Source organism: Methylobacterium segetis (assembly GCF_004348265.1).
In the GTDB taxonomy this organism is placed as follows: domain Bacteria; phylum Pseudomonadota; class Alphaproteobacteria; order Rhizobiales; family Beijerinckiaceae; genus Methylobacterium; species Methylobacterium segetis.
Genome location: NZ_SMNT01000055.1, coordinates 1 through 43,433, shown reverse-complemented (window position 1 = coordinate 43,433; position 43,433 = coordinate 1). Strand labels below are relative to the sequence as shown.

Genomic DNA, 43,433 nt, shown 5'->3' with positions numbered 1-43,433 from the left:
CCCCGCAGGCCACGGCCGAGCCGGTGCGCCGCGGCGGCGCGGGCTTCGGCTCGCTCCTCGCCGCCAGCCTGCTCGGCGGCGTGATCGGCGCCGGCCTCCTGCTCGCGGTCGAGCAATCGGGCGTGATCCCGAACCGCGGCGCCCAGCAGCAGAATGCCGCCCTCGACCAGCGCCTCGCCGGGCTCGCCCCCCGCGACGCGATCGCCGGCCTGGAGAAGCGCGTCGCGGCGAACGAGGCCGCGCTGAAGCCGCTGCCGGAGGCCGTGCGCAGCGCGGAGGCCCAGGCCAGGCAGGCCCTCGACAAGGCGGGGGCGGCCCCGGCCGCGCCCGGTGCGGAGGGGGCGCCCGCCGCCTCGACGGCCGCGCCGGCCGACCTGATCGCCCGGCTCGACAGCCTCGACCAGCGCGTCTCGGCCCTGCAGGAGGAGCCCGGCCGTGAGCAGCCGGGGGACGCGAAGCTGACGACGCAGCCGGCGGGAGACGGCAACCAGAAGGTCGCCGCCCTCGACGCCCGCCTGAAAGCCCTCGAGGACAGGCCCGAGGCGAAGCCGGCGGGCAACGACCTCGCGCCCAAGCTCGCCGCGCTGCAGGCGGACGTCGAGTCGCGCATCAAGGCGAATGCGGAGGCCGACCAGGCCATCAGCCAGCGCCTCGACGGGCTCCAGCAGGCCCTCGACTCCCGCGTCAAGGCGGCGACCGAGGCCGTGCAAACCGCGACCCAGGCGGCCCAGCAGGCGGCCGAGGCCGGCAAGGTGCAGGCCCAGGAGACCGCCAAGGGCCTGGAGCGCCAGCTCCAGGAGCAGCAGGACCGGCTCGCCGCTCTCGACAAGGCGGTCGCGCAGCGCGCCGAGGCCACCACCGTGCAGGCGGCCCTGCGCGTCGTCACCGCCGACCGGATCGCCACCGCCCTCAATACCGGCGCGCCCTACGCCGAGCCCCTCGGCGTGCTGCGCAAGCTCGGGGCGGGGGATGCGAGCCGCCTCGACGCGCTCGGCCCCTTCGCCGAGGGCGGCGCCCCGAGCGCGGCCGAACTCGCCGCCGAGTTCCGGCCGATCGCCCAGAAGATCGCGGCGAGCCGCCGTTCGGCCGAGGCGAGGGACGTGGCGGAGACGGGCGACCTGAAGCAGCGCTTCCTCAGCATGGCGGATTCGATCATCCAGGTCCGGAAGGTCGATGCCCCCCCGGCCGAGGCGGCAGGGGGCGACCCCGCCGCCAAGGTCCAGGCCGCCCTCGACCGGGGCGCGCTGCGCGAGGCCGCCCAGGCCTTCGACGCGATGCCCGAGGATGCGCGCGCCCAGGCCGGCGGGTTCGGCCCGAAGCTGAAGGCCCGGGCCGCCGCCGCGCAGGGAGCGCAGGCGCTCCTCTCGGACGCCTTCAAGAGCCTTCCGGCCCCGGCTCCCCAGGCCGCCCCGCCCGAGGCCGGCCGCTGAGGCGCTGCCCCGATCGATCCATGAGGCCGGCTTGCGCCGGCCTCGCCCGTGTTTCACGCGTTGACGAGCCTCTCGCAGGCGCCTGACAGGAGTTCCCGATCCCATGTGGCGCGCCCTCGCCTTCCTGGCCCTGCTAGCCCTCGCCGCCTTCGGGGCGGTCTGGATCGCCGACAGGCCCGGCACGGTCACCATCGTCTGGAACGGCTACGAGGTGGCCACCAGCCTCGCCATCGCCCTCGTCGGCGTGCTGGTCGCCGCCCTGGTGATCGGCTTCATCTGGGCCATCGTGCGGGGCGTGATCGGCCTGCCGGGCTCGATCGTGCGCGGCTCGCGGGAGCGGCGCCGGGCCAAGGGCTTCACGGCGCTCTCCCGCGGCATGGTCGCGGTCGGCTCCGGCGACCCGCTGGCCGCCCGCCGCCATGCGGGCGACGCCGAGCGCCTCCTCGGCGCCGAGCCCCTGGCGCTGCTCCTGAAGGCCCAGGCCGCCCAGATCTCGGGCGACCGGGAGGCCGCCGAGCAGGCCTTCCAGCGCATGGCGAACGACCCCGAGACGCGGGTGCTCGGCCTGCGCGGCCTGTTCGTCGAGGCCCGCCGCCGCGAGGACGAGACGGCCGCGCGCGCCTACGCCACCGAGGCCGCCCGCCTCGCGCCGAGCGTCACCTGGGCGAACGAGGCCGTGCTGGAGGCGCAATGCGCGGACGGCGACTGGGCGGGTGCTCAGGAGACCGTGGAGCGCCGCGCCTCGCTCGGGCTGATCGAGAAGGGCTCGGCCCGCCGCCAGCGCGCCGTGCTGCTCACGGCCTCCGCCCAGACCCGCGAGGCGGGCGAGCCCGAGATCGCCACCGATCGGGCGCTGAGGGCCGTCAAGCTCGCGCCCGACCTCGTGCCGGCCGCCGCCATCGCGGGGCGGCTCCTCGCCCGCACCGGCGACCTGCGCAAGGCCGCCAAGATCGTCGAGGCCGCCTGGAAGGCGAACCCGCACCCGGACCTCGCCAAGGTCTATCTCAACCTGCGCACGGGCGATTCCGTGCGCGACCGGCTGGCCCGCGCCGAGACGCTCGCCAAGCTCTCCTCCTGGCACCCCGAGGCGCGGCTCGCGCTGGCCCAGACCGCCTACGAAGCGCGGGAATTCGGGCAGGCCCGCGAGGCGCTGCAGCCGCTCCTCAACGACCGCCCGACCGTGCGCGCCTGCCTGACGATGGCGCGCATCGAGGAGGCCGAGCACGGGGCGGGCTCCGGCCGCGCCCGCGAATGGCTGGCCCGGGCCGCGCACGCCCCGCGCGACCCGCTCTGGATCGCGGACGGCATCGCCTCCGAGACCTGGGCGCCGGTCTCCCCGGTGAGCGGGCGCCTCGACGCCTTCGAGTGGAAGGCGCCGACCGAGCTGCTGGCCGGCCCCGGCAGGGGCGATCCCGCGGGCGAGTTCAGGGAGGACGTGACCGGGGATCTCGACGACCGCGGCGAGAGCCGCCCGGCCGCCCCGCTCGCCACCGCCGCGCCCGCCGCGACGACGGGCGCATCCGCGGCGCCGGCGGCCGAGGCCGCGAAGCCCGCCGCCGCGGCACGGCCCGAGACCGCCGCCCCGCTCGCGGCCGGCACCGCGACCCCCGTCGTGCTGCCTCTGCCGCGCACGCCGGACGATCCGGCTGCCGGCCCCGAGGAGGCGGAGGCGAAGGCCCGCCGGTTCGGCTGACGCCGGGCCGCCCCGGCGCGGGCCCGGCGGATTCACGAAAGCGGCGCGACGCTGGCGCCTCGAGCGCGGGTCCCGTCTCGTTCGAGAGAGGGACAGGGTGAGGGGTTCGACCTCTCCCGGACGGGGGGGAGGCCGGGCTTCTGTGACGAGACGGGCTGGCGCAGGGCGGGACGCCGCCCCGCGCACCCGCTTAAAGGTCGATTCACGCAACGCGCTTAGCCTTCGGTTACTCTAGTTCCGCGTACCCGAAGTGCCATGCCCTCATCCGCCGACGATGCGCCGGACCTGTCCGGGCTCATCGAACTGTCGCGCATCGAGCATCTCGACCTCAAACCCGTGGTCCTGCGGGTGCAGACGGACCTGTTCCTGCAGGCGGCGCGGCGGGACCGGGCGGCGACTGAGGCGTTTTCGTCGCTGGCCTGCGGGCTGATCCCCACCGTCGACGACGACACGGCCGCCATCGTCGCGCGCAAGCTCGCCCCCTTTCCCGAGACGCCGGAGCCGGTGCTCCTCAGCCTCGCCCGCCGCGGCGGCGCGGTGCGGGACATCGTCGTGGCGCGGGTGCCGCGCCTGACCACGCCGCTGATCGAGGCGGCGGAGGCGGACGGGACCGACATGGGGCCGGCACTCGCCGCCCGCACCGACCTCGGCCGCGCCACCGCCACCGATCTCGCGGGGCGCGCCGACCCCGCCGTCGACCTCGCCCTGGCGCGGAACATCGGCACCCCACTCTCTGGCGAGGCCCTGACGCGGCTCCTGGTGCGGGCGCGCAAGAATCCGGACCTCGCCGCCGCGCTCCTCGCCCGGCCCGACCTCGCCCCCGCCGAGGTGGCGCCGCTCTACCTGCACGCGGATGCGGAGCGCCGGGAGGCGATCGCCGCTTCGGTCGCGGCCACCGCCGCCCTGCGCCCATGCCCGCCGCCGCCCCGCGAGGCCGGGGCCATCCTGACCGGGTTGTCCGCGAGCCACGATGTCGGCGGGTTCGTGGCCGCCCTCGGCGACATCCTCGGCCTGCCCAAGGCCTTCCTCTCGGCCGCCCCCGACCCGGCGAGCCGCTACGACCTGCTGACGCTGGCGCTGCGCGCGGCGGACCTCCACGAGGAGGAGGCGGTCTACGTCTTCCTGACGCTGAACGAGACGGTCGCCCGCTCGGCCGAGCGCGTCTTCGAGCTGGTGCGCCTGTTCCGCACGATCCCGCGCGCCGCCGCCCGCGACCTCCTCTCGGACATCCTCGACGCGCCGCTGAAGGAGCGGGCCGCCGCGCCCGACGCCCACCGGCCCTACCACGCGCCGGAGACGGGCAAGGTCCGCCCCGCCGCCGAGCGCGCGCCGCTGCGCCCTGCCCTGCCGGGCCGGGTGCGCAAGACGTCGTGAGGGCCTAGCCCCGCACGATCGCGCGCAGGAAATAGACGAGACCGGTGAAGACGAGCAGGCTCGCGGCGTAGAAGGCCACGAACCAGAGGAGCCGCCACGCCTTCCCCCTCGGCGGGGCCGCGCTCAATGCCCGTAGCCGCCGGACTGGATGTCCTCGGCGACCTTCCCGCGGAAGACCCAGTAGGCGTAGGCCGTGTAGGCCAGCGTCAGCGGCATCACCACCGAGTAGCCGATCAGGGCGAATTGCAGGGCGCTCACCGCGTTCGCCGCCTGCCAGATCGTCATCTTCGGAGGCACGATGTAGGGGAACAGGCTGATCGCGAGCCCGAGGAAACCGAGCAGGAACAGGGCGATGGTGAGGAGGAAGGGCGCGATGTCCCGGCCCTCGTCGAGGGTCCGGTAGATGCGCCAGCAGACGAAGGCCGTCACCAGGGGCACAGGCGCCACGTAGAGCACGTTCGGCCAGGAGAACCAGCGCCACTGGATCTCGAGGCCGAGGAAGGGCACCCAGGCGGAGACGATCGCCATCGACAGGATGGTGCCGGCCAGGAACTGCTTGCTCTTGCGGCGCGACCAGATCTCGAGCTCGCCCGAGGTCTTCATCACGCACCACGTGGCGCCGAGGAGCCCGTAGCCGCAGACGAGGCCGATCCCCGTCATCACGCTGAAGGGGGTGAGCCAGTCGAAGGTGCCGCCCGCGTAGCCGCGCCCCTCGATGTGGAAGCCCTGGACGAAGGCGCCGAGCACCATGCCCTGCGCGAAGGTCGCGACGAGCGAGCCGTAATGGAAGGCGTAGTCCCAGATCGGCTGCGACTTCTCGGCCTTGAAGCGGAACTCGAAGGCGACGCCCCGGAAGATCAGGGCGATCAGCATCAGGATCAGCGGCAGGTAGAGCGCGGGCAGGAGGATGGCGTAGGCGACGCTGAAGACCGCGAACAGGCCGCCGCCGCCGAGCACCAGCCAGGTCTCGTTGCCGTCCCAGATGGGAGCGACCGAGAGCATCATCCGGTCCCGCCAATTGCCCCGCTCGGCCGCGGTGAACAGGATGCCGACGCCGAGATCGAACCCGTCGATGACCACGTACATGGCGACCGCGAGCGCGAGCAGGGCCGACCAGACCAGGGGCAGCCAGAAGGCCGCGCCCTCGTACTCCATGCCGAACCCGAACATGCCGACCTCGCCCCGCTCTCGTATCCGCCCCGGAGCAACCCTACACGCGGGGGGTCGGATCCGCCAAGATGTCGGATCCGCCAATGTCCCGGATCCGCGAAGATGCCGGCTTCGCCAAGATGCCCGGTTCGTGGGGGGGGCCTCAGCGCGCCTCCGCGCCGCGCCAGGACGGGCGCCGGTCGGCCTCGGCCAGGGTGTCGTGCGAGGGCGGCACCGAGAGGCGGCGCGTCAACTCGGCGAGGCCCTCGCGGGCGATGCGCTCGCGGGCCTCGGGCGGCAGGGCGTTGAAGGCGGCGGGCAGCGCCTCGGAGAGGGCGGGCACGGAGCCGGCGAGCGTCGGGGGCGCGGGCAGCGCGGGGGGCGAGCCGTCCTTGCGCAGGGCGAAGTAGGAGAGCGTGCCGATCACCAGCGCGGCGCGCAGAAGGAACGACATGGCAGCGGCATCCTCGCCCGGCCGCGGAGGCGGCCCGTCCGCGCCCGAGCCTCGCCGGGATTGGTGAAGCGGGCCTCAAGGCGGCGGGGAAATCCCGCCTCATGGTGAACGGAGCCGGCCGGCCCCGTTTCGGGCCGGCGCCGCGGCCGGGGCGGTTACCTTACGGAAAGCATCCGCAAAAAAACGACGGGTGTCCCGCAACACTCGCTTAAGCCGCCTCTGCGAACGTCAGGCTCAGTCGTGTGAAGTCGAGCGAAGGGGCGCGGAAAGGCCGGGAAGGCTATACCGCGCTGCGCGTGCCTGTATTGCGTATCCACACAGCCTTGACCACGCTCGTCGACGCGCGCCTCGCCGGCCTCGTCCACGAGTCGGTGATCGACGATCCCGGCGTGCGCTTCCGGCACGAGCGGTTCCTCGTCTCCCGGCTCGCCACCGGCGCGGTGATGATGGCGGCGCTGCCGCCCTACCTGCTCTGGCGCGGCGTGCCCTCGGGCATCGAGACGCTGGCCATCGCGAGCCTGTTCCTGCCTCTCTTCGCCGCCCTCCTCCTGTCGCGCACAGGCTCGCTCTGGAGCGCGCACGCTCTCTCCTCCGCCGGGCTGACCGGCCTCGTCGTCTGCGTGGCCGGCATGACCGGCGGCGCGAACTCGGCGGCCGCGATCTGGCTCGTGGCGATCCCGCTGGAGGCGGTCGTGTCCGGCTCGCGCCGGGCGACGGCGGCGGCCGCGTTCATCGCGATGCTCGGCGCCATCGCCGTCGCCTGCGGCGGCGCCTGGATCGCGGGGGCGCCCACGGTCGGCTGGTCGGCCGAGATCGCGATGCCCGTCTTCGCCATCACCGCGATCGGCCACGTGGCGGCGCAGGCGCTGGAGCACATGCGCAACGAGGGCAAGTGGCGGGCGCGGATGCGCGACAACGAGGCCCGGGACCGGATGCTGCTCTCGGCGATCGACGACCTCGTGACCTGGCACGATTGCAACGGCCGCGTGCTGGAGGCGAGCGCCTCGGCGTCGCGCTTCGTCGGCGCCGACGCCCTGCGCCTGCGCGGCCACGGCCTGCTCGACCGGGTCCACGTCGCCGACCGGCCGGCCTTCCTGCAGGCGATCAGCGACGTGGCCGCGCTCGGCCGGCCCGCGACCGTGCCCTTCCGCCTGCACCTCGAACCCGGCGCCGCCCGCGAGGACGGGGCCCGCATCATCCACGCCGAGATGCGCGCCCACCGCATCGCGAGCGAGGAGCCCGGCCTCCCGCCGACCGTGGTCGCCGTGACCCGCGACGTCTCCGAGCACCGCCGCCACGCCGCCGAGTTGGAGCGCGCCCGCGCCGAGGCCGAGCGCGCCGACGCGGTGAAGAGCCGCTTCCTCGCCAATGTCAGCCACGAGCTGCGCACGCCGCTCAACGCCATCATCGGCTTCTCCGAGGTGCTCGCCGGCGAGGGCGCGGTGACGCTCGGGCCGGAGCGGGCGCGCGAATATGCCGGCATCATCGGCGCTTCCGGCCAGCACCTCCTCGACGTCGTCAACACCCTGCTCGACATGAGCCGCATCCAGAGTGGCAATTTCGACTACCAGCCCGAGACGATCGACGCGGCCGCCCTCCTGCGGACCTGCTGCGACCTGATGCAACTCCGGGCCGACGCGGCGGGCGTGACGCTCGTGCGCAGCGGCTCCGCGCAGGCCGTCGAGATCACCGCCGACCCCCGCGCCTGCCGCCAGATGATGATCAACCTGATCTCGAACGCCGTGAAGTTCACGGGCTCCGGCGGCCGGGTCGAGGTGGGCCTGCGCCCCGTCGGCCAGCAGCTCCAGGTCGTCGTCGCCGACACCGGGATCGGCATCCGCGAGACGGACCTGCCGCATCTCGGCACGCCCTTCTTCCAGGCGGGCGGCGGCTACAAGCGCGCCCACGAGGGCACGGGCCTCGGCCTCTCCGTGGTGCAGGGCCTCGTCGGCCTGCACGGCGGCACCATCGCCATCGAGAGCGCCGAGGGCGAGGGCACCACCATCACGGTGACGCTGCCGCGCGATTGCCGCCGCGGCAATCCGGGTGGGGCGCCCGCGCCGATCACCACCGCCGTGCGCCGTCTGGCGCCGGCGCCCGCGCGGGCCGAGCCCGCCCTGGTGCGGCTCCCGCTCGGCCTGTTCGATGCCGGGCCGGCGCCCGCCGAGGCGATCGGGCTTCCCGAGGCGGTCGGCCGGGTGGCTCCCCCGCTGCGGCGGGCGGGATGAGCGGCGGCATGCGAGGGGAGCACGGGATGCGCGACAGCCAGAGGCCGCGGGACCCCCGCGAGATCACCGTGGCCGGAGAGGGCCGCCCCGCGGCCGGCGCGCGCCGCCGCGCCGCCGACCGGCCGCCGCCCGGCGAGATGCGCGCCGCGCTCACCGCCTTCGCCCGCGGCGTCGGCTCGGCCTGCCGGCGGCATCCCGGCGAGATGGCCGGATCGCTCCTGGCGGTCGCCGCCGCGGGCTATGTCGCGGTGAACGCGCTCGGCCTGCAGCAGGGCCGCCACCCGGCGCCGATCCTGCCGAAGGTCGCAGCCCGAGCGGAGCCCCCCGTGAAGAAGGCGGCAGCCGCCGAGCGGCCGGCCCCGGACAAGGCTTCGGCCGCGGCCGAGGGAGCCCGGGAGGCGCCGCGACCCGCCAGGGCCGCCGAGGCTCCGCAAAAGCGCGACGCGATCGGCGACCTGATCCGCTCGGACGAGACCACCGCCTCCGTGACGCCGAAGGCCGACGCCAAGGCGGACACCCGGACGGACGTGAAGGCGGACCGCTCGGTCATGCAGGCGCAGCGCGCCCTCCTGAAGCTCGGCTACGGCCCGCTGAAGGCGGACGGGATGATGGGCGCCAATACCCGCGCCGCGATCGAGAAGTTCGAGCGCGACCGCAAGCTGCCGGTGAAGGGCGAGGCCGCGGGCCGCACCCTGCGCGAGCTCGCCGCGCGATCCGGCCTGCCGCCGGGCTGAACCCTCCGCGGACGGTTGCCAGGCGCCGCCGTCTCGCGCATGCGGAAGGCTCCCGCCGACCCGCTCCGCGAGACCGCCATGCCGCGCCTGCGCTCCGATTTCTTCGTCTCGGCCCAGATCCGGCGCCTCGACGTCGCGGGCATCCCGGCGGTTCTGCGCCGCCGCGGCGCGGCCGAGGCCGGGGCGATCTTCGTGAAGGTCGACCGGCTCGACGGCACCGCTGACCTCTCCGGGCCGGCGCCCCAGGCGCTCTTCGACGCCGAGACCTCGGGGGACCGGCGCTTCGCGCAGCTGCTGGCGGGCGCAGAGCCCCTCGCCGTCGAGGAGCGCCTCGCCAGGGAGGCCCGCTTCGACGACGACCTCTGGATCGTCGAGATCGACGACCGGCAAGGCCGGCATTTTCTGGATCTGGCGGAGTGAGCCCGGGCCAGACCTCCGCGATCGGGCAGGCGCGTCGGAGATCGGGGCCGGTCCCTTCGGGAGCGCAGGAACCCGGCGCGATCTCATCGCCCGAGGTGCGTCACCCCCACAATTCCGCCTCCGGCGGGTGGATCGTGCTGCCCTCGAAGAGCAGGCCCGGCTCCCGGTCGCGGGCGAGCAGCAGGGGGCCGTCGAGGTCGACATACGCGGCGTGGTGGGCGAGCAGCATGGCCGGCGCCATGGCGAGCGAGGTGCCGACCATGCAGCCGACCATCAGGGAGAGGCCGCGCGCGCGGGCCTCGTGGGCGAGCATCACGGCCTCGGTCAGCCCGCCCGTCTTGTCGAGCTTGATGTTGATGGCGTCGTAGCGCTCGGCCACCGCGTCGAGGCCGGCCCGGTCGTGCAGGCTCTCGTCGGCGCAGATCGGGATGGGGCGCGGGATGCGGGCTAGGAGGTCGTCCTCACCCGCCGGCAGGGGCTGCTCGATCAGGCCGATTCCCGCCTCGACGCAGGCCGCGAGGTTCGCCGCGATCGTCGACTCGCGCCACGCCTCGTTGGCATCGACGATGAGGCGGGCTTCCGGCGCGCCGCGGCGCACGGCGGCGATCCGCTCCGGGTCGCCCTCGCCGCCGAGCTTCACCTTGAGGAGGGGGCGGTGCGCCGCGGCGCGGGCGGCCGCCTCCATGCTCTCCGGGCTGCCGAGGCTCAGCGTGTAGGCGGTGGTGGCAGGGCCGGGCGCCGAGAGGCCCGCGATCTCCCAGGCCGGGCGCCCGGCGAGCTTCGCCTCGAGGTCGAACAGGGCGCAGTCGAGGGCGTTGCGCGCCGCGCCCGCCGGCATCCGTTCGAGGAGGTCCGTGCGGGTGAGGCCGGAGGCCACCGCCTCGGCCTGCGCGCCGATCAGGTCGGCGACGCTCTCGACGCTCTCGCCGTAGCGGGCATAGGGGACGCACTCGCCGCGTCCGGCCAGCGTCCGCCCGCCCTCCTCGCAGGCGATGCTCGCCACCACCACCACGGCCTCGGTGCGGCTGCCGCGGGCGATAGTGAAGGCGCCCGCGATCGGGAAGCGCTCGACGGCGACGGAGAGGTGGCGGCTCACGCGGTCGCTCCTGCGGCGGAAAATTCGGCGACCAGACGGTCGACGAGGCTGTCGACACCGAAGCGCACCGGGTCCGTCGCCGGCAGATCGTGCTCGGCCGCGATCGCCTCCAAGATGCGGCGCGCCTCGTCCTCGGGCAGGGCCTGCGTGTTCACGGCGATGCCGACCGGGCGGATGCCGGGATTCGTCAGCCGGCCGAGCCGGATCGTCAGGTCGATCACCTCGATGATCGCCGGCAGCGGGTGCTCGACGCCGCGCATCTTGGTGCGCGTCGGCTCGTGGCAGACCACGAAGGCGTCGGGTTGCGCCCCGTGCAGCAGCCCCAGGCTGACGCCGGCGAAGGAGGGGTGGAACAGGGAGCCCTGCCCCTCGATCAGGTCCCAATGGTCCGGGTCGGCGGCGGGCGCAATCCACTCAACGGCGCCCGAGATGAAATCGGCCACCACGGCGTCGATCGCCGCGCCGCGGCCCGAGATGAAGACGCCGGTCTGACCCGTGGCGCGAAAATCCGCGTCGAGGCCGCGCGCGCGCATGCCGCGCTCCAGCGCCAGCACCGTGTACTTCTTCCCCACCGAGCAATCGGTGCCGACGGTGAGCAGGCGCCGGCCCGGCCGCTTCGTGCCCTTGCCGGTGGCGAAGGTCTCGGTGGTGTGGCGGACGTCGTGGAGCCGGCGCCCGTGGGCCTTGGCCGCCTCCGCGATGGCGGGGACGGAGCCGAGGCGCACGTGCAGGCCGCTCGCCACGTCGAGGCCGGCCTCGAGCGCCGCGACGATCTCGGCTACCCAATGGTCGGGCAGGGTTCCGCCCGCGTTGACGACGCCGATCACCATCGTGCGGCAGCCGCGCTCCACCGCCTCGGCGAGCGTCAGGTCGGGAATGCCGAGATCGGCCGCGCAGCCGGGCAGGCGCAGCTGCCCGACGCACCAGTCGGGGCGCCAGTCGACGATGCCGTAGGCGGTCTTGGCGGCGAGGCGGTCCGGCACGTCGCCGAGGAACATCAGGTAGGGGGTGTCGATCTGCATCGGTCTCGCTCGCCCGAGGACGCCCGCTTCGGGGTCCCCGCCTCTATGCGGGATCGCGGGCGCGAAGGCCAATGCAGGTTGCCGGCCAGGGGCTTCGGATTCCCCGCCCGCGCCCGAAATCGCGCGCGCCGAAATCGCGCCTTCGGCTTGAGCCGCGGGCGGCAAGATGGCAATCCGGATCTGCCGAAACGTCCCGGGTCGCGGGCGTCGGTGGAGGGCACATCCCCGCATGAAGATGTACGGCAACTGGCGCTCGGCCGCGGCCTTCCGGGTGCGGATCGCGCTCAACCTCAAGGGCATCCCCTACGAGGAGACCTTCATCGACCTCGACGCGGGCGACCAGCACGCGCCGGATTTCCGCCGGATCAATCCCCAGGGGGCGGTCCCCGCCCTGTTCGACGGCGAGGGGCCGCCGCTGACGCAGTCGCTCGCGATCCTCGACTATCTGGAGGAGACGCATCCCGCGGTGCCGCTGCTCCCGGAGGATCCGCGGGCCCGTGCCCGGGCGCGCTCGCTCGCGCAGGTCGTCGCCTGCGACACCCACCCGCTCTACGTGCCGCGGGTGCGCAATTACCTGATGCAGGCCTACGACCTGCCGAAGGAGCGGATGATGGGCTTCGTGCGCCACGCCTTCGAGACGGGGCTGACGGTGCTGGAAACCCGCCTCTCCACGGAGGACGGCACCGGGCGCTACTGTCAGGGCGACCGGGTTAGCCACGCCGACCTCTGCCTCGTGAGCCTCTGGGTCGGCACCGGCATCTTCGGCGTCGCGCAGGAGCCCTACCCGACGGTGCGGCGCATCGCCGAGACCTGCCTCGCGGAGGAGGCCTTCGCCAAGGCCCACCCGCTGCGCCAGCCGGGCGCGCCGGCCTGAGGCGCGACGCGGGACCGGATTGGAATTTTTCTCAAACTCGTGCCTAGGCTGGCATCGGCCTCGCATCGCGGCGCGGCCGCGGATGGACGGGGCGGCCGAGCCTGCCGCACGCTGAAACGGGACGGGAGTGCGTATGGTACCGGGCGAGAACGAGGTTGGCCTTCACCGGATCGTGGTCGTCGGCGGGGGCGCGGCCGGGCTGCAGCTCGCGACGAAGCTCGGCGAGAAGCTCGGGCGCCGCCGCAAGGCGCATGTCACCCTGGTCGACCGGGCGCGGACCCACATCTGGAAGCCGCTCCTGCACGAGGTCGCGGCGGGCAGCCTCGATGTCGGCCACCACGCCGTCGACTACCTGCACCACGCTCACGAGCACCATTTCCGCTACCGGATCGGCGAGATGACCGGGCTCGACCGGGCCAGCCGCACGATCCAGCTCGCGGCGAGCCTCGACGCGGAGGGGCGCGAGGTGACGCCCGTGCGCTCGATCTCCTACGACACGCTGGTGATGGCGGTGGGCTCGACCACCAACGATTTCGGCACGCCGGGGGTGAAGGACCACGCCATCGCCCTCGACACGCAGGAGCAGGCGGTGCGCTTCCAGCAGCGGCTGATCAACGCGATGCTGCGGGCGCACACGCAGACCGGGCCGGTCCGGCCGGGCCAGCTCCACGTCACCGTGATCGGCGCGGGCGCGACGGGCACCGAGCTCGCCGCCGAGCTCCACCGCACCACCCGCCAGGTCGCCTCGACGGGCCTCGACCGGATCGACCCGGCCAAGGACCTCAAGATCACCCTGGTGGAGGCGGCCGAGCGCATCCTGCCCGCGGTGCCCGCCCGGCTCTCGGGCGAGGTGATGGCCCTCCTCGACAAGATCGGCGTCGAGGTGCGCACGAATGCCCGCGTCACCGAGGTGCGGGCGGACGGCGTGCAGCTCGCCGACGGCGGCTTCATCCCCTCCGAACTCGTGGTCTGGGCCGCGGGCGTGAAGGCGCCCCCCTTCCTGAGCGAGATCGGCGGCCTTGAGACGACGCGCACCAACCAGCTCGTGGTGACGCCCACCCTGCAGACGACGCGGGACCCGGACATCTTCGCGATCGGCGACTGCGCCTATCTCGTGGAGCCGGGCACGAACACGCCGATCCCGCCCCGCGCCCAGGCCGCGCACCAGCAGGCGAGCTACCTGATCAAGCAGATCCCCAACAAGATGGCCGGCAAGGCGCTGCCGCCCTTCAAGTACCGGGATTTCGGCTCGCTTGTGTCCCTCGGCGAGTACTCGACGGTCGGCAACCTGATGGGCTTCATCCAGGGGAAGAACATGTTCATCGCCGGGCTGTTTGCCCGGATGATGTACCGCTCGCTCTACAAGATGCACGAGCAGGCGCTGCACGGGACCTGGAAGACCGCCCTCGACGCGCTGGCCCGCGCCCTGACCCGGCGCACCGAGCCGCGGGTGAAGCTGCACTGAGCGCGCTCCTCCCCCCGTTCGTCCTGCCCTATCTGTCGTGAGCGCGCCGGCGCGGACCGGCGCGACCACGAGGAAACGACCATGATCCTGATCAGCGTCCTGTACCCGGGCGGCGCCGGCACGAAGTTCGACATGGACTATTATCTCGGCCACCACATGCCGCTGGTGCGCGAGCGCTGGCGCCCGCTGGGCCTGCACGAGGCGAAGGTGGTGCGCGGCACCGGCACGCCGGACGGCGGCCCCGCCCCCTATCAGGTGATGGCGCTCCTCACCTTCGACTCGGCGGACGCCTTCAAGGCCGCCGTCGACCGGCACGGGGACGAGATCTTCGGCGACATCCCGAAATTCACCGACGTGCAGGCGGTGGTGCAGCTCAACGACTTCCCGGAATAGACGCGGGCATGATCGACATCATCAAGCAGATCCAGGAGCGCAATCCCGCGCTCGGCTCGACCATCATCGTGCTGCGCCCCGATTCCCGGGCGCTCGCCGAGCCGGAGCGGCTGACTCCGGAGGCGGCGGCCTGGATCGCGGAGCGGGCGCCCGGCGCCCGCCTCTCGCGGGAGACGGTCCTGCTCGCGCCCTATCCCGGCGGCGTTCCGGCCGAGCGCACCGTCACGGTGCTCGCCTTCGCGGATTCGACGCATCTCGCCGCCTTCGCGACGGCCTGGACGGCCGACCCGGAGCCGGAGGAGGCGGACGAGGCCGCCCCGGCCTGAGGGACGGGCCGCGGCGCCCCGTCAGGCCGCCGCCTGCAATTCCCGGATCGCGGCGAGCGTCGCCGTCCGCAGGGTCTCCAGGCGGCGCAAGGGCACGACGAGATCGGCCCCCGAACCGGCCGCCGTCTCGATCTCCCGGCAGAGCACGGAGAGGCCCGTGAAGCCGAGGACGCCGGCCGCCGAGACCATGGCGTGGGCGTCGTGGGCGATCTGCGCGCGGTCGGTCTCGCCGGGGCGGAAGCGCTCGCCGAGCTCGCCCGCGAGCAGGGACAGCAACCCCTGGAGGCGCACCGGCCCGATATTCTCCTCCAGGGTGGCGAGCGCGGTCCGATCGATCGCCGCCGCCGCCCCGTCGTCGCCGCGCCCGGGGCCGGACCAGCGCGCGATCGTCGCGAACAGGTCGGCGCGCCGGAACGGCTTGCCGACATGATCGTCCATGCCGGCCTCGCGCAGGGCGGCGATCTGCTGGGGCAGGACGTTGGCCGTCATCGCCACGATCGGCACGCCGCGGGCCGGCGAGGCCAGGGACCGGATCCGCCGCGTCGCGGCGAGGCCGTCCATGCCCGGCATCTGCACGTCCATCAGGACGAGATCGTAGCCCGTCCCCGCCTCGGCCTCCCGCTCGACCGCGGCGACCGCCTCCGCGCCGTCGCCGGCCACGTCGACACGGAAGCCCTGCGCCTCGAGCACGGAGCGGGCGAGTTCCTGGTTGATGAGCACGTCCTCCACGAGGAGGATGCGCAGGGGCACCCCCTCGCGCGCCGGCGCGACCGGCCCGGACAGGGCCGGCGCCTCCGCGGGTCGCGCCTCGCCGCGGGGCAGGCTGAGGGTGAACCAGAAGGTGGAGCCCGCGCCCTCGCGGCTCTCGACGCCGATCTCCCCGCCCATCAGGGTCAGGAGGTGGCGGCAGATGGCGAGGCCGAGGCCGGTGCCGCCGAAGCGCCGGCTGATCGAGCCGTCGACCTGGCTGAAACGCTTGAAGAGGCGCTTCTGGTGCTCGGGCGCGATGCCGATGCCCGTATCCGTCACCTCGAAGCGCATGCGCTCGCCCGCCGGCCCGATGCCGCAATGGCGGACGTTGAGGGCGACAGAGCCGGACGGCGTGAACTTCACGGCGTTGTTGAGGAGATTGAGCAGGACCTGCCGGAGGCGCTGCGCATCGCCGACGACGTAGTGCGGCAGGGCGGCATCGAAATGGGCCTCGATCCGGAGCCCGCTCTTGAGGGCGCTCCCGCGCACGATCGCGACCGTGCTGTCGATGAGCGGCAGCAGGGCGAAGGGCACGGGGTCGAGGCTGAGCTGGCCGGCCTCGATCTTCGAGAAGTCGAGGATGTCGTTGACGATGGTGAGGAGCGCGGTGCCCGAATCCTGCACGAGCTCCAGGCGGCGGCGGCCCTCGGGGCCGAGATTCGGCTCGTCGAGGAGGAGGTCGGCGTAGCCGATGATGCCGTTCAGAGGCGTGCGGATCTCGTGGCTCATCGCGGCGAGGAACTCGCTCTTGGCCGCGCTCGCCCGCTCCGCCTCCTCGGTCGCGGCGCGCAGGGCCGCCTCCGCGCTCTTGCGCTCGGTGATGTCGAGATGGAGCCCGACCATCCGGTAGGGCTGGTCGTCGGCGCCGAACAGGGTGCGGCCCCGTGCGTAGATCCAGCGCTCGCCGACGCGGAACTCGGTGGCGTAGGTCGTGCGGGTATCGATCGCGCGGCGCACCGCCTCCCAGGCCCCCGGCGCGTCCTCCGGGTGCAGCAGCGCCGTCCATTCCGCCGTGGTGATGCCGCGCGTCTCCCAAGCCTCGGGCAGGCCGTACATGCGCAGGCTCTCCGGCGACAGGAGGCTGAGACCGCTGCGCATGTCGAAGTCCCAGGTGCCGGCATCGGCCGCCTCGAGGCCGATGTGGAGGAGGTCGCGCGCCTCCTCCTCGGCGATCCGGGCGGTGACGATGTCGTCGATGTCCAGCGCCGTGCCGAGCCACTCGACCGCGCCCCCCTCCTCGCCCGGGTGGTGCACGGGCGTCATCGCGAGCTTGTGCCAGCGATAGGCGCCGTCGTGCCGGCGCAGGCGCCACTGCCCCGAGAACCCCTCCCCCGTCGTGACGGCGCGGCGCCAGGCCGCCTCCATGGCGGACGCGTCCTCCGGATGGTTGCGGGCGATGCGCGCCGCACGGGCCGTGCCGAGCGGGCCGTAATAGGCCTCGAAGCAGGGATTCGCGTAGGTCGCCTCCCCGTCCGCCGAGCGCATGGTCCAGACGAGGAGCGGCAGCGTGTCGGCGAGGCTGCGGTAGCGGATGTCGCTGCGGCGCAGCTCGGCCTCCGCCCGGCGGCGCTCCGTCACGTCGATCAGGATGCCGAACAGGCTCTCGGGCTGTCCCCGCCCGTCGCGGCGGCAGGTGCCGCGGACGATCACGTTGCGGTAGGTCCCGTCGGTCCGCAGGATTCGCGCCTCGAACTCGAAATCGGCGCCCCCCGCGATGGCGTCGCCGGCGAGGGCGACGAGACCGGCGCGCTCGTCGGGGTGGTAGAGTTCCGAGAAGACCGAGAGATGGGGGGGCGCGCTGCCCGGGTCACGGCCCGTGATGCGGTAGAGCCCCTCCGACCAGACGGGCTGCCCATCGGCGAGGTCGACCCGCCAATGGCCGACATGGGCGAGCTGCTCGGCCATCGTCAGCAGCCGGTTCGCGTTGGCCTGCACCCCCTCGCGCCGCGCGATCTCGGCGGCCTGCTCGGTGATGGTGGCCTCGTGGGCGATGCGGGCCTCGACCTCGGTGCGGTGCCGGACGTTGGCCCGGTGCAGGCGCAGATGCGCGACCACGATGCAGGCGAGGTCGGCGAGCGCTGCCGCGTCGGCCTCCGAGAAGGCGCGGGGCTCCACGTCGATGAGGCAGAGGGCTCCGACCCGGATGCCGTCCGCGAGGATCAGCGGCGCGCCGGCGTAGAAGCCAAGGCTGCCCTCGCGGATCAGCGCCATGTCCCGGAAGCGCGGGTCGCGGCGCAGGTCCGGCGCGACGAGGACCGCGTCGGTCCGGATCGTGTGGTGGCAGAGGGTCGCCTCGCGGGGCAGTTCCGACGGGACCAGGGCGCAGCCGGTCTTCAGCCACAGCCGGTCGGCATCGATCAGCGAGACGTAGGCCGCGCGGACCCCGAACAGGCGCTCGGCGGTGCGGCAGACGGCGTCGAAATGCTCCTCGTGGGGCGTGTCGAGGATCTGCAGATCGTGCAGGGCCGCGAGACGCTCCGCCTCGCCATGCAGCCTCGTCTCCACCGCTCCGCCCCGAATCACCGACATTCCCACTGAGCAACCTGTGCCGTGGACCACGGCGGAAATCAGCACACACTCCTGCGAGAAGTGCGGTCTGCCTGCCAGCGCAGGCGTGCCGCCTCCAGCGCCCATACCATCCCGAGCATCATGTAGACGTGGCGCCACTTCTCGATGTCGATCTGCACCGCCTGCACGAAGAACATCAGCAGGGCCGGCCAGACGATCTGCGCGTGCGCCCGGTGTGGCGTGTCCCGGGCCATCAGCCGGAAGCCCACGAAGCCCGTCGCGAGGACGAGGCCGAGGAAGGCGGCACCGCCGAGCCAGCCGCCATTGGCGAAGCTGCCGATGTAGGAATTGTGCGGCTCGAGGCCGAAGGTCAGGCGCCAGTGCATCGGCCCCATCCCCATCGGCATCCCGACGAGCAGGCCGATGCCGCGCAGCTGGTTGCCGAACCGGCCGGTCTCGCCCTCGTCGTAGGACTGGGTCATCGCGGCCCGCGTCTCGAACATCTGCGCCACGTGCTCGACCGAGAGGAGCGCCAGGATCGCCACGATGCCGAGGACGGCGGTGAGCAGCGTCAGCCCGACGATGCGGCGGCGCAGGCGCGGCGCGCCCGCGTAGACGGAGGCGACCATGACGCCGACCGCGACGGCGCTGCCGCCCCAGGACCCGCGGGAGAAGGAGAGGAAGATGCCCGCCAGGATGACGAGGAGGGCCGCGAGCGCCAGGACCGGGCGCCGCACGCTGCCCGTGAGCAGCCCGTGCATGAGGTAGAGCGCACCGAGGGTGAGGAAGGAGCCGAACACGTTCGGATCCTGGAAGGTGCCCGAGGCCCGGCCGTATTTGTAGAACAGGTCCTCGATGCCGATGAGATCGAGGTAGCCGACGATGCCGAGCGACGCCGAGAACACGCAGCTCGCCGTGTACGCCTTGAGCGCCAGCTCCATGCGCGCGCCCGTCTCATCCGAGAACAGCACCGCGAAGAACAGGCAGGTGGCGACGAGATAGGCGAGCTGGATCGTCCAGGTCAGGGGCACCGGCTCGTTCAGGTAGGGGATCAGCGCCGCGACGATGGCCGCGAGGTAGAGGAGGAGGAGGGCGGCGAGCGGCAGGACGCCCCGGTGCAGGCGCAGGCCGAGGCAGGCCCAGAGCAGCATGGTCGGGATCGCCACCACGTCGTAGGGCGAGGTCTCCGAGAAAGCGAAGCAGGCGAAGAAGATGAAGGCGGCGAGCAAGGCGCCTGCGAGCCCGCGCAGGGCGACGAGGACGGGCACGCCGGCCCAGGCGCCCGCGTCGGAGGACGCGCCGGCAGGCGACGGGGCGAGGGTGGACGCCATGGGTCACGCGACTCCGCGGGCCCGATACGCCGGCCCGGCTCAGGGGAGCTTGGCCCGAAAGGGTTGATTTTCGGCTGACGGGCGGCCCCGCGTGAAAGGCGCCACCCGGCGCGGCCAGCCAGGTGCCGGGCTCCTCAGCTTGGTGGCGCGGCTCCGCTTCCGCCTCGTCAGCGCGGCTTGATGTTCTCAGGCCGACGAGGGGATGCAGGCGTGAAGGGCCGAATCGATACCCATAGAGCGATCATTCCGAATACAGCGAACCACGACCCCAGTATCGCTCCGAAAGCACCGCGCCAAAACGGATTCCAGCCATCCATGTACCTGAGGTGCGATGTGTTTCTCACCCACTCCGGATCAGCAACGCGCTCAGCGTTCAGCAGCAGGAAAAGCGCGCACAGGATCAGAAAGATCGCGCGGCAAAGCCACGTGGCGCGCTGTCTGATCGTCTGAGGATGGCTATCCGGTTCAATGAGGGGCACTTACGCATCTCGGTCTCAGTGAGTGTAAGTCAGAGGCTAGTCGTGACCGATCAACATCCGATTTCCACTCAGCGGCGACCTTAAGCGTTCTCGTCACGCCCGGCAGGCGAGAAACCCGTCCCGGATGCCCGCGGCGTCGAGGTTGCGGCCGATGAAGACGACACGGGAGACGCGCTTCTCGTCGGCGCCCCAATCGCCCTGCAGGTCGCCGTCGAGGATCATGTGCACGCCCTGGAAGACGAAGCGCTTCGGCTCGTCGGGGAAGGCGACGATGCCCTTGCAGCGCAGGATGTCCGGCCCCTGCTCCTGGGTCAGGTTCGAGATCCAGGGCATGAACTTCTCCGGATCGACGGCGCCGTCGAGGCTCGCCGAGACCGATTGCATCTCGGCATCGTGGTGATGGTGGTGGCCCTCCTCGAGGAACTCGGGCTCCACGTCGAGGATGCGGCCGAGGTCGAAGGCGTTGCGCTCCAGCACGGCGTCGAGGGGCACGGCGCAGTTCTGCGTGCGGTGGAGCTGGGCGTAGGGGTTGATGGCGCGGATCTCGCCCTCGACCCGGTCGAGGTCGGCTCCCGAGACGAGGTCGGACTTGTTGAGCAGGATCACGTCCGCGAAGGCGATCTGGTTCTTGGCCTCGGGCGCGTCCCTCAGGCGGTCGGAGAGCCACTTCGCGTCGGCCACGGTCACCACGGCGTCGAGGCGGGCGGCATCGCCGACATCCTGGTCGACGAAGAAGGTCTGGGCGACGGGGGCGGGGTCGGCGAGGCCCGTGGTCTCGACGATGATCGCGTCGAACTTGCCGCGCCGCTTCACGAGCCCGTCCATGATGCGGATCAGGTCGCCGCGCACGGTGCAGCAGACGCAGCCGTTGTTCATCTCGAACACTTCCTCGTCCGCGCCCACGACGAGGTCGTTGTCGATGCCGATCTCGCCGAACTCGTTGACGATGACGGCGTAGCGCTTGCCGTGGTTCTCGGTGAGGATCCGGTTGAGGAGCGTCGTCTTGCCCGCCCCGAGATAGCCGGTGAGCACGGTCACGGGGATCTTGGGCGCGGAATCGGTCGAGACGTCGGACATGGCAGCTCTTCGGTGCGGGCTCGGCCCGTGCGTCGGGCGGGGACGGGGTTGTTATATTGTGTCAGCGGCCGCGGATGGAAGGCGCCGGGCGCGGGCTCCGGGCCGGCGCGCGCCTTCCCCGGCCGCTCGCCCCGGGCATCGCCCGGTCCTCATGCCTGGGCTGCATGGAATCCGCCATCCGGGGCATTTGACGGCATGGACCGGGGATGGTTGTCAGGGACCGTGCGAGCCCGGCACAAGCGGGGCGCCGCGGTGACTGTCCTCCGAAAGGCCCGAGGCCGATGCTCTCCGCCCTGCTCCCCGTCGCCCTCGCGGCTCTCGCCGGCGCCAGCATCGTCGTGCAGCAGGTGCTGAACGCCAACCTCCGGACGGCCCTGAACTCGGCCGCGTGGTCGGGCTTCACGAGCTACCTCGTCGGCGTGGCCTGCATGGCGCTGCTGGCGCTGGCGCTGCGCGACCCCCTCCCCTCGGCGAGCGTGGCGGCGCGGATCCCGTGGTGGGCCTGGAGCGGCGGCCTGTTCGGCGCGATCTTCATCGGCCTCGCCATCCTCCTCGTGCCGCAGCTCGGGGCCGCGACGTTCATCGCGCTCCTCGTCACCGGGCAGATGCTCGCCTCGGTCACCGCCGATCATTTCGGGTGGCTCGGCCTCGCCCAGCGCGCGCTCGATCCGCCGCGGCTCCTCGGCGTCGCGCTGCTGATCGGCGGCGTGCTCCTGATCCGCCGCTGAAGGCGGCTGTGGATCGGCCCGCCCCGGCGCGCTCGCCGGAAGCGCGCGGGCGCGTATTCGGCTATGCATCCTGCAAACAGCGAGGCCGCCCCGGTTCGGCCGACGCAACAGAGGGAGCGGGATGAGCGCCATTCTGGAGTTCGAGCGGCAGCAGCGCGACGCCAAGCTGGAGGAGGTGCGGCGCCTCGCGGAGGATCGTCCGGACGGAGCCGCCAGACGGGCGCACGAGGCGCTCACGCATGTCGTGCGCCTGCGCGCCTTCATCGCGGAAGGCCGGGTCCGGGCGCTCGAAGCGGGCTCCCACCCGCACAAGCCCTGCGGCGAGCCGCGCTATCCGGGCAGCAACTGAGGCGCTCAGGCCCGGCGGGCGGCCGGGGCGCGTTCCCCTCGATCCGGAAGGCCGCCTTCGTACCAACCCTTCGAGCGGTTCACGATCCAGACCACCGTCAACATCACGGGAACCTCGATCAGCACGCCGACCACCGTGGCGAGCGCCGCCCCCGAGTGGAAGCCGAACAGGCTGATCGCCGCGGCGACCGCGAGCTCGAAGAAATTGGATGCGCCGATCAGCGCCGACGGGCCGGCCACGCAGTGCTGCTCCCCGGCCACCCGGTTGAGCAGGTAGGCGAGCCCGGAGTTCAGGTAGACCTGGATGAGGATGGGCACCGCCAGGAGCCCGATCACCGCCGGCTGTGCCAGGATCTGCTCGCCCTGGAAGCCGAAGAGCAGGACCAGCGTGGCGAGCAGCGCCGCCAGGGAGACCGGGCCGAGCGTCCCGAGCAGCCGGTCGAGGGCCGGCTGTCCGCCCGAGGCCATCAGGCTGCGGCGCACGACCTGTGCGATGCCGACCGGAATGACGATGTAGAGCACCACGGACAGCACCAGCGTGCCCCACGGCACGGTGATGGCCGAGAGCCCGAGCAGCAGGCCGACGATCGGCGCGAAGGCGACCACCATGATGGCGTCGTTGAGCGCCACCTGGCTCAGCGTGAAGTGCGGCTCCCCCCGCGTCAGGTTCGACCAGACGAACACCATCGCCGTGCAGGGCGCCGCCGCCAGGATGATGAGGCCGGCGATGTAGCTGTCGATCTGCTCGGCCGGCAGGAAGGGCCGGAACAGGGAGCCGATGAAGAGCCAGCCCAGAGCCGCCATCGAGAACGGCTTCACCGCCCAGTTGACGAACAGCGTCACGCCGATGCCGCGCCAATGCCGGCCGACATGGCGCAGCGCGGCGAAGTCGATCCGGAGCAGCATGGGGATGACCATGAGCCAGATGAGGGCCGCCACCGGCAGGTTGACCTTCGCGATCTCGGCATCGGCGATCGCCTGGAAAACGCCCGGGAACCCGTGGCCGAGCGCGACGCCCGCCACGATGCAGAGCCCGACCCAGACGGTCAGGTAGCGTTCGAAGGTGGACATGAGCCGTCTCTCAGGCGGTGGCGACGCGGCGGCCGTGCTCGTCGATGACGCGCTCGCCGTCCTCCTTGACGAACTCGCCCTGCTGGGCCGGCAGGAGGTCGAGCACGGCCTCGGACGGCCTGCACAGGCGCACGCCCTTGGGGCTCACCACGAGGGGTCGGTTGATCAGGATCGGGTGGGCCTCGATCGCGTCGAGGAGCTGGTCGTCGCTCAGCGACGGATCGGCGAGCCCCAAATCGGCGTAGGGGGTCCCCTTCTGGCGCAGGAGATCGCGCACGGAGATCCCGGCCCGGCCGACCAGCTGGCGCAGGAGTGCCCGCGTCGGCGGGGTCTTCAGGTATTCGATGACGTGCGGCTCGATGCCGGCATTGCGGATCATCGCGAGCGCGTTCCGCGACGTGCCGCAGGCCGGGTTGTGATAGATGATCACCTCCGTCACGCGGTCGCTCCCTGGGGTTGGCAGCACGGTCCGAGGGCGGCGACGGCGGGCGCACAGACCTCGGGATGTCCCTGGCAGCAATCCTTCATCAGGAACGCGACGAGGCTGGACAGCGCCGGGTAGGCGGCGCCGTAGATGATCGAGCGGCCTTCACGCCGGGAATGGACCAGCCCGGCATGCTCCAGTTCCTTGAGGTGGAAGGAGAGGTTCGACGTCGACACACCGACCGCGCTCGCCAGCACGCCCGCCGGGAGCCCCTCCGGCCCGGCCTTGACCAGCACACGCACCGCGCGGAGGCGGTTCTCCTGCGCGAGGGCCGCGAAGGCAGCCAGGGCTTGCGGTTCATCCATCATCGGTTCAATATTTCATTGCTTATTGAAATTTAGATGACGGCGAGCCTGTGGACAAGCCGAAGCCGCTCTTCACCGATGGGATCCCGAACCTCGCGGAGCCGGTCTTCGCGGTGCCGAGGCCCGAGCACCTGAAGCCCCGCGAGACGGCCACCCATGCCCCGCGCTTCCTGATCCTCTACGGCTCCCTGCGCGAGCGCTCGTTCAGCCGCTTCCTGGCCCACGAGGCGGCCCGCCTGCTGGAGCGGATGGGCGGCGAGATCCGGATCTACGACGCCCACGGGCTCCCGCTGCCGGACGACGCAACGGCCGACCACCCCAAGGTGCAGGAGTTGCGCAACCTCTCGATCTGGTCGGAAGGCCAGGTGTGGGTCAGCCCCGAGCGCCACGGCAACCTGACCGGCGTCATGAAGAGCCAGATCGACTGGCTGCCGCTGAGCGAGGGAAGCGTGAGGCCGACGCAGGGGCGGACGCTCGCGGTGATGCAGGTCTCGGGCGGCTCGCAGAGCTTCAACGCGGTGAACGCCCTCCGGGTGCTCGGGCGCTGGATGCGGATGATCACCATCCCGAACCAGTCCTCGGTGCCGATGGCGTTCCAGGAATTCGACGAAGCGGGGCGGATGAAGCCGGGCCCCCTCTACGACCGCGTGGTGGACGTGTGCGAGGAGCTGATGAAGTTCACGCTGCTCACCCGCGAGCGGGCCGACTACCTCGTGGACCGCTACAGCGAGCGCAAGGAGCGCGCCCCGAAAGATTGGGACAGGATCGGCGCCGATCTCGGTCTCTCGACCTCGGGCCGCTGACGCTCCCCGAAGCCGCGCCGATCCCCGAGAGCCGGGCGCCCGGTCACGACCCGATCACGACCCGACCACATGGAGGGCGATCTCGCGCCGGTGCGGCCGGTCGCGGTGCTCGATCAGGTAGATCCCCTGCCAGGTGCCGAGCGCGAGGCGCCCGGCCCGGACGGGGATCGTCAGCGCCGCGTCCGTCACCATCGTGCGGATATGGGCGGGCATGTCGTCCGGCCCCTCTATGTCGCGGACACGATTTGATTCCTGCCGATCCCCGGCTCATGGCTCCACCCAGCCTTGATGGCTTTAGTGACCTCTTCAACGAAGACACGCGTCTTCGTCGGCACGAGATGGCCGGGCGGCAGGATCGCGTAGACGCCGCCATCCTCCTTCCCGCCCCAGCCCGGTAGCACCTCGACTAGCTTGCCGGCGCGGATTGCCGGACCGGCCAGCCAATGGGCTGTGAGCGTGATGCCAGCGCCGTCGATTGCCGCCATCAGCGGCACCTCGGAATGGTCGGCAATGAGCGAGCAGGCGGGACGTATCGTCCTGCGTGTCCCATCCTTCACCAGCGGCCAGTCCGGCCACGCAGCGTGGCCCGAGAAACCGAGGCACGCGTGATTCGGGAGGTCGGCCGGTGTCTGCGGCGTACCGTGGGCCGCGAGGTAGCTCGGAGCGGCGACGAGCAGGTTCCGGTAAGCGGCCAGCCTGCGTGCGGTGAGCGCACTATCCCGGAGACCTCGGGCACCCACCCGGATCGCGACATCGAACCCTTCCGCAACGACATCAACGAAGCGGTCGGTGAATCGTGCATCGATGCGAATCTGGGGGTGTCGAGCGAGGAAGGACGGCAGCAGCGGCGCGATCCACTGCCGCCCGAAGGTCAGAGGCAGCGATACCCTCACCAAGCCCTGCGGGCTTGCCGCGAAGTCGCTGGCTTCCTGGCTGGCGCTCGCCAGTTCATCGAGGAGTGCCTGAACTCGGCGGCAGTAGATCGCGCCGACCTCCGTCAGGGCGACGCGCCGTGTCGTGCGCGATAGCAGACGGACACCCAAGCGCTGCTCAAGCTGGCTCACGCGGCGCGACACCACCGATGCGTCCCGACCGAGCTTTTTGGCAGCCTCTGTGAAACTCCCGGTATCGGCCACGGCCACAAGAGCGGCCAGTTCCTCCAACCCGCCCGGCTCCAGTAATTCCTGCATCGTTCACACGAGTGAAATGCGGATGCGCCGGATTAATCCAGCATCTCGCAGGGCGTACATGAGAGCCATCGAAACGTCGAGGAGATGAACGATGAAGACCTTCCTCAGCATCGGCGCTGGTCCCGGCATGGGCCTGGAGACGGCCGAGCGGTTCGCCCGTGAGGGATTCCGGGTGGTCCTGAGCGCCCGGAATGCAGCCAAGACGCAGGACCTGGCCGACCACCTGAAGGCGAAGAGCCACACCGTTGAGGTACGCACCGTGGACGCTGGCGACGCGTCGAGCGTGAACAGCTTGGTCCAGGGTGTTGAGAGCGACTTCGGCGGCATCGACGTGCTGCACTACAACGCCGCGACCATGCGGCAGGCGAGCCTCGCCGATCAACCGCGCGACACATTCAACAGCGACCTCGCCGTCAATATCGGGGGCGCGATGGCCGCCGCGCAGTCCGTCGCGCCGAAGATGGCTGAGCGCCGCTCCGGCTCGATCCTCCTGACGGGCGGCGGCTTCGGCGTGCAGCCACATCCCGACTATCTCTCGCTCAGCATCGGCAAGGCCGGCATTCGCGCCCTGGCCCAGGGCCTGTTCGAGAGCTTCAGGGAGAAGGGGATCCACGTCGCGACCGTGACGGTCGCCGGCTTCGTGAACGCGGGCTCTGAGGACGCCAAGGCGGTTGGCGAGCAGTTTTGGCAGTTCCACAGCCAGCCTGCCGGCTCGTGGGAGGTCGAGGTCGTCTATACTCCCAAGGGCTGACTGGCTCGCAGGCGGCCCCAGAGGTGCATCCCATCGCTCCTCGCCACGCAAACGGCCTCGCTGACACGGGGCCGTTCTCCGTCAGATTCGAGCCAGTCAAACCGATGCCATGCCGGACCGCTATTATGTCCCCATCACGCGCAGCACGATCTCGCGTCGATGCGGCCTGTCCCGGTGCTCGATCAGGTAAATTCCCTGCCACGTGCCTAAAGCCAGTCGCCCGCCGATCACCGGAATCGACAGGCTTGAATCCGTAAGCATCGTGCGGATGTGGGCGGGCATATCGTCGGGGCCTTCGGCCGTGTGGATGTAGCGTGACCGGCTTTGTAATGCGTCCCGCCCCTCGGCGCCGTGAACGTAGCCGGAATGGCGCGGGGCGAGACCGTCGAGGGCGGTCATCAGGTCCGCCTGGACGTCGGGATCGGCGTTCTCCTGGATCGTCAGGGAGGCCGAGGTATGCCGGCAGAACACGGCGACGAGCCCTTCCGCCACGCCGCTGCGGGCGAGGAACTCGGCGACCGCGCCGGTGACATCCGTGAAGCCCTGGCCCGGCGTCGCGATGGTGAGCCGGGCGCCCGCCTGCCGCCGGACCTCGCCGACGGAAAAATCCGCGATGCCTCCGATCCGGCCCGGCCTCATGTGTCCTCCCCGATGAGCGTGGCGCCCGGCGCGATCTCGCGCTCGCCCCGGGCCAGGATGCGCTCCAGAAGCTCGATCCGGTCGGCCTCGGCGGCCGGCTTGTCCCAGCGGATGCGGCTGACCCGGGGGAACCGCATGGCGACCCCGGATTTGTGCCGCGTCGAGCGCTGCACCCCCTCGAAGGCGATCTCGAGGACGAGGCCCCGGTCCGGGCCGTACTCCACCTCGCGCACGGGGCCGAAGCGCTTCGTCGTGTGGTTGCGGACGTAGCGGTCGAGCTTGGCGAGCTCGGCGTCGGTGAAGCCGTGATAGGCCTTGCCCACCGGGACCAGCTCCGGCCCGCCCTCCGGCCCCTCCCGCCAGACGCCGAACGTGTAGTCGGAGTAGAAGGACGAGCGCTTCCCGTGGCCGCGCTGGGCGTACATCATCACCGCGTCGACGAGGTGGGGCTCGCGCTTCCACTTCCACCAGGGCCCCTTCGGCCGGCCGGGCAGGTAGGCGCTGTTGAGGCGCTTCAGCATCACGCCCTCGATGGCGTCGGCATCCTCGCCCGCCCCCACCGAGGCCGGGTCGGCGCGGGCGGCGGCGAGATCCTCCCAGGTCGCGAAGGGGACGAGGGGCGAGATGTCGATGCGGGCGTGGTCGAGCCGCGCCACGAAGGCTTCGAGCCGGGCGCGGCGCTCGGCGAAGGGCAGCGGGCGCAGATCCTCGCCCTCGGCCGTGAGGAGGTCGTAGGCCCGCACATGGGCCGGGAACTCGTCGAGGAGCTTGCCCGTCACCGCCTTGCGGTTGAGGCGCTGCTGCAGGACGTTGAAGCTCTGCACCCGGCCCTCGCGCAGGATCAGCAACTCGCCGTCGAGGGCGCCCGTGAAGGTGACCGCCTCGGCGAGATCGGGGAAGGCGCCCGAGATGTCCTCGCCGGTGCGGGAATAGATGCGGGCGACCTGGGCTCCCGCCCGGTCGCGGCCGCCGACGAGCTGGACGCGGATGCCGTCCCACTTCCACTCGCCCGAGAAGGCCTCGGGCTCCAGCTTGTCGAAATCGCTCTCCTCCTCGATCGGGTGCGAGAGCATGGGCGGCCGGAACGGGGCCGGGTTCAGGGTCTCGGGCCGCTCGCCCCGCCCCTCGACCCAAGCGAACAGGGTGGCGTAGGGGGGCTCCAGCCCGTGCCAGACCTCCTCGACCGCGTCGGCCTCGTGGCCGCCGAGCGCCCCGACCGCCGTCTTGGCGAGCCGCGCCGAGACGCCGACGCGCAGGTTGCCGGTGACGAGCTTCAGGAGCGCCCAGCGCCCCGTCTCGTCGAGGGCGTCGAGCCAGGTGGCGAGGTGGCGCGGCAGGTCGGCCTTGCGGGTCTCGGCCAGGGTCTCGACCACCTCGGCGAGGGTGGGCACGTGCGGCGGCGGGTTGTTGTGGCCGGGGCCGGGCTCACTGGGGCCCCCCTCTCCCGTCGGGGAGAGGTGAGCCGCGCCCGGTCCCGCCGGATCCTCCGGCCCCGGCCAGATCAGCGAGGCCGTCTCGGCGAGATCCCCGACGTAATTATGCGAGAGGCGGAACAGGGTCGGGTCGACCCGCTCCTCCACGAGTCCCCGGATGAGGGCGGGCTTCGCCTCGCGGAAGGTCAGCCCCCCGGTCATGGCGGCGAGCGCGTAGCCGCGCTCCGGGTCCGGCGTGCGGGCGAAGTAATCCTGCAGGAGGCGCAGCTTCGCGTTGCGGCGCGGCTCGTAGGCGAGGCGGTCGAGGAGATGGGCGAAGTCGTTCACGCGGCCGTCTCCGCGGGCTCGGGCGGGGCCTCGGTGTCGTCGTCGCCGTAGCCGATGAGGTGCAGGGGCTTCGCCCGGATTCCCTGCAGCCCGCACCAGTGGACGAGGGCGTCCTCCTGCCCGTGCGTGACCCAGACCTCCTCGGCGCCGGTCTCGCGGATCGTGCGGCAGAGGTCCGGCCAGTCCGAATGGTCCGAGATCACGAGTGGCAGCTCGACGCCCTTCTGGCGGGCGCGGGCGCGCACCCGCATCCAGCCCGAGGCGAAGGACGTGACCGGATCAGGGAACTTGCGCGACCAGAGATCCTGGATCGCGGAAGGCGGGCAGAGCACGATGGCGCCGTGGAGCTGGCCCCGCTCGGCCGCCACCACCTTCGGCGTCTCGCCGAGAGCGAGCCCCTCGCGCTTGTAGAGCTCGGTCAGCTTCTCCATCGCGCCGTGCAGGTAGATCGGCCGGTCGTAGCCCGCCTCCCGCAGGAGGGCCATGACGCGCTGCGCCTTGCCCAGCGCGTAGGCGCCGACGATGTGGGCGCGCTCCGGGACCAGGGCCACGGATGCGAGGAGCTTGGCGACCTCCTCGCCCGTATCCGGCATCCGGAAGACGGGGAGACCGAAGGTCGCCTCGGTGATGAAGACGTCGCAGGGCACGGGCTCGAAGGGCAGGCAGGTCGGGTCGCGGGCCCGCTTGTAATCGCCCGAGACCACGACCCGCACGCCCTCGGCTTCGATCGCGATCTGCGCGGAGCCGAGGACGTGGCCGGCCGGGGCGAAGCGCACGGTCACGTCGCCGACCCGGATCGCCTCGCCGAGGCGCGCCTCCTGCCGCGTGGTGCAGAAATCCTCGCCGTAGCGCACGGCCATGATTCGCAGGGTCTCCGGCGTCGCCAGCACGCTGCCGTGGCCGGAGCGGGCATGGTCGGCATGGCCGTGGGTGATCAGCGCGCGCGGAACCGGCCAGGTCGGATCGACGTGGAAGCGGCCGAGCGGGCAGTAGAGCCCTTCGCGGGTGAGGGTGAGGAGATCGCTGGCGCGTAACGGCATGGGGCCGGCTATATAGGGCGCCGGACCCGCCACGCTCACCACGCATGACGCATCAGACCTCCTCCGGCGACCTCCTCGCCGACCGCCGCTACGCCTATGCCGAGGCCTGCCTCGCGGAGGGCGACGCCGCGGGCGCGGCCGAGATGGCCGAGCAGGCCCTCGACCTCGCGCCGCGCTACGCGCCGGCCTGGCTGCTGCTCGGCCGGGCGCGGGAGGCGCTGCACCGCGAGGGCGGCGGGGACGCCGCTCTGCAGGGGGCGCTGCGCGCCTACGCGGCCGCCCTCGACCTCGATCCGGAGGACCGGCTCGGCAGCCGCCTGCGCCTCGCGCAGCTCGGCATCGGCGACCGGCTCGCCGCGATCTCGCCGGCCTATGTGCGGGCGCTGTTCGACGGCTACGCCGCGCGCTTCGAGCGCCATCTCGTGGGCGAGCTCGGCTATCGCGGGCCCGAGATGCTGCGCGAGGCCCTCGCACGGATCGCGGGGCCGGAGCGGCGTTTCGCGCGCGTGCTCGACCTCGGCTGCGGGACGGGGCTGATGGGCGCGGCGCTGGCCGGCCGCTTCGAGCACCTCGTCGGCGTCGACCTCTCGCCGGAGATGCTGGCCCGGGCCGAGCGGCGCGGCCTCTACCACCGCCTGATCGCGGGCGACCTGACCGGTTGCCTCGCCGAGGCGGAGGCGGGATCCGTCGACCTCGTCGTCGCCGCCGACGTCTTCATCTACCTGGGCGACCTCCGGCCGGTGCTCGGCGCGATCGCGCGCGTCCTCGCCCCGTCCGGGCTCTGCGCGTTCACGGTGCAGTCCCACGGGGGCGCGGGCGTCGCGATCGGCGCGGACGGGCGCTACGCCCACGCGGATGCCGAGGTGCTGGAGGCGGCCAGCGCGGCGGGGCTGACGACGCGCCTCGTCGAGGACGCGGCGATCCGCCGCCAGAACGGGCGGGATGTTCCGGGCCGCCTCGTCGTGCTGCAGTGCGGGGACACGGTTGCGTGAGAACGGCCGGATTTCGCTGCATTGCCGCAACCTCGCGCGCCCTCGCCGGTTTAGCGGCCTAGCTGTCCGGGGCGCAGGCTCCGGGCAGGCGGCAGCGCGAGGGACTCGATGGCAGAGAAGACCGTGGACAAGTCGTTTCCCGCGAGCGCCAAGACCCGGGTTCCCCTGGCCCTCGCGCTGGCCGGCCTCGCGGGCTGCGCGGACTCGATCGGCTTCCTCGAATACTCGCAGCTGTTCATGTCGTTCATGTCGGGCAACACGACCCGGTTCGGCGTCTCGGTCTCGACCTTCGACTGGGAGAACACGGCCCGCGTCTGCACCACGATCCTGGTCTTCTGCTTCGGCGCCTTCGTCGGCACGCTGATCGCGGCCGGGGTCGGGCCCTGGCGCCTGCCGGTGCTGCTCACGATCGAGGCGGCCCTCCTCGCGATCGGGCTCGTGAGCCCCTGGGGCACCTTCTCCTACCCGATCCACGCCTACCCGATCGTGATGGCGCTGGGGCTCCAGAACGCGACCCTGCAGGACGCCAATGGCAACAGCATCGCGCTGACCTACGTCACGGGCGCCGTGGTCCGCTTCGGCACGGGGCTGGCGAACCTGATCCTGCACAAGCCGAACCCGTCCTTCTGGATCCAGGCCCCGCTCTGGGGGGCGCTGAGCACAGGCGCCGTGATCGGGGGCGCCCTGCAGATCCGCTACGGCGAGAGCGCCTTCCTGGTCCCGGCCGCGCTCGCCGCCGTGCTCGCCGTGATCGCGATCGTCGTGGCGCTGGCCAAGCCCGGCAGCCACCTCATCGCCGGCAATTCCCCCGCGCCCGACGCGGCGCCGAGCGCCGAGCCGCTCCATGTGATCACGCGGGCCTGAGGCTCCTCCCCGGACCGGTCGGCGACGGGGGGATCACTCCTCCGGGCCGCTGCGCCGCAGGCTCTTCACGGCGCCGCGGCGCGCCTTCGATTCGAGGCGCCGCTTCTTCGAGGCCAGCGTCGGCCGCGTCGCCCGGCGCGGCGTCGGCGGCACCGCGGCCTCCGCCACCATCGCGGCGAGGCGCTCGCGGGCATCGGCCCGGTTGCGCTCCTGCGTGCGGAAGCGCTGCGCCGTGATGACGAGGACGCCCTCGGCCGTGAGGCGGCGCCCGGCGAGCCGCATCAGGCGCACGGCGACCGCGTCGGGCAGCGCGGCCGAGCGGCGCACGTCGAAGCGCAGTTGCACCGCGGTCGAGAGCTTGTTGACGTTCTGCCCGCCGGGGCCGGAGGCGCGCACGAAGCTCTCCTCCAGATCCGCCTCGTCGATGGCGATGTGGGGGGTGCATTGCAGGGCCACGATCACCATCTCTCGATCATGAGATTCGCGTCCGGCTAGGCCGCTTCGCCGGGCGTGCGCGCCCGCACCGCGAGCGCGTGCAGACCGCGCTTGAATGCGCCGTCCAGCAATCCGTTGACGAGCCGGTGGCGCTCCACCCGGCTCTTCCCCTCGAACGCCGCCGAGACCACGTCGAGGCGGAAATGGGTCTCGCCCGATTCGCGCCAGCCCGCGTGGCCGGCATGGAGGTGGGACTCGTCGGTCACGTCGAGATGCGTCGGCGCGAGCGCAGCGTCGAGCGTCTGCGCGATCCAATCCTTCAGCGTGCCGCCCTCAGCCATCCGTCTCTCCCGCTCCGGAGGTGACTCGGTTTCCCGGGCGGCGCGTCAACCCCCGATGATCGCATGCGTCATCAGGCCCGCCACCCTTGTGTCTCCGGTCCGCCCCCTCATAATCGCACCGTCATGGATCTCAACTCGCGCCTGTTCGACAGCATCCGCATCAAGCCGTCCTGCGACGAGCCGAAGACGGCCGAGCCTGCCTGCGAGACCCCGGGCTGCACCCATCCGGGCCTCTACCGGGCGCCCAAGGGCCGCAAGGCCGAGGGACAGTACTGGCGCTTCTGCATGGATCACGTGCGCGCCTACAACGCCGCCTACAATTACTTCGACGGGATGAACGACGCCGCCGTCCAGGCCTACCAGAAGGACGCGATCATCGGGCACCGGCCGACCTGGGCCATGGGCGCGAACGGCGCGGCCGAGGGCACCAAGCGCAAGGGCGAGCCGCCGCGGGACTGGGCCTATGTCGATCCGCTGGGCATCCTGAGGGCTGAGGGCGTCGGCGAGACCGCGCGGCGCGCGAAGGAGCCGCAGCGCCCGCGCCATTCGGGCGCCGTGCGCAAGGCCCTCGACGTGCTGGGCCTCGACGAGGCCGCGGACGCGGCCGCCATCAAGGCCCAGTACAAGGTGCTCGTGAAGCGCTTCCACCCGGACGCCAATGGCGGCGACCGCTCCTTCGAGGAGCGCCTGCGCGACATCATCCGGGCCCACGACACGCTCCGCGCGGCCGGGCTCTGCTGAGGCGTCCGGCACGAAGGATGCACGCGCCGGACCCGCCCTCGGCCCTGCCCTGCGTGCGGGGTAGGCGCCAAACGGCCCGCGGGACCCTATATGCGGGGCTCGCAAGCCCAGTGGCGCCGCGCGGCGCCGATGATTAAGGAAGGCCGGAGGCCCGTCTGCCGCGAGTGAGTCCGGCGGGCCCGAGCCGTGAGACATCCGCGAGGTTCCGCGCTTCCCCGCCGGCGCCCGCCCCGACGAGGTCCCGTATGCTTTCTGACGACACGCCCGCCTCGCTGCCCGACCGGACCGTTTCCGTGCGCGAGGTCTTCGGCATCGACATCGACCTCAAGGTGCCGGCCTTCTCCGAGACCGACGAGCACGTGCCCGATCTCGACCCGGACTACATCTTCGACCGGGAGACGACGCTGGCGATCCTGGCGGGGTTCGCCCGCAACCGCCGCGTGATGATCACGGGCTATCACGGCACCGGCAAGTCGACCCATATCGAGCAGGTCGCGGCCCGGCTGAACTGGCCCTGCGTCCGGATCAACCTCGACAGCCACGTCTCGCGCATCGACCTCGTCGGCAAGGACGCGATCGTCCTGCAGGACGGCAAGCAGGTCACCGCCTTCCAGGACGGCATCCTGCCCTGGGCGCTGCAGAACAACGTCGCCCTCGTCTTCGACGAGTACGATGCCGGCCGGCCCGACGTGATGTTCGTGATCCAGCGCGTGCTGGAACTGTCGGGACGCCTGACGCTCCTCGACCAGAAGCGGGTGATCCGCCCCCACCCCGCCTTCCGCCTGTTCGCGACGGCCAACACGGTCGGCCTCGGCGACACGTCCGGCCTCTATCACGGCACGCAGCAGATCAACCAGGGCCAGATGGACCGCTGGTCGATCGTCACGACCCTGAACTACCTGCCCCACGACCGCGAGGTGGACATCGTCCTCTCCAAGGCCGTCCACTACAAGGGCGAGCAGGGCCGGGACACGGTCAACCGCATGGTGCGCGTGGCGGACCTGACCCGCAACGCCTTCATGAACGGCGACCTCTCGACCGTGATGAGCCCGCGCACGGTGATCACCTGGGCGGAGAACGCAGACATCTTCCGCGACATCGGCTTCGCCTTCCGGGTCACCTTCCTCAACAAGTGCGACGAGCTGGAGCGGCCCCTCGTCGCCGAGTTCTACCAGCGCGCCTTCGGCAAGGAGCTGCCGGAGAGCGCCGTCAACGTCGCGCTCAGCTGAGGCGGCATGGAGGAGCCCGTGGCGCATCCGGTTCCGACCGACCTCGAGTCCGCGGGCACCGCGCCCGCATCGGACCGCACGCGCCACGAGGACGACCTCTTTACCTGGGTGCAGGAGCAGGTCTCCCTGCTCCGCTCCGGCCGTGTGGAGGCGCTCGACCTCGACAACATCGCCGAGGAGCTGAGCGACGTGGGGAACGCGCAATACAGCCAGCTCGAGAGTGCGCTGCGCGTTCTCCTGATGCACATGCTGAAGTGGGATCAGCAGCCCGAGAAGCGCACGCCGAGCTGGATCTACTCGATCCACGAACAGCGTCGGCGCTACGCGAAGATCCTGCGCAAAAATCCCGGCCTCAAGCTGCACCGAGATGTCATGCGCGACGAGATCTACCCGGTGTCGCGGGATTGGGCCGCCGACGAGTGCAACCTCTCGCCCGACGAGTTCCCGCCAGAATGTCCCTATTCCTGGGACGACATCCTCGACCGCCCCTTCGACCTCGATTCGGTGAAGCAGTAGCAGCGTGTCCATCTCGAACCGCAAGCCCGGCGAGCGCCGCGAACCCGTCGCCGAACCCCTGAAGCGCTCCGTCGCCGGATGCCTGCGCGCCATCGCGCGGCGCTCCGAGGTGGAGGTGACCTATGCCACGGACAGGCCCGCGCTCACCGGCGACAAGGCGCGCCTGCCCGAGCCACCGCGCAAGCTCTCGGCCGCGGACGTGGCGGTCCTGCGCGGCAACGCGGACGCGATGGCGCTCCGCCTCGGCTGCCACGATTCCGCCGTCCACCGGCGCCTCGCGCCCGAGAACGCCCCGGCGCGCGCCGTCTACGACGCCGTGGAGCAGGCCCGCGTCGAGGCGATCGGCTCGCGCCGGATGGCGGGTGTCGCCAGCAACATCACCGCGATGCTGGAGGACCGCTATCACCGCGGCGGCAAGTACGAGCAGATCACCGACCGGGCCGACGCGCCGATGGAGGACGCCGTCGCCCTGATGGTGCGCGAGCGCCTGACGGGGCAGGCGCCCCCGCCCGCCGCCCGCAAGATCGTCGATCTCTGGCGCGAGCACATCGAGGACAAGGCCGGCCGGAACCTCGACGGCCTGCTCGGCTCGCTGGAGAACCAGCGCGCCTTCGCCCGCTCCGTGCGCGACCTCCTCTCCTCCCTCGACATGGCGGACGAGACCCCCTTCGACCCGGAGGACGAGGAGAGCGAGGACGAGAACGAGGCCCAGGACGAGGAGCAGAGCCCGCAGGAGGGCGAGGCCGAGGAGCAGAGCCAGGGCGACCGCGCCGAGATCGAATCGACGGAGGAAGCCTCCGACGACATCGAGGAGGGCGCCACCGAATCCGCCGACGCGCCGTCCGGCGAGTTGCCGGAGGAAGCGGAGGATGCCGAGTCGGAGGAGGCCTCCGAATCCTCCCGGCCGCCGAGCCAGCGGGCGAACGAGCCGCGCGGACCCGAGTACAAGGTGTTCAACCCGCGCTTCGACGAGATCATCCACGCCGAGGATCTCTGCGACGCGGACGAACTCGCCCGCCTGCGCACCTATCTCGACAAGCAGCTCGCCCATCTCCAGGGCGTCGTCGGGCGCCTCGCCAACCGCCTGCAGCGGCGGCTCCTGGCCAAGCAGAACCGCGCCTGGGACTTCGACCTGGAAGAGGGCCAGCTCGACCCGGCCCGCCTCGTGCGCGTCGTGATCGACCCGTTCCAGCCCCTCTCCTTCAAGCAGGAGAAGGACACGAATTTCCGCGACACCGTCGTCACGCTGCTGCTCGACAATTCGGGCTCGATGCGCGGGCGCCCGATCACGGTGGCCGCGACCTGCGCCGACATCCTGGCGCGGACGCTGGAGCGCTGCGGCGTGAAGGTCGAGATCCTCGGCTTCACCACCCGCGCCTGGAAGGGCGGCCAGTCGCGCGAGGCGTGGCTCGCGGCCGGCAAGCCGACCTCGCCGGGGCGCCTCAACGACCTGCGCCACATCGTCTACAAGTCGGCCGACGCCCCCTGGCGGCGGGCGCGCAAGAACCTCGGGCTGATGATGCGCGAGGGGCTGCTCAAGGAGAACATCGACGGCGAGGCGCTCGACTGGGCGCACAAGCGCCTGCTGGGCCGGCCCGAGCAGCGCAAGATCCTGATGGTGATCTCGGACGGCGCCCCGGTCGACGATTCGACGCTCTCGGTCAATGCCGGCAACTACCTCGAGCGCCACCTGCGCTGGATGATCGAGGAGATCGAGACCCGCTCGCCGGTCGAACTCCTCGCCATCGGCATCGGCCACGATGTCACGCGCTACTATCGCCGCGCCGTCACCATCATCGACGCCGAGGAACTCGGCGGCGCCATGACGGAGAAGCTCGCCGAGCTGTTCGAGGAGGACGGCGCGCCGGCCCCCGTGCGCGCGCCGATCCGGGCCGCGGGCGGGCGCCGCTAGGCGGCCAGACCGAGTCCTCCTTCGAGGCGGGCGAGCGCCCGCACGAACACGTCCGGGTCGTCCACCGCCCGGGCCAGGACGAGGGCGCCCTGGATGGCCGAGACGACGTGCTCGGCCTCCGCCGCCGCGGCTCCCTCATCCCGGCCCGTCCGGCGCAGCGCGTCCGCCAGGGCGTCGCGCCAGCCGGCGAAGTAGGTGGCGATGCGGGCGGCGAAACGGTCGCGCACGTCGCCGAGCGCGAAGGCGCCGACGAGGCAGACCCGGCGGCCGGAGCGGAAATAGGCGTCCGTCTCGCGAAACATCCGGCGGATCGCGGCGGCCGGATCCGGATCCTCCCGCAGGGGCGCGAAGACCGCCCGCTCGAACCAGCCGTCGATCTCCGCGAGCACGGCCGCCGCCATCTCCTCCTTACCCCCAGGGAAGAAGTGGTAGAGGCTGCCCTTGCCCAGGCCCGTGCGGGCCCCGATGCGCGACAGGCTCGCGCCCTCGTAGCCGAATTCGCGGAAGATCTCGGCGAGCGCGGCGACGGCATCGGCGCGCTCGTTGACGGTGCGGGTCACGATCGACCCTCCGCGCGGCCTCAGAGGCCGAGATCGGTCAGGCCCGGATGGTCGTCCGGGCGCGGGCCGGAGCGGTCCCAGTGGAACTTGCGCTCGGCATCGCGGATCGCGAGGTCGTTGATGCTGGCGTGGCGCACCCGCATCAGCCCGTTGCCGTCGAATTCCCAGTTCTCGTTGCCGTAGGCCCGGAACCAGTCGCCGGCCGCGTCGTGGAACTCGTAGGCGAAGCGCACCGCGATGCGGTTCCCGCTATGGGCCCAGATCTCCTTGATCAACCGGTACTCGTGCTCCCGCTCCCACTTGCGGGTGAGGAACGCGACGATCGCCGGACGGCCCTGGAAGATCTCCGAGCGGTTCCGCCAGCGGCTGTCGGCCGTGTAGGCGAGCGAGACCTTCTCCGGGCTGCGCCCGTTCCAGCCGTCCTCGGCGGCGCGGACCTTCTGGATGGCGCTGTCCAGGGTGAAGGGCGGCAGCGGGGGGCGCGTCTCGGACATCGTGGCCTCGTCCAGTTTTGACCGATCGGATCAGTGTGTACCGATCGGTAAAATGGCGAGGCCGCGGCGTCAATGTTGATCCGGCGAGGGATCCGGCTCGGTGCGGGTCCCTGCGGGCGCGATGATTGATCGGACCGGGTTCCCTCTCCCGTTCGCGAGGGGGGGGACAGGGTGAGGGTTCGGCGTATCCGGAAACGGCGAACCCCTCACCCGGTCGGCTCGCGCCGACTCTACCTCTCCCGGACGGGAGAAGTGGGGCGTCGAGGCGTCCGAACGGCAGAAGGCCGCCGCACGGGTCCGCGTGCGGCGGCCTTCGGAGAACTGGCGGTCCTGCTGCCGGCCGGAGGCCGGCGCGGGCTCAGGCGGCGGCCTGCGTCTCGGTCTCGGCGAGCTTCTTCTCGATCTCGCGCTTCAGGAGACGGGCCGTCTGGGACAGCTCGATCTCGCGGGCCTTCACGAGGAACCCGTCGAGGCCGCCGCGGTGCTCCACCGAGCGCAGGGCGTGCGCGGTGACGCGCAGGCGGACGCGGCGGTTGAGCGCGTCGGAGGTGAGGGTGACGTTGCACAGGTTCGGCAGGAACCGGCACTTGGTCTTGCGGTTCGAGTGGCTCACGAGGTGGCCGACCTGCACGGCCTTACCCGTGAGTTCGCAGCGGCGCGACATAGCTTACAATCCCGTATCGTTCCGTGGGCGGTCAGAACTCGGACCGTGACAACCGGCGCGGCGCTCGCCGCGGGCCGCGCCCAAGCGTGATTCCAGGTCCAGCGGAGTCCTGTTGAAGGCGCGAGCCTATAGGCGATGGGGCCGCGCGCCGTCAAGGCGAAAGCCGCGCCCGGTGTGCCCTTCCCGGCATGGGCGGCGGCCCAACGCTCTGTTAACCATGCGGGAGGGATAACGCTTGCGTCGTGCCGAGGGTCAAGCCCGCGCGGCCCGAGCGTTGGGGATTCTGAGTCCGGACCATGTTCGCCACGCCCTCCATTCCGGTGACCTCGGCCTGCCCGCGCGCGGCCGCCGCCCTCTGCCTTCTCGCCGCCGTCGGGCTCGCGCCCGCCGAGGCCCGCCCCCGCGCGCCGAGATCCGCGCCCGCCACCGTGGCCGTCGATTACGGCGTCAACCTCGCCGGCATCCCGATCGGCACCGCGCATCTCTCCGGCGCCATCGAGGGTCAGCGCTACCGCATGGACGTGTCGGCGACGCTGACCGGCCTCGTCGGCGCCATCACCGGCGGCATGGGCTCGGCCCGGTCCAGCGGGCTCATCGGCCCGGGCCCGCAGCCGAACGCCTTCGCGATCTCGACCCGCACCTCGAATTCCGGGATCGCGGTGCGCATGGCGCTGGCGCGCGGCAACGTCACCCAGTCCGAGGTGACGCCGCCCCTCGTCGACATGGGCGACCGGGTGCCCGTCACCGCCGCCAACAAGCGCGGCGTGATGGACCCGGCGAGCGCCCTGCTGATGCCGGCCCGCGCGCAGGGCGACCTCACCGACCCCGAGAATTGCAACCGGACCCTGCCGGTCTTCGACGGCGCCACCCGCTTCAACGTGGTGCTGAGCTACGCCGAGACCCGCGCGGTCGAGAAGCCGGGCTATTCGGGTCCCGTCCTCGTCTGCAACGCCCGCTACCAGGCGATCGCGGGCCACCGGCCCGACCGCCCGGGCGTGCGCTTCATGGAGGAGAACCGCGACATGTCGGTCTGGCTCGCGCCCGTGGAGGGAACGCGGGTCCTGCTGCCGATGCGGATCTCGGTGCGCACCACGATCGGGACCAACATCATCGAGGCGACGCGCTGGACGCGCTCCGCCACCGCCGCGGCACCGGCCGAGACGGCCGCCGTCGCGAGCCTCGACGCGCAGCCGTAAGGCGCCCGCCCATGCGTGCCGCCCTCGGCCTGCTGGCGGCGCTGCTGGCGCTGCCCGCCTCGGCCGCGCCGCTCGAGGCGGGCTCGTCCTGCGGCGGGAACGCCTATTCCACCGCGCAGGTGACCGAGGGGCGCCCGCCGCGCCGCGGCCCGCTCACCGCGACGCCGGACACGCTCTGCGCGGATCTCCAGGGCCCGCGGCCGTCCGTGAACGTCGAGATCTACGGTCTGCCGGGCCTCTCGGGAAACGGCCAGACGGGTGCCGAGGGGAGTGGCGGATCGGAGGGTGCGGCCCCATATGAGGGTCTGCCTCCGCGCGGGGCGCGCCCGCCCGCCCTCCGCCACCGGGGCCATTGAGCGGCCACTCCGCACCTTCTTCCCGACGCCCACGGCGCACCACCGGCCGACCCGCCGCAGGACCGCCCCGCCCTGATGAATCGCCGCTCCCTTCCTCCGCAGGCCCGCGCGCGCGGCGTCACGGCGGTGCTCGGGCCGACCAATACCGGCAAGACCCATCTGGCGATCGAGCGGATGCTCGCGCACCCGACCGGCATGATCGGCCTGCCGCTGCGGCTGCTCGCCCGCGAGGTCTACCTGCGGGTCGTCGCCCGGGTCGGTCCCGAGAAGGTCGCCCTCGTCACCGGCGAGGAGAAGATCAAGCCGGACCGCCCGCGCTACTGGATATCCACCATCGAGGCGATGCCGCGCGACCTCGACGTCGCCTTCGTGGCGATCGACGAGATCCAGCTCGCCGCCGACATGGATCGCGGCCACGTCTTCACCGACCGCCTGCTCTACCAGCGGGGGCGCGAGGAGACGCTGCTGATCGGCTCCGCCACCATCCAGCCCCTGGTCGAATCCCTGATCCCGGGCGTGCGCACGACGACGCGCCCCCGCCTGTCGCAGCTCAGCTTCGCGGGCGAGAAGAAGCTCTCGCGCCTGCCCCGTCGCACCGCGATCGTCGCCTTCTCGGCCGAGGAGGTCTACGCCATCGCCGAGCTGATCCGGCGCCAGCGCGGCGGAGCGGCGGTGGTGCTGGGCGCGCTCTCGCCCCGCACGCGCAACGCGCAGGTCGAGCTCTACCAGTCGGGCGACGTCGATTATCTCGTGGCCACCGACGCGGTCGGGATGGGGCTCAACCTCGACGTCGACCACGTGGCGTTCGCCGCCAACTGGAAATACGACGGCACCCGCTTCCGCAAGCTGACCCCCGCCGAGATGGGGCAGATCGCGGGGCGCGCCGGGCGCCACCTCTCGGACGGCACCTTCGGCTCGACGGGGCGCTGCCCGGCCTTCGACGCGGAGATGATCGAGGCGATCGAGAGCCACAGCTTCGAGCCCGTTCGGATGCTGCAATGGCGCAACCCCGACCTCAGCTTCCACAGCCTCGATTCCCTGCGCGAGACCCTCGACGAGCACCCGCGCGAGAACGGGCTGACGCGCGCGCCGATGGGCGAGGACCAGCAGGCGCTCGAGATCCTGATGCGCGAGGACGACATCCGCGACATGGCGACCGGCACGAAATCCGTGCAGCGCCTCTGGGACGTCTGCGGCGTTCCCGATTACCGGAAGGTCCACCCGCAGACCCACGCCGACCTCGTGGCGCAGCTCTACCGCTTCCTGATGCGGGGCATGGCGGGGCGCATCCCGAACGACTGGTTCGCCCGCCACGTCGCCATGATCGACCGGACCGACGGGGACATCGACGCGCTGTCCCAGCGGATCGCGCAAGGGCGGACCTGGACCTTCGTGGCGAACAGACCCGACTGGCTCGTCGACCCGGAACATTGGCAGGGCGAGACGCGTCGGGTAGAGGACAGGCTGTCCGACGCCCTGCACGAGCGCCTCGCGAGCCGCTTCGTCGACAGGCGCACCAGCGTCCTGATGCGGCGCCTGAGAGAGAATACGATGTTGGAAGCCCAAATTTCTCCCGGCGGGGACGTGACCGTCGAGGGACAGCATGTCGGCCATCTCCACGGCTTCCAGTTCGTGCCGGACCCGGGCGCCGAGGGACACGAGGCCAAGACCCTGCGCAGCGCCGCGGAGAAGGCCCTCGGCGGCGAGATCGAGGCGCGGGCCGAGCGCTTCGCGGCGGCCGCCGATTCGTCCCTCGTCCTCAGCCACGAGGGCGTGATCCGCTGGACGGGCGATCCCGTCGCCAAGCTCGTGCCCGGCGACAAGCTGTTCGAGCCGCGCCTGCGCCTGATCGCGGACGAGCAGCTCGCGGGCCCGGCCCGCGACAAGGTCGAGGCCCGGCTCAATGCGTGGATCAAGGCCCATGTGGTGCGCCTCCTCGGGCCGCTCATGGAGATCGAGACCGCCGCCGACCTGGTCGGCCTCGCCAAGGGCATCGGCTACCAGGTGGTCGAGGCCCTCGGCGTCCTGGAGCGCTCGAAGGTGACGCACGAGATGCGCAGCCTCGACCAGGACGGCCGCGCGACGCTCCGCCGCCACGGCGTGCGCTTCGGCGCCTACCACATCTTCCTGCCGGCCCTCCTGAAGCCCGCGCCCCGCACGCTGGCGGCGCAGCTCTGGGCCCTGCGCAACGGCGGCCTCGAGCAGCCCGGCCTCGACGAGATCGCGCATCTGGCCGGTTCCGGCCGCACCTCGATCAAGGTGAACCCCGAGATCGCCAAGGGTCTCTACCGGGCGGCGGGCTTCCGCGTCTGCGGCGAGCGCGCCGTGCGCGTCGACATCCTGGAGCGGCTCGCCGACCTGATCCGCCCCGCCATCGCCTACCGGCCGGGCACCACGCCGGGCGAGCCGCCGGCCGGCAGCGCGGACGGGGACGGCTTCGTCGGCACCGTCGGCATGACCTCCCTCGTCGGATGCTCGGGCGAGGATTTCGCCTCGATCCTGAAATCGCTCGGCTACGTCGCCGAGAGCCGGCCGGGACCCGCCATCACCGTGCCGCTCCTGCCCGCCGCCTCGACCGAGCCGGTCCGCCCGACGGTCGCGCAGCCCTCCGAGACCGCCGAGGCGACAGGCGACGCCCCGAGCGCCGAAGCGATGGCGGACGCCGCAGCGGAAGACGAGACCGTCGCGAGCCAGGATGCGGCCGAGACGACGCAGGAGGCTCCGGACGCGGTGGAGCCCGCGGAGGCTCCGGCCGTTTCCGAGGATCAGCCGGTCCCGGCGGCTGGCGAGGAAACGCCCGCGGCGGAGGCCGAGGCCCCCGCGGAATCGGCTGCGGCCGAGCCGGAGAGCGAGGGCGAGCCCGCCGAGGGCACCGAGACGGCGCCCTCCGCCGAGACGGCCGACGCGGCGCCTTCCGAGGCTGCCTCGGCTGAGACCGAGGTGGCATCCTCCGAGACCGAGGCGGCAGCCGCCGAGCCTCCGACCGCCGAGACTCCGGCCGCCGAGATTTCGGCCGCCGAGGCGGCCGAGGCCGCCCCGATCGAGGTCTGGCACCTGCACCGTCATCAGCGGCCCGCCCACCAGCGCCCGAACCGGCCGCGCGGCCAGCAGGGCCGCGGGCGCGAGGGCGCTCAAGGGACCGGGCGACCGGAGGGCGAGGCCCGCCGCGAGGGCGGGCGCGGGCCGGACCGCCAGCGCGCGCAGGGAGCCG

At 72.1% G+C, this 43,433-nt stretch carries 43 protein-coding genes and 1 pseudogene; 23 read left to right on the top strand and 21 right to left on the bottom strand.

Annotated features, from left to right (window positions below):
- The 3 genes from E1J50_RS27345 to E1J50_RS15230 all read left to right on the top strand — a co-directional run.
- Window positions 1-1,430: COG4223 family protein (locus tag E1J50_RS27345; RefSeq protein ID WP_425374937.1), on the top strand; the 1,430-nt coding region annotated here is incomplete at its 5' end.
- 103 nt (window positions 1,431-1,533) lie between these two features.
- Entirely contained in the window at window positions 1,534-3,123 is a 1,590-nt protein-coding gene (locus tag E1J50_RS15235) for a heme biosynthesis protein HemY (protein ID WP_132254689.1), read from the top strand.
- A gap of 255 nt (window positions 3,124-3,378) precedes the next feature.
- Complete coding sequence (locus E1J50_RS15230) at window positions 3,379-4,497, top strand: DUF2336 domain-containing protein (RefSeq protein ID WP_132254688.1); 1,119 nt, start codon at window positions 3,379-3,381, stop codon at window positions 4,495-4,497.
- A gap of 4 nt (window positions 4,498-4,501) precedes the next feature.
- On the opposite strand, the gene E1J50_RS28345 is transcribed toward E1J50_RS15230, so the two are convergent.
- The 3 genes from E1J50_RS28345 to E1J50_RS15220 form a co-directional block, all read right to left on the bottom strand.
- On the bottom strand, window positions 4,502-4,624 hold the full coding sequence (locus tag E1J50_RS28345; RefSeq protein ID WP_281024572.1) for a hypothetical protein: 123 nt from the start codon (window positions 4,622-4,624) through the stop codon (window positions 4,502-4,504).
- Window positions 4,621-5,667, bottom strand: a complete 1,047-nt coding sequence (gene cydB, locus E1J50_RS15225) for a cytochrome d ubiquinol oxidase subunit II (RefSeq protein ID WP_132254687.1) — start codon at window positions 5,665-5,667, stop codon at window positions 4,621-4,623. Before cydB ends, E1J50_RS28345 begins: the two co-directional genes overlap by 4 nt.
- A gap of 142 nt (window positions 5,668-5,809) precedes the next feature.
- A complete protein-coding gene (locus E1J50_RS15220) occupies window positions 5,810-6,100 on the bottom strand; it encodes a hypothetical protein (RefSeq protein ID WP_132254686.1) in 291 nt (96 codons plus the stop codon).
- 296 nt (window positions 6,101-6,396) lie between these two features.
- On the opposite strand from E1J50_RS15220, the gene E1J50_RS15215 reads away from it, so the two are divergent.
- The 3 genes from E1J50_RS15215 (at window position 6,397) to E1J50_RS15205 (ending at window position 9,482) form a co-directional block, all read left to right on the top strand.
- Window positions 6,397-8,328: a sensor histidine kinase gene (locus E1J50_RS15215; protein ID WP_245516592.1), complete on the top strand. Its 1,932-nt coding sequence runs from the start codon at window positions 6,397-6,399 to the stop codon at window positions 8,326-8,328.
- 26 nt (window positions 8,329-8,354) lie between these two features.
- Window positions 8,355-9,062, top strand: a complete 708-nt coding sequence (locus tag E1J50_RS15210; RefSeq protein ID WP_132254684.1) for a peptidoglycan-binding domain-containing protein — start codon at window positions 8,355-8,357, stop codon at window positions 9,060-9,062.
- 78 nt (window positions 9,063-9,140) lie between these two features.
- Complete coding sequence (locus E1J50_RS15205; protein ID WP_132254690.1) at window positions 9,141-9,482, top strand: DUF1491 family protein; 342 nt, start codon at window positions 9,141-9,143, stop codon at window positions 9,480-9,482.
- A 100-nt stretch (window positions 9,483-9,582) separates the two neighbouring features.
- Here the strand turns inward: E1J50_RS15205 and dgcA are convergent, their stop codons facing one another.
- Window positions 9,583-10,578, bottom strand: a complete 996-nt coding sequence (gene dgcA / locus E1J50_RS15200) for an N-acetyl-D-Glu racemase DgcA (protein WP_132254683.1) — start codon at window positions 10,576-10,578, stop codon at window positions 9,583-9,585.
- Entirely contained in the window at window positions 10,575-11,600 is a 1,026-nt protein-coding gene (gene dgcN / locus E1J50_RS15195; RefSeq protein WP_132254682.1) for an N-acetyltransferase DgcN, read from the bottom strand. The genes dgcA and dgcN overlap by 4 nt, the downstream gene beginning before the upstream one ends.
- A gap of 229 nt (window positions 11,601-11,829) precedes the next feature.
- On the opposite strand from dgcN, the gene maiA reads away from it, so the two are divergent.
- From maiA to E1J50_RS15175, 4 genes are all read left to right on the top strand, one after another.
- On the top strand, window positions 11,830-12,474 hold the full coding sequence (maiA, locus tag E1J50_RS15190) for a maleylacetoacetate isomerase (protein WP_132254681.1): 645 nt from the start codon (window positions 11,830-11,832) through the stop codon (window positions 12,472-12,474).
- 133 nt (window positions 12,475-12,607) lie between these two features.
- On the top strand, window positions 12,608-13,939 hold the full coding sequence (locus E1J50_RS15185) for an NAD(P)/FAD-dependent oxidoreductase (RefSeq protein ID WP_132254680.1): 1,332 nt from the start codon (window positions 12,608-12,610) through the stop codon (window positions 13,937-13,939).
- Between the two features lie 81 nt (window positions 13,940-14,020).
- Window positions 14,021-14,332, top strand: a complete 312-nt coding sequence (locus E1J50_RS15180) for an EthD family reductase (RefSeq protein ID WP_132254679.1) — start codon at window positions 14,021-14,023, stop codon at window positions 14,330-14,332.
- 8 nt (window positions 14,333-14,340) lie between these two features.
- Entirely contained in the window at window positions 14,341-14,658 is a 318-nt protein-coding gene (locus E1J50_RS15175; protein WP_132254678.1) for a hypothetical protein, read from the top strand.
- A gap of 21 nt (window positions 14,659-14,679) precedes the next feature.
- Here the strand turns inward: E1J50_RS15175 and E1J50_RS15170 are convergent, their stop codons facing one another.
- The 3 genes from E1J50_RS15170 to E1J50_RS15160 all read right to left on the bottom strand — a co-directional run bounded on the left by E1J50_RS15170 (window position 14,680) and on the right by E1J50_RS15160 (window position 20,803).
- The gene (locus E1J50_RS15170; RefSeq protein WP_132254677.1) at window positions 14,680-17,937 is read right to left on the bottom strand and encodes a PAS domain-containing protein; all 3,258 of its coding nucleotides are present in this window, start codon (window positions 17,935-17,937) and stop codon (window positions 14,680-14,682) included.
- A gap of 38 nt (window positions 17,938-17,975) precedes the next feature.
- Entirely contained in the window at window positions 17,976-19,247 is a 1,272-nt protein-coding gene (locus E1J50_RS15165; RefSeq protein ID WP_132254676.1) for an O-antigen ligase family protein, read from the bottom strand.
- Between the two features lie 572 nt (window positions 19,248-19,819).
- Window positions 19,820-20,803 carry a CobW family GTP-binding protein gene (locus tag E1J50_RS15160; RefSeq protein ID WP_132254675.1) on the bottom strand — a complete coding sequence of 328 codons (984 nt, stop codon included), beginning with the start codon at window positions 20,801-20,803 and terminating at the stop codon, window positions 19,820-19,822.
- A gap of 281 nt (window positions 20,804-21,084) precedes the next feature.
- Between E1J50_RS15160 and E1J50_RS15155 the strand changes: the two genes are divergently transcribed.
- Both E1J50_RS15155 and E1J50_RS15150 read left to right on the top strand, forming a co-directional pair.
- Entirely contained in the window at window positions 21,085-21,531 is a 447-nt protein-coding gene (locus E1J50_RS15155; protein WP_132254674.1) for a DMT family transporter, read from the top strand.
- Between the two features lie 121 nt (window positions 21,532-21,652).
- Entirely contained in the window at window positions 21,653-21,880 is a 228-nt protein-coding gene (locus E1J50_RS15150) for a hypothetical protein (RefSeq protein WP_132254673.1), read from the top strand.
- Between the two features lie 5 nt (window positions 21,881-21,885).
- Here E1J50_RS15150 and arsB read toward each other — a convergent pair whose 3' ends face one another.
- Genes arsB through E1J50_RS15135 form a run of 3 tightly spaced genes read right to left on the bottom strand, consistent with a single transcriptional unit; the run spans window position 21,886 to window position 23,742 of the window.
- Window positions 21,886-22,950 (bottom strand): ACR3 family arsenite efflux transporter, encoded by a 1,065-nt coding sequence (gene arsB, locus E1J50_RS15145; protein WP_132254672.1) that lies wholly within the window; start codon window positions 22,948-22,950, stop codon window positions 21,886-21,888.
- Between the two features lie 10 nt (window positions 22,951-22,960).
- On the bottom strand, window positions 22,961-23,389 hold the full coding sequence (gene arsC, locus E1J50_RS15140) for an arsenate reductase (glutaredoxin) (protein ID WP_132254671.1): 429 nt from the start codon (window positions 23,387-23,389) through the stop codon (window positions 22,961-22,963).
- Window positions 23,386-23,742 (bottom strand): ArsR/SmtB family transcription factor, encoded by a 357-nt coding sequence (locus E1J50_RS15135; RefSeq protein ID WP_132254670.1) that lies wholly within the window; start codon window positions 23,740-23,742, stop codon window positions 23,386-23,388. Before E1J50_RS15135 ends, arsC begins: the two co-directional genes overlap by 4 nt.
- Window positions 23,743-23,789: 47 nt before the next feature.
- Between E1J50_RS15135 and arsH the strand changes: the two genes are divergently transcribed.
- Window positions 23,790-24,542, top strand: coding sequence for an arsenical resistance protein ArsH (gene arsH, locus E1J50_RS15130; protein WP_132254669.1), 753 nt, complete (start codon window positions 23,790-23,792; stop codon window positions 24,540-24,542).
- Window positions 24,543-24,596: 54 nt separating this feature from the next.
- Here arsH and E1J50_RS15125 read toward each other — a convergent pair.
- Window positions 24,597-24,782, bottom strand: a pseudogene (locus E1J50_RS15125) (YjbQ family protein); the annotation flags it as partial.
- The gene (locus E1J50_RS15120; protein WP_132254668.1) at window positions 24,770-25,732 is read right to left on the bottom strand and encodes a LysR family transcriptional regulator; all 963 of its coding nucleotides are present in this window, start codon (window positions 25,730-25,732) and stop codon (window positions 24,770-24,772) included. The pseudogene E1J50_RS15125 and the gene E1J50_RS15120, both read right to left, overlap by 13 nt.
- A gap of 91 nt (window positions 25,733-25,823) precedes the next feature.
- Here E1J50_RS15120 and E1J50_RS15115 point away from each other — a divergent pair, with 91 nt between their 5' ends.
- Complete coding sequence (locus E1J50_RS15115; protein WP_132254667.1) at window positions 25,824-26,483, top strand: SDR family oxidoreductase; 660 nt, start codon at window positions 25,824-25,826, stop codon at window positions 26,481-26,483.
- Window positions 26,484-26,606: 123 nt separating this feature from the next.
- Here the strand turns inward: E1J50_RS15115 and E1J50_RS15110 are convergent, their stop codons facing one another.
- Genes E1J50_RS15110 through E1J50_RS15100 form a run of 3 tightly spaced genes read right to left on the bottom strand, consistent with a single transcriptional unit; the run spans window position 26,607 to window position 29,922 of the window.
- Complete coding sequence (locus E1J50_RS15110) at window positions 26,607-27,122, bottom strand: YjbQ family protein (protein WP_132254666.1); 516 nt, start codon at window positions 27,120-27,122, stop codon at window positions 26,607-26,609.
- The gene (locus E1J50_RS15105) at window positions 27,119-28,882 is read right to left on the bottom strand and encodes a cisplatin damage response ATP-dependent DNA ligase (protein WP_132254665.1); all 1,764 of its coding nucleotides are present in this window, start codon (window positions 28,880-28,882) and stop codon (window positions 27,119-27,121) included. Before E1J50_RS15105 ends, E1J50_RS15110 begins: the two co-directional genes overlap by 4 nt.
- Window positions 28,879-29,922 (bottom strand): ligase-associated DNA damage response exonuclease, encoded by a 1,044-nt coding sequence (locus tag E1J50_RS15100; RefSeq protein WP_132254664.1) that lies wholly within the window; start codon window positions 29,920-29,922, stop codon window positions 28,879-28,881. Before E1J50_RS15100 ends, E1J50_RS15105 begins: the two co-directional genes overlap by 4 nt.
- A 44-nt stretch (window positions 29,923-29,966) precedes the next feature.
- Between E1J50_RS15100 and E1J50_RS15095 the strand changes: the two genes are divergently transcribed.
- Together E1J50_RS15095 and E1J50_RS15090 are read left to right on the top strand one after the other, a co-directional pair.
- Window positions 29,967-30,914, top strand: coding sequence for a class I SAM-dependent DNA methyltransferase (locus E1J50_RS15095; RefSeq protein ID WP_132254663.1), 948 nt, complete (start codon window positions 29,967-29,969; stop codon window positions 30,912-30,914).
- A 108-nt stretch (window positions 30,915-31,022) separates the two neighbouring features.
- Window positions 31,023-31,778: a YoaK family protein gene (locus E1J50_RS15090; RefSeq protein ID WP_132254662.1), complete on the top strand. Its 756-nt coding sequence runs from the start codon at window positions 31,023-31,025 to the stop codon at window positions 31,776-31,778.
- Window positions 31,779-31,811: 33 nt separating this feature from the next.
- Here the strand turns inward: E1J50_RS15090 and arfB are convergent, their stop codons facing one another.
- The gene (gene arfB, locus E1J50_RS15085) at window positions 31,812-32,243 is read right to left on the bottom strand and encodes an alternative ribosome rescue aminoacyl-tRNA hydrolase ArfB (protein WP_132254661.1); all 432 of its coding nucleotides are present in this window, start codon (window positions 32,241-32,243) and stop codon (window positions 31,812-31,814) included.
- A gap of 26 nt (window positions 32,244-32,269) precedes the next feature.
- Entirely contained in the window at window positions 32,270-32,554 is a 285-nt protein-coding gene (locus E1J50_RS15080; protein WP_132254660.1) for a BolA family protein, read from the bottom strand.
- A 123-nt stretch (window positions 32,555-32,677) separates the two neighbouring features.
- On the opposite strand from E1J50_RS15080, the gene E1J50_RS15075 reads away from it, so the two are divergent.
- The 4 genes from E1J50_RS15075 (at window position 32,678) to cobT (ending at window position 36,952) form a co-directional block, all read left to right on the top strand.
- On the top strand, window positions 32,678-33,295 hold the full coding sequence (locus tag E1J50_RS15075) for a DnaJ domain-containing protein (RefSeq protein ID WP_132254659.1): 618 nt from the start codon (window positions 32,678-32,680) through the stop codon (window positions 33,293-33,295).
- A 245-nt stretch (window positions 33,296-33,540) separates the two neighbouring features.
- The gene (gene cobS / locus E1J50_RS15070) at window positions 33,541-34,524 is read left to right on the top strand and encodes a cobaltochelatase subunit CobS (RefSeq protein ID WP_132254658.1); all 984 of its coding nucleotides are present in this window, start codon (window positions 33,541-33,543) and stop codon (window positions 34,522-34,524) included.
- Between the two features lie 18 nt (window positions 34,525-34,542).
- Window positions 34,543-35,040 carry a DUF29 domain-containing protein gene (locus E1J50_RS15065; RefSeq protein ID WP_245516591.1) on the top strand — a complete coding sequence of 166 codons (498 nt, stop codon included), beginning with the start codon at window positions 34,543-34,545 and terminating at the stop codon, window positions 35,038-35,040.
- Window positions 35,041-35,044: 4 nt separating this feature from the next.
- Window positions 35,045-36,952, top strand: a complete 1,908-nt coding sequence (gene cobT, locus E1J50_RS15060) for a cobaltochelatase subunit CobT (protein ID WP_132254656.1) — start codon at window positions 35,045-35,047, stop codon at window positions 36,950-36,952.
- Here the strand turns inward: cobT and E1J50_RS15055 are convergent.
- The 3 genes from E1J50_RS15055 to rpmB all read right to left on the bottom strand — a co-directional run bounded on the left by E1J50_RS15055 (window position 36,949) and on the right by rpmB (window position 38,670).
- On the bottom strand, window positions 36,949-37,512 hold the full coding sequence (locus E1J50_RS15055) for a TetR/AcrR family transcriptional regulator (protein WP_132254655.1): 564 nt from the start codon (window positions 37,510-37,512) through the stop codon (window positions 36,949-36,951). The genes cobT and E1J50_RS15055 overlap by 4 nt on opposite strands.
- A gap of 20 nt (window positions 37,513-37,532) precedes the next feature.
- A complete protein-coding gene (locus E1J50_RS15050; RefSeq protein WP_132254654.1) occupies window positions 37,533-38,006 on the bottom strand; it encodes a nuclear transport factor 2 family protein in 474 nt (157 codons plus the stop codon).
- 358 nt (window positions 38,007-38,364) lie between these two features.
- The gene (rpmB, locus tag E1J50_RS15045; protein ID WP_132254653.1) at window positions 38,365-38,670 is read right to left on the bottom strand and encodes a 50S ribosomal protein L28; all 306 of its coding nucleotides are present in this window, start codon (window positions 38,668-38,670) and stop codon (window positions 38,365-38,367) included.
- Between the two features lie 296 nt (window positions 38,671-38,966).
- Here rpmB and E1J50_RS15040 point away from each other — a divergent pair, with 296 nt between their 5' ends.
- The 3 genes from E1J50_RS15040 to E1J50_RS15030 all read left to right on the top strand — a co-directional run.
- The gene (locus E1J50_RS15040) at window positions 38,967-39,866 is read left to right on the top strand and encodes a DUF3108 domain-containing protein (RefSeq protein ID WP_132254652.1); all 900 of its coding nucleotides are present in this window, start codon (window positions 38,967-38,969) and stop codon (window positions 39,864-39,866) included.
- An 11-nt stretch (window positions 39,867-39,877) separates the two neighbouring features.
- A complete protein-coding gene (locus E1J50_RS15035; RefSeq protein ID WP_132254651.1) occupies window positions 39,878-40,222 on the top strand; it encodes a hypothetical protein in 345 nt (114 codons plus the stop codon).
- A gap of 75 nt (window positions 40,223-40,297) precedes the next feature.
- On the top strand, window positions 40,298-43,433 hold a 3,136-nt coding region (locus E1J50_RS15030), incomplete at its 3' end, for a helicase-related protein (protein WP_132254650.1).

Bases quoted from the DNA above. Each gene is read 5' to 3' on its own strand.
- E1J50_RS15100 (WP_132254664.1), bottom strand. From the start codon at position 29,922: ATGCCGTTACGCGCCAGCGATCTCCTCACCCTCACCCGCGAAGGGCTC.
- maiA (WP_132254681.1), top strand. From the start codon at position 11,830: ATGAAGATGTACGGCAACTGGCGCTCGGCCGCGGCCTTCCGGGTGCGG.
- E1J50_RS15090 (WP_132254662.1), top strand. From the start codon at position 31,023: ATGGCAGAGAAGACCGTGGACAAGTCGTTTCCCGCGAGCGCCAAGACC.
- E1J50_RS15165 (WP_132254676.1), bottom strand. From the start codon at position 19,247: ATGGCGTCCACCCTCGCCCCGTCGCCTGCCGGCGCGTCCTCCGACGCG.
- E1J50_RS15170 (WP_132254677.1), bottom strand. From the start codon at position 17,937: ATGTCGGTGATTCGGGGCGGAGCGGTGGAGACGAGGCTGCATGGCGAG.
- cydB (WP_132254687.1), bottom strand. From the start codon at position 5,667: ATGTTCGGGTTCGGCATGGAGTACGAGGGCGCGGCCTTCTGGCTGCCC.
- E1J50_RS15095 (WP_132254663.1), top strand. From the start codon at position 29,967: ATGACGCATCAGACCTCCTCCGGCGACCTCCTCGCCGACCGCCGCTAC.
- E1J50_RS15050 (WP_132254654.1), bottom strand. From the start codon at position 38,006: ATGTCCGAGACGCGCCCCCCGCTGCCGCCCTTCACCCTGGACAGCGCC.
- E1J50_RS15115 (WP_132254667.1), top strand. From the start codon at position 25,824: ATGAAGACCTTCCTCAGCATCGGCGCTGGTCCCGGCATGGGCCTGGAG.
- E1J50_RS15205 (WP_132254690.1), top strand. From the start codon at position 9,141: ATGCCGCGCCTGCGCTCCGATTTCTTCGTCTCGGCCCAGATCCGGCGC.
- E1J50_RS15040 (WP_132254652.1), top strand. From the start codon at position 38,967: ATGTTCGCCACGCCCTCCATTCCGGTGACCTCGGCCTGCCCGCGCGCG.
- arfB (WP_132254661.1), bottom strand. From the start codon at position 32,243: ATGGTGATCGTGGCCCTGCAATGCACCCCCCACATCGCCATCGACGAG.
- E1J50_RS15175 (WP_132254678.1), top strand. From the start codon at position 14,341: ATGATCGACATCATCAAGCAGATCCAGGAGCGCAATCCCGCGCTCGGC.
- E1J50_RS15150 (WP_132254673.1), top strand. From the start codon at position 21,653: ATGAGCGCCATTCTGGAGTTCGAGCGGCAGCAGCGCGACGCCAAGCTG.
- E1J50_RS15210 (WP_132254684.1), top strand. From the start codon at position 8,355: ATGCGCGACAGCCAGAGGCCGCGGGACCCCCGCGAGATCACCGTGGCC.
- E1J50_RS15120 (WP_132254668.1), bottom strand. From the start codon at position 25,732: ATGCAGGAATTACTGGAGCCGGGCGGGTTGGAGGAACTGGCCGCTCTT.
- E1J50_RS15220 (WP_132254686.1), bottom strand. From the start codon at position 6,100: ATGTCGTTCCTTCTGCGCGCCGCGCTGGTGATCGGCACGCTCTCCTAC.
- dgcN (WP_132254682.1), bottom strand. From the start codon at position 11,600: ATGCAGATCGACACCCCCTACCTGATGTTCCTCGGCGACGTGCCGGAC.
- E1J50_RS15235 (WP_132254689.1), top strand. From the start codon at position 1,534: ATGTGGCGCGCCCTCGCCTTCCTGGCCCTGCTAGCCCTCGCCGCCTTC.
- rpmB (WP_132254653.1), bottom strand. From the start codon at position 38,670: ATGTCGCGCCGCTGCGAACTCACGGGTAAGGCCGTGCAGGTCGGCCAC.
- E1J50_RS15135 (WP_132254670.1), bottom strand. From the start codon at position 23,742: ATGATGGATGAACCGCAAGCCCTGGCTGCCTTCGCGGCCCTCGCGCAG.
- E1J50_RS15160 (WP_132254675.1), bottom strand. From the start codon at position 20,803: ATGTCCGACGTCTCGACCGATTCCGCGCCCAAGATCCCCGTGACCGTG.
- E1J50_RS15230 (WP_132254688.1), top strand. From the start codon at position 3,379: ATGCCCTCATCCGCCGACGATGCGCCGGACCTGTCCGGGCTCATCGAA.
- E1J50_RS15075 (WP_132254659.1), top strand. From the start codon at position 32,678: ATGGATCTCAACTCGCGCCTGTTCGACAGCATCCGCATCAAGCCGTCC.
- E1J50_RS15185 (WP_132254680.1), top strand. From the start codon at position 12,608: ATGGTACCGGGCGAGAACGAGGTTGGCCTTCACCGGATCGTGGTCGTC.
- E1J50_RS15035 (WP_132254651.1), top strand. From the start codon at position 39,878: ATGCGTGCCGCCCTCGGCCTGCTGGCGGCGCTGCTGGCGCTGCCCGCC.
- arsB (WP_132254672.1), bottom strand. From the start codon at position 22,950: ATGTCCACCTTCGAACGCTACCTGACCGTCTGGGTCGGGCTCTGCATC.
- E1J50_RS15155 (WP_132254674.1), top strand. From the start codon at position 21,085: ATGCTCTCCGCCCTGCTCCCCGTCGCCCTCGCGGCTCTCGCCGGCGCC.
- E1J50_RS15180 (WP_132254679.1), top strand. From the start codon at position 14,021: ATGATCCTGATCAGCGTCCTGTACCCGGGCGGCGCCGGCACGAAGTTC.
- E1J50_RS15080 (WP_132254660.1), bottom strand. From the start codon at position 32,554: ATGGCTGAGGGCGGCACGCTGAAGGATTGGATCGCGCAGACGCTCGAC.
- cobS (WP_132254658.1), top strand. From the start codon at position 33,541: ATGCTTTCTGACGACACGCCCGCCTCGCTGCCCGACCGGACCGTTTCC.
- E1J50_RS15110 (WP_132254666.1), bottom strand. From the start codon at position 27,122: ATGAGGCCGGGCCGGATCGGAGGCATCGCGGATTTTTCCGTCGGCGAG.